The following is a 57,671-nucleotide window of genomic DNA, read 5'->3' on the forward strand; positions in this document are numbered from 1 at the left end:
CACGCGAGGATAGCTTGTAGATACTTGGCTCAGTAGAGCCATTGAGCAAGAAGCCCCCACTTCAAAATCTGAGATTTAAGTGGTGGGAGCATGTCACAAACAGAGGAGATACTTGAGGAGAGTATTTTCTCTGTTTTTTTATCGAATATGAGGAATACTGTGTAGAAAAAACTTTTGTGGTACTGTGAAAAAGAGTATAATGGTGTAGATTGGATGGTTAGAGAATCAAGATACCATATATTCTCACAGAATCTTTATGTACGAGGGGAAAAGTGAATGAGGAAAAAAATCAATATATATGTTATGCTTGGTGCATTCGTCATCCTTATTGCAATATTTTGTGCAGGGAATTATTCGGCATTGAAAGAGGAAAATGAATGGCAGCAGCAGATGGAGGACTACGAAGAAGATTATAAGAAGGCGGTAGAGGCCGTTCATGCGGAAAATTATGCTACGGCAGTTGATTTATTGGAAAAAATACCTGAGGATCTTAGGCAAACTGTATCTGTGGGGCGTTTGGACAGTGTTCCTAGATGTCTTGCAAATGTAAAATATGTTCGGGCATATGCAAAGTATTGTGAGAACATAGCGTCTGGTGAAGATATAGATAGTCAATACTGGGTTATATCCAGGCTTCCCAGTGAGACGGCTGAGTATAATGGAGACTTGGCTGAAGAAATGCAAGAGATAAAAAAGGTTGTTCAGGAACGCTATGAGGCTGAAAAGCGGCGCAAAGAAAAAGAAGAGGAAGAACGGTACAAAGAAGAAATCCGAAAGGATCAGCCATTCCGGGGGATGGAACAGAGGTATATATCTATCACTAAGTGGGGACCTTATGATCGGAGGACGGAGGAAAATTACAGAGAGAATGGAGAAGTGAAGAAGCAGGTTACCTATACCTGGAGGAATATTGGCGGAAGTGTATACTCGGCAGTGTGCAGGGATGGTGAGGTGGTGGACCTGATACGATATGTAAGCAGTTCCTCAAACAGCTATAGTGGAAACTCAAGAGGATATTCATCCTCCGGAAGCTCTTCGTCCGGCAAGAGTGGGAATTCCTCACGAAAAGACGAGTATGACGTATATGATTATGATGATCCTGAGGACTTTTACTACGATCATGAAGATGAATTCGACAGCTTTGAGGATGCGGAAGATTACTGGGATGAAGCTCAATAAATAGAAGAATGGGTATGGTTATTTTGAAATTTGCAGAATAGCCGTATCCATCTTTTTTATTATACAAAATATTCCGGTCTATTTTTTTATATATAAAATATCTCAATCTATTTTTCCTTGACAATATAAAAAAATATGATATACTTTGATAATCAAAATATTTTGAAATAAAAACAAATTAAGCTAAGAGACAAAACAGCAGGTTGATGCTTAGTAAGGCAGAAAAAGCAACACAACCAAGCAGTAAAACAATTCAATTGCAAAATAATGAAACAGTAAAACAGGAATAATCATTATGACAGGAAGAATAACAGGAACAGGCTCCTGGGTTCCGGAACACATATTGGATAATAATGAATTGTCCAATATGGTGGATACAAGCGATCAGTGGATCCGTGAGCGGACAGGAGTGGAAAGACGACATATTGTATGGCAGGAGACAACTGCCAGGATGGCTGCAAAGGCAGCACAAAGAGCACTGGAGCAGGCCCAAGTGGATCCGGAAGAAGTTGATCTGATCCTTGTGGCAACCATTTCAGGTAATGAGATCCTTCCCTGTACAGCTTGCAGTGTGCAGGAGATGCTGGGGGCAGTTCGAGCCACCTGTTTTGACCTGAACAGTGCATGTACAGGATTTCTTTTTGCACTGAACACAGCACAGGCATATCTGAATAGCGGCATCTACCGGAATGCGCTTGTGATCGGGGCAGAAAGCCTTTCCAATCTTACCAATTGGAAGGATCGGGGAACCTGTATTTTATTTGGAGATGGTGCAGGGGCAGTTTTCCTGGAGGCAGATGAGAAGAGCAGATATGCACAGGTCACTCATTCAGAAGGGGAGAAGGGCAGAGCCCTCACTTGCAGCAGCAGAAACCAAAAGCAGTATGTGGAACATCCGGATGCACAGGAAACCTACATGGAGATGGATGGCAGAGAGGTATTTAAGTTTGCTGTGTCTTGTGTGCCACAGGTGATCCGGGAGCTTTTGGAAAAGGAAAAGCTTTCTGGGGAAGAGATAAGATTTTATATTTTGCATCAGGCTAATATAAGAATTATTCAGTCTGTGGCAAAAAGACTTGGAGAAGCTGAAGAAAAATTTCCTGTAAATATTCAGGAATATGGCAATACTTCCGGGGCAAGCGTCCCTATTCTTTTGGATGAACTGAATCGGAAAGGATGTTTCAAGGCAGGAGATAAGCTGGTCTTGGCGGCTTTTGGAGCCGGACTGTCTTATGGAGCAAGCCTGCTGGAGTGGAAATAAAAAATAACGAGGAGAAAAGAACATGTTAGAAAGAATTAAAGAAATCGTAGCAGAATCACTGGGAACAGAGGCAGGAACATTAACAGAGAGCACGTCCTTTAAAGAGGATCTGGGAGCTGATTCACTGGATCTTTTTGAAATGGTTATGGCTCTGGAAGAGGAATTTAATGTGGAGATTCCTACAGAAGACCTGGAAGGAATCCAGACAATCGGAGATGTGGAAGCTTATATCCAGAACCGGGAAAAGTAAGAGGCAATATTGAAAAAAGTAAACAGTATTGTGAAAGCAAAGGACAGTGTTATGAAAACAAAAGTTACAGATTTACTTGATATACAATACCCTATTATACAGGGGGGAATGGCCTGGGTGGCCGAGCATCATCTGGCAGCCGCTGTATCAGAGGCAGGAGGCTTCGGTATTATTGGAGCAGCCAATGCACCGGCACAGTGGGTGCGGGAGCAGATCCGGCTGGCAAAAGAGAAAACAGATAAACCATTCGGGGTAAATGTAATGCTGATGAGCCCTTATGCAGATGAGGTTGCGCAGGTGATCGCAGAAGAGGGTGTAAAAGCAGTTACCACAGGTGCCGGAAATCCGGAAAAATATATGGAGATGTGGAAAAAAGCAGGGATCCGCGTGATCCCGGTAGTTGCCTCTGTGGCACTGGCAAAACGTATGGAGCGGTGTGGGGCAGATGCAGTGGTAGCCGAAGGATGTGAGTCCGGAGGCCATGTGGGAGAGACAACCACCATGGCACTGGTGCCCCAGGTAGCAGATGGGGTACAGATCCCGGTGATCGCAGCAGGCGGTATCGGTGATGGCCGTGGGATCGCAGCAGCATTTATGCTGGGAGCACAGGCTGTACAGATGGGAACCTGTTTTGTAGCAACAACCGAATGCCAGGTGCATCAGAATTATAAAGATATGATCCTGAAAGCAAAAGATATAGATACAAGAGTGACCGGACGTACTACAGGGCATCCGGTGCGGGCACTGAGAAATCAGATGACCAGAGAATATCTGAAAAAAGAGGCTGAGGGCGCACCTTTCGAGGAACTGGAGCAGCTTACACTGGGAGGCTTACGAAGAGCAGTAACAGAGGGAGATGTGAAAAACGGAAGCGTTATGTCCGGACAGATCGCAGGACTTATAAAAGAAGAAATGAGCTGCAAGGATCTGATCCAAAAGCTGATGAAGGAGACGGAAACTCTTTTGAAAGGAACTGCAGTTTATGAGTAGGATCGCATTTATATTTCCTGGCCAGGGAGCTCAGAAAGCAGGAATGGGAAAAGATTTTTATGAAAAATATCCGACTTCTGCCAGGGTATTTGAACAGGTGTCCCATTGGCTGGATCTGGACATGCCACAGCTTTGCTTTGAAGAAAATGATAAACTGGATCTTACCGAATATACACAGGCAGCACTTTTAACAGCCTGTCTTGCCATGGAAAAAGCAGCAGAAGAATATGGCCTGATCCCGGAGGTAACGGCGGGCTTAAGCCTGGGGGAATATTGCGCCATTGAAGCAGCTGGCGGAATCAGCCTGAAGGATGCAGCTGTAACTGTACGTAAGAGGGGAATCCTTATGGAACAGGCAGTTCCTGCAGGAAAGGGAAGCATGGCGGCAGTGCTTGGTCTGACCGGACCGGAGATCGAAAAAGTGATAGAAAAGATAGATGGAGTGGAGATTGCCAATTATAACTGTCCCGGACAAATTGTGATCACTGGGGAAAAGGCAGCAGTGGAAATAGCGGCAGCGCAGTTGAAAACTGCAGGAGCAAGGAGAGTCCTTCCTTTAAAAGTCAGCGGCCCTTTTCACTCATCTATGATGGAAGCGGCAGGCAGGAAACTGGAAAAGGTACTTGAGACTACAGAAATCCAATCTCTAAAGATCCCTTATGTGACAAATGTTACGGCAAAGTATGTAACAGACCCTGCACAGATCCGTCCACTGCTGGCCAGACAGATTTCCTCTTCCGTTCGCTGGCAGCAAAGTGTGGAGCAGATGATCAGTGCCGGGATCGATACCTTTGTGGAGATCGGACCAGGCAGGACGCTTACCGGTTTTATAAAAAAGATAGATAAAAATGTAAGGACCTTTAATATACAGACAGTAGAAGATCTGGAAAAAACAGCAGCAGAGATATGACGATAACAGAAATGTAACAGAGATGAAAATCTGATAGAAGCACAGATATGACAGATACAGGAATCTAATAGAAGCACAGACATGACAGATACAGAAATCTGACAGGAGGACAAAAAATGACCGGAAAAAGAGTTGCCCTTGTAACCGGTGCATCCAGGGGAATCGGGCGTGCCATTGCCTTACGGCTGGCAGCAGAAGGATGCTATGTGGTTATCAATTATAATGGCTCAAAGGAAAAAGCAGAAGAAGTGCAGCAGGAGATCCTGCAGGCAGGAGGCCAGGCCCATATTTATCAGTGTAATGTAGCTGATTTTCAGGCTTGTGGTGAAATGTTTAAAGATACGATCAGTAAAATGGGACATCTTGATATTCTGGTCAATAATGCAGGAATCACAAAGGATGGCCTTTTGATGGGAATGAGTGAAGAAGATTTTTCAAAGGTAGTGGATACCAATCTAAAAGGAACATTCTATTGTATCCGCCATGCTGCCAGAACCATGATCAAACAGAAAAAAGGCAGGATCATCAATTTAAGCTCCATTGTAGGTGTTTCAGGAAATGCAGGACAGGCGAATTATGCTGCATCTAAGGCAGGGGTGATCGGGCTGACAAAATCAGCTGCAAAGGAGCTGGCATCCAGAGGAATTACTGTAAATGCAATCGCTCCCGGATTTATCTGCACAGACATGACCCAGGTTCTGCCGGAGCAGGTGAAGGAAAAAATCTGGGCGCAGATTCCTATGGGCGGATTTGGCGATCCCCAGGATGTGGCAGCAGCAGCGGCTTTTTTTGCATCAGAGGAAGCCGGTTATATTACCGGACAGGTGCTGATGGTTGACGGCGGAATGGCAATGTAGGAAAAGTGAGGACAAACATATATGAAACGTAGAGTAGTGGTCACAGGACTTGGCGCAGTAACACCTCTTGGAAATGATGCGGAATCCTTCTGGGAAGGTATCAAAGCCGGAAAAGTGGGGATCCAGAACATTACAAGATTTGATACAACAGATTATAAAGTGAAGGTGGCTGCAGAGGTAAAGGGGTTTGAACCTGAAAAATATATGGATTTTAAGGCTGCAAAAAGAATGGAATTATTTTCAAAATACGGAGTAGCAGCTGCAAAAGAAGCACTGGCGGATTCCGGGATCTGCATGGAACAGGAGGATCCATACCGGGTAGGTGTGATCGTAGGATCCGGTGTGGGAAGCCTGCAGGCTATGACAGCTTCTCAGCAAAGGCTTTCCCAAAGAGGCCCTTCTAAGGTGGATCCGCTTTTTGTTCCCAAAATGATCAGCAACATGGCTGCCGGAAATATTTCCATTGCCATCGGGGCAAAAGGTAAGTGTACCAATGTGGTCACTGCCTGTGCATCAGGAAGCCACTGCATAGGGGATGCTTTTCGGGCAATCCAGTATGGGGATGCAGAGGTGATCCTGGCAGGTGGCACAGAGGGATGTATCTGTCCTTTGGGAGTTGCCGGATTTACCAGTCTGACTGCATTAAGCACATCTTCAGATCCTTTTCGGGCTTCCATTCCATTTGATAAAGACCGTGCTGGCTTTGTAATGGGAGAAGGAGCAGGGATCGTGGTTTTGGAAGAACTGGAGCATGCCAAAAAAAGAGGTGCCCACATTCTGGCAGAGGTTGTGGGATATGGTGCTACCGCAGATGCTTTCCATATCACTTCTCCAGCGGAAGACGGAGCAGGCGCTGCAAGGGCGATGGAGGATGCTATGCATGAGGCTGGGATCGAACCGGAAGAGGTGGATTATATCAATGCACACGGCACAGGCACCCATTACAATGATCTGTTTGAAACAAGAGCCATTAAAGCTGCGTTTAAAGAGGCTGCATATAAAGTAAAGATCAATTCTACCAAGTCAATGACAGGGCATCTTTTAGGTGCTGCCGGCGGTGTGGAATTTATTGTATGTGTAAAATCAATTCTGGATGGTTTTATCCACCAGACAGTTGGAACAAAAGAAACAGAAGAGGAACTGGATCTGGATTATTGTATTGATGCACCGGTTCAGACTCAGGTTCGGTATGCTATGAGCAACTCTCTTGGATTCGGAGGTCACAATGCTTCTCTTCTGGTAAAACGTTATGAGGAGGAATGATCATGGAATTTGAACAGATACTGCAGCTTATCGACAAAATAGACGCCGCAGGAGTATCATCCTTTGAATATGAAAACAATGGACAGAAAATGTCCGTTAAATGGGATAGAGATAGAAAAGAAACTGTATACAGCGCTGCACCTGCACCGGAAAAGGTATCTGTCTTGGAGAAGGAAGCAGAAGTCGGAAATCTGGTGACATCACCTTTGGTTGGTACATTTTATGCGGCTCCTTCACAGGATAGCCAGCCTTTTGTGAAAAAAGGTGATACAGTGAAAAAAGGTCAGGTACTTGCCATTGTTGAGGCAATGAAGCTGATGAATGAGATTGAAAGTGAATTTGAAGGAATTGTGGCAGAAGTTTTGGTTGAAAACGGACAGGCGGTAGAATATGGTACCCCTCTGTTCAGAATCGAGGAAGCATGAATTATTTAGACACGAAGCAGATCCAGCAGATCATTCCACACAGACATCCCTTTCTTCTGGTTGATTATATTGAAGATTATGAGCCGGGGGAATTTGCAGTAGGATATAAATGCGTAACCTACAGAGAGGATTTTTTTAAAGGCCATTTTCCACAGGAACCTGTAATGCCAGGGGTGCTGATCCTGGAAGCACTGGCACAGACCGGCGCAGTTGCCATCCTGTCAAAGCCGGAAAACCAGGGGAAAATCGCCTATTTCGGAGGCCTTGATAAGTGCCGGTTTAAAACGAAGGTACGTCCTGGAGACAAGCTGCGTCTGGAAACCAGGATCGTGAAGCAGAAAGGCCCGCTTGGAGTGGGAGAAGCAGTTGCAACCGTAGACGGGAAGATTGCTGTAAAAGCACAGCTTACATTTATGGTGGGGTAAAATATGATACGAAAATTGCTGGTGGCAAACCGGGGAGAGATTGCAGTAAGGATCATCCGCGCCTGCAGAGAATTGGGGATTGAGAGCGTAGCGGTTTATTCAGAGGCAGACAAGGATAGCCTTCATGCTCAGCTTGCTGATCAGGCAGTCTGCATAGGGCCTGGTCCTTCAACGGAAAGTTATCTGAATATGGAAAGCATTATCAGTGCTACAATGACAACCGGCGCAGATGCCATACATCCAGGCTTTGGATTTTTATCAGAAAATGCCCGTTTCGCACAAATATGTGAAAAGTGCGGCATTATCTTTGTGGGTCCCCCCTCCTCTGTGATCCGCAGTCTTGGAAACAAGCAGGAAGCCAGAAACACCATGGAAGCAGCCGGTGTTCCGGTGATCCCCGGGACGAAGGGGGCAGTTCTGGATATTGATGCAGGAAAAAAGGAAGCTGACAGGATTGGTTATCCGGTGATCATTAAGGCTGCCCTTGGCGGTGGCGGCAAGGGTATGCGGACAGCTTTTTCGCCGGAAGAGTTTGAAAAAGCTTTCCTGACTGCAAAGAAAGAAGCGCAGATGGCCTTTGGGGACGGAACCATGTACATAGAGCATTTTGTGGAAAATCCAAGACATATAGAATTTCAAATCCTTGCAGACCAGCAGGGAAATGTGATCCATCTTGGAGAAAGGGACTGTTCCATCCAGCGAAATCATCAGAAGATGATCGAGGAATCGCCCTCTGCAGCTGTATCGGACAAGCTTCGCAGGAAGATGGGAAAAGCAGCTGTGAAGGCTGCAAAGGCAGCACATTATGTGAATGCAGGAACCATAGAATTCCTTCTGGAAAAGGATGAAAACTTTTATTTTATGGAAATGAATACCAGGATCCAGGTAGAGCATCCGGTAACAGAGTGGGTCACTGGCATGGATCTGGTAAAGGAACAGATCCGTATCGCTTCCGGTCTGCCGCTTCAGGTCAGTCAGAAGGATGTACATGTACAGGGGCATGCCATTGAATGCAGGATCAATGCGGAAAACCCGGAGAAGAATTTCAGGCCTTCTCCCGGCACCATTTCAGATCTTCATTTTCCCGGCGGCCAGGGAATCCGTGTGGATACAGGTATTTATTCAGGATATACAGTACCGCCCTATTATGATTCCATGCTTGCAAAGCTGATCGTTCATGGAAGCACAAGAGAAGAGGCGATTGCCAAAATGAAAAGTGCACTGGGGGAAGTGGTGATCCAGGGAGTGGATACAAACATTGACTATCAGTTTGAAATCCTCAGTCATCCGGATTTCCAGAGCGGTAATTTTAATGTTGGATTTTTAAGTACCCATGAAATCGGGGGAGTGAAAGTAAATGAAATTTAACTGTACATTTAAACGGACAGTTGGCCATAGCAGCCTGACAGCAGAAACAGTAAAGCCAGAGGTTCCGGAAGGACTTCTGAAAAAATGTAATGTATGTAAGTCAGCGGTGTTTGTGGAAGAGGTAAAGGACAACGATTATATATGTCCTCATTGCGGCAATTATTTTCGTGTTCATGCCTGGAGAAGAGTCCAGCAGATCGCAGATCCAGGGACTTTTGAAGAATGGGATGCAGGTCTGCCCCAGGAGAATCCTCTTCATTACAAGGGATATAAAGAGAAAATCGAAAGTCTTCAGGAAAAAACAGGACTGGATGAAGCCATCCTTACCGGAAAGGCAGAAATTGACGGAAATCCTACAGTGCTTGGAGTCTGTGACAGCAGGTTTATGATGGCAAGCATGGGAAGTGTAGTAGGGGAAAAGATCACCCGGGCAGTGGAGAGGGCTACCAGGGAACGGCTTCCTGTGGTGATTTTTGCCTGCTCCGGCGGAGCCCGTATGCAGGAAGGTATTGTGTCTTTGATGCAGATGGCAAAAACCTCAGCAGCACTGAAACGGCACAGTGATGCCGGTCTTCTTTATATCAGTGTGCTTACCAATCCTACTACTGGTGGTGTTACGGCAAGCTTTGCCATGGAAGGAGATATTATTCTGGCAGAGCCGGGAGCATTGATCGGCTTTGCAGGACCAAGAGTGATCCGGCAGACCATCGGACAGAAATTACCCAAGGGATTTCAAAAGGCTGAATTTCTCCTGGAGCATGGCTTCTTAGATGGGATCGTTGATCGAAAACAGATGAAAGCTACACTTTCCCGTCTGTTGTCCATGCATCAGCATCAGGATACAAAAAGCACATATCAGGAAAAGAAAGTTCTGAAAGAAGAAAAGCTTCAGGATAAAAGTGCCTGGGAGCGTGTGCAGCTTGCAAGGGATAAGGAACGCCCAACAGGGAAAGATTATCTTGCACTGTTATTTGACGAATTTACGGAACTGCATGGAGACAGACGATATGGAGATGATCCTGCCGTGATCGGAGGAATAGGGCGTTTTCATGGAAATCCTGTGACAGTGATCATCCAGGAAAAGGGACAGGGAACAAAAGACAGTATTGCCAGAAACTTTGGGATGGTTTCACCGGAAGGATATCGTAAATCCCTGCGTTTGATGAAGCAGGCAGAGAAGTTCAAAAGACCTGTGATCTGTTTCGTGGATACTCCGGGAGCCTTCTGCGGGATGGAGGCTGAAGAACGGGGGCAAGGGCAGGCGATTGCAGAAAACATTTATGAATTATCTGCTCTTAAGGTACCTGTTCTGTCCATTGTGATCGGAGAAGGGGGAAGCGGCGGAGCCTTGGCTCTTGCTGTGGCTGATCAGGTATGGATGTTGGAAAATTCCATCTATTCTGTCCTTTCCCCAGAAGGCTTTGCTTCAATTTTGTGGAAGGATGCAGGAAAAGCCAGGGAAGCAGCCCAGGTGATGCGGCTTACTGCAGGGGATCTGAAAAAGCTTGGTATTGTGGAGCATGTTTTTTCTGAAAAGGAGCCTCTTACACGAGCCAATATGACAGATATGGGAGAGAAAATGGACCAGGCGATTGGTACATTCCTTACATTGTACGAGAAAATGGATACAGAGGAGCTTTTGGAAAAGCGGTATAACAGATTTCGTAAAATGTAGAAGAAATCCGGAAAGCAGACGGAAATCGGAAAGCAGCAAGAAACTCAAACCACAAATGCTGTGGAAATTCAAATCCAAATTTACGAATCAAATGTCACGGAAACACATGGTGCAAAAATCCCCAATTTATGCTATACTGTGTACACTTGAATAACAACGGAAAGCAGGAGCACAAGCTGTTTCCTGTATACAAATTAATTGGAATAGCCCATAAGGCGGGGGGAAGGACCATATTGAATGATAAGGAAGTAATCAATGATGTGCTGGTAAATCTTTTTAATGAGATCATGGAGCTGGAAGGACAGGCCATTATCACAGATGAGTATAAAGATATTACCAATAATGATATGCATATTATCGCTGCCATTGGTCTTGGAGAAAAAAAGATGTCCGATATAGCGGCAGAACTGAATATTACGGTAGGCTCCCTGACCATTTCCATGAATGCATTGGTTAAGAAAGGGTATGCACAGAGAGAACGCAGTGAGAAGGACAGAAGAGTTGTTTTTATCCATCTTACGGTTAAAGGGCGTAAAGCCTTTCATCATCACGCAGAGTATCACAGGCAGATGACAGATGCAGTGGTGGGTGCTTTATCGGACAATGAAGTAGGTGTTCTGGCGAAGGCGCTGGAGAAGCTGTCTGTTTTCTTCAGGCAGTACCAGAAATAACCGAAGGCAGGACAGACAGATGATATCCATAGAACTGGAGAATTTTAACATAAGGCAGATCATGGGATCCGGACAATGTTTCAGGATGAATGAAGCAGATGCAGACTGTTTTACTGTGATTGCAGGTAAGAAATACGTAGAAGTAAGGCAAAAAGGGCAGGTAGTGGATTTCGACTGTTCTCAGGAGGATTTTCTTTTCTTCTGGATCCCATACTTTGACCTTGATGCAGATTACAACAGATATATACAGGCAGTGAATCCCAGGGACAGTTATTTATGTGCAGCCGCACACCATGGACAGGGAATCCGTATACTTCGTCAGGATCTGTGGGAAATGCTGATCTCATTTCTTATTTCGCAGCAGAATAATATACGCAGGATCCGCAGGTGCATTGAGAATATCTGTACACAGTATGGAGAAAGAATCATTTTGCCGGATGGCAGGGAATATTATGGCTTTCCAAAGCCACTGGCTTTGGCTGCCGCATCTGAAGAAGATCTGCGGGCATGCAATCTGGGATACCGTGCCAAATATGTTCATCAGGCCGCACTTGCTGTGGCAGACGGGCAGATCGATCTATCAGAGATTCGATCAATGTCTTACAAAAAAGCACGGGAAGCTTTGATGGAAATCTATGGCGTAGGTGGGAAAGTGGCAGATTGCATCTGTTTGTTTGCCTTGCACCAGCTGGATGCATTTCCGGTGGATACCCATATACGCCAGGTACTGGATCAGCACTACAAAAGAGGCTTCCCTAACCGCCGCTATAAAGGGATGCGTGGTGTGATGCAGCAGTATATTTTTTATTATGAACTTACAGGGATCCCCTCCGGCGACAAATAAGCTCTCTGAGGCTTTGATTTATCACTGGATCTTCTTTTGTAGTACAAAATCAGGTAACGGAATCAATCACCAGTTCATCTTCTGAGTAAGAGGATGAACTTTTTTTGCCTTCGATCACTACTTTGTTAGGCAGACATACAATGGTTCCGCCGTTTTTGTCAATTGCATGCTGTTTCATACACAAATGGTCCGGGCAGTCAGCCCAGATCATTTTTATTTCCCCGTCTTTTATTTCACACCGATTGGTATCTCCTATGGAGATCACCTGATCTTTGGATAAAGAATAGGTGCCATATTCTTTGCCTGCCACTGTAATGCGTACTGTGGAAAGATCACCCTTGTCCGTAAGGTGGGTAACAGCCCACAAAAGTGCTGCAGCTGCAAGGATTCCCAGGATAAATAGGATTTCTTTTTTTTTCAAAGTTTCACCTGCCTGTATATAAATGATGCCAGCCAAAAGCCGCCAGCCAAAAGCCTCTGGTGCATATGCGTGTAAGCAGCTATTGGCTTTGTTGTTCCATAATTTCGCTTAATCGAAAATATCATAGCATAAGAAAATATGCATGTCAAAAAAGTGGGACGGTGTATGTGAATGCTTATCGAGCTGCTATTCACTTCGCTGATAGTAATAAAAATCCACAATAATCACAGAAAAGCAAAAAAAATAATTGTATAATCCTGCCAGATAATGTACTATATTGGATATAGAATTGTGCAATGGATACAAATACATACTAGCGAACGACGCAAAGTAAGGAGGAAACCAATGTTAGATCAATCTTATTACAACAAGGCGGATGAGATTATCGCACACTATGGTCGGAAAGCAGCATCGCTGATCCCCATCATGCAGGACATCCAGGCAGAATACCGGTACCTGCCAGGGGAACTGCTCACCTATGTGGCGAAAGAGATCGGGGTAAAAGAAGCCAAAGCATACAGCGTGGCTACCTTTTATGAAAACTTTTCATTTGAGCCAAAAGGGAAATACGTGATCAAGGTCTGTGACGGAACAGCCTGTCACGTAAGAAAATCACAGCCTGTGAAAGAGGCACTGATGAAAGAACTGGGTCTGACAAATAAAAAGCATACCACAGACGATATGCTTTTCACAGTAGAGACAGTTTCCTGTCTGGGAGCCTGCGGACTTGCGCCTACCCTGACTGTAAACGATGAAGTACATCCGAAGATGACGGAAGAAAAAGCTATAGAACTTTTGAACCGGCTGAGAGGAGAAAGCGTATGAGTATAAGAAATGGAGAAGAACTGTTAAACAAACAGAAAGAAGTAAATGAAAAGATCCGCTCCTATACCTGTCGTGTACTTGTATGTTCAGGTACAGGCTGTATTGCCTCCGGCGCACAGAAGATCTATGAGGAGATGAAAGTGCTGTGCCGGGATGTGGACGGAGTAAAGGTGGAAATGCAAAAAGATATCCCTCATACAGGCGTGATCAAGACTGGCTGTCAGGGATTATGCGAGCTGGGGCCTTTGATGAGGATAGAGCCTTACGGATATCAGTATGTACATGTGCAGCCGCAGGACTGTAAAGAGATCGTAGAGCGTACAGTTCTGGAAGGAAAGCCAGTAGAGCGTCTGTTTTACAGAGAGAAGGACACTGTCTGTCCCCACCCGGAGGACATTCCTTTCCTAAACCTTCAGACAAGGGTGGTACTGGAAAATTGTGGAAAGATCGATGCAGAATCTATTGACGAATATATTGCAGTTGGCGGATACCAGGCACTGGCAAAGGCACTGGAATCCATGACTCCTGATGATGTGATACAGGAGGTGACAAAGTCAGGCCTCAGGGGCCGTGGCGGCGCCGGATTCCCGGCAGGGAAGAAATGGTCCCAGGTGGCAAGACAGGCCGAAAAGATCCGCTATGTTGTATGTAATGGTGATGAAGGCGATCCTGGTGCATTTATGGACGGGTCTGTTATGGAAGGCGATCCATATAAGATGATCGAAGGTATGACCATTGCTGCTTATGCAGTTGGCGCAGAAGAAGGCTATATCTATGTACGTGCAGAATATCCTCTCTCTGTAAAGAGACTGCGTATGGCTATTGAACAGGCAGAGAATTACGGATTTCTGGGAGATAACATCCTGGGAACAGGAATTAATTTCCATTTACATATTAACAGAGGTGCAGGTGCATTTGTATGTGGTGAGGGATCTGCACTTACAGCATCTATTGAAGGCAACCGGGGCATGCCTCGTGTAAAGCCTCCCCGTACAGTGGAGAAAGGACTGTGGGGCAAGCCTACGGTACTGAACAATGTGGAAACCTATGCCAATGTGCCCAAGATCATTCTTCAGGGGGCTGACTGGTTCCGGACTATCGGTACAGAAGGAAGCCCGGGTACCAAAACCTTCTCCCTTACAGGAGCTATTGAGAATACAGGCTTGATCGAGGTGCCTATGGGCACTACGTTGCGCCATATTATTTATGATATTGGCGGCGGACTGAAAAAGGGAGCAGCCTTTAAAGGCGTACAGATCGGCGGACCTTCCGGTGGATGTCTGATCATGGATCAGCTGGATGTGCCCCTGGATTTTGACTCGGTAAAGAAGCTGGATGCGATCATGGGATCTGGCGGACTGGTTGTTATGGATGAAAACACCTGTATGGTAGAGGTTGCACGTTTCTTCATGAATTTTACCCAGAGGGAAAGCTGTGGTAAATGTGTACCTTGCCGTGAGGGGACCAAGCGTATGCTGGAGATCCTGGAAAGGATCGTAGATGGCAAAGGCGAAATGTCAGATCTGGATCAGCTGGAAGAACTGGCAAATATGGTTCAGAGTATGGCACTTTGCGGCCTTGGCAAAAGCGCACCGCTTCCTATAATCAGTACTCTGCACCGCTTCAGGGATGAATACGAGGAGCATATCAGGGATAAGAAGTGCCGTGCAAAGGTATGTACTGCACTGCGTCAGTTCCATATCAATCAGGAATTCTGTATCGGCTGCGGCAAGTGTGCAAGAAACTGTCCGGCAGGTGCAATTTCAGGACTGATCAAGCATCCTCATCATATAGACAATACTCTTTGCATCAAGTGCGGCGCATGTAAAGATAACTGTAATTTTGATGCGATTTATGTGGAAGCATAGGAAGGGGGTATATTATGGGATATATGATGATTGACGGTAGAAAAATAGAGTTTACCGATGAAAAAAATGTGCTGTCCGTGATCAGGAAAGCAGGAATAAATATTCCAACATTGTGCTACCATTCTGAGGTGTCCACATTTGGAGCCTGCCGTTTGTGTATGGTAGAGGATGAAAGGGGCAAGATGTTTGCATCCTGTTCTGAAGAACCAAGGGATGGGATGACCATTTACACCAATTCAGGACGAATTAAGAAATACAGGAAGCTGATCGTGGAGCTGCTTCTGGCGGCTCATTGCCGCGACTGTACTACCTGTGTGAAAAGCGGAGAGTGTATTCTCCAGGAGCTGGCACACCGTCTTGGGGTGAATACCATCCGTTTTGAAAATACCAGGGAGCCCTATGAGCTGGATACAAGTTCTCCTTCTCTTGTAAGGGATCCTAACAAATGTATCCTTTGTGGAGACTGTGTACGTGCCTGTGAAGAGCTTCAGGGGATTGGTGCGCTGGGCTTTGCATTCCGTGGTACGGACGCTATGGTCATGCCTGCATTTAACAAAAAGATTGCCCAGACCGATTGCGTGAACTGTGGACAGTGCCGTGTTTATTGTCCTACAGGTGCGATTTCCATCAAGACCCATACAGATCTGGTATGGGATGCACTGGCTGATCCAAATGTACGGGTGGTGGCACAGATCGCACCGGCAGTACGTGTTGCAGTAGGGGATCATTACGGGCTGTCAAAGGGCAGAAGTGTTATGGGCAAGATCGTAAATGCCCTGCACAGAATGGGATTTGACGAAGTATACGATACCTCTTTCAGTGCAGATCTTACCATTATGGAGGAGAGTGCAGAATTTCTTGACCGGATCAAAAAAGGAGAAAAACTTCCGCTGCTCACATCCTGCTGCCCGGCATGGGTGAAATTTATTACAGATCAGTACAAGGATTACATCCCTAATCTTTCTACCTGCAGATCTCCACAGGGGATGCTTTCCGCTGTGATCAAGGAATATTTCCGGCAGCCGGAACATCAGGATGGAAAGAAGACGGTTATGGTTTCCATTATGCCATGTACAGCCAAGAAGGCAGAAGCGATCCGGCCCAACAGCTTTACCCACGGAGAACAGGACACAGACATTGTGATCACCACTACAGAGCTGATCCGTATGATCGATAATTTCGGTATCGACTTTGCTCCGCTTGATCCGGAAGCCTGCGATATGCCATTTGGCTTTGGCTCAGGCGGCGGCGTGATCTTTGGCGTAACAGGCGGTGTTACAGAGGCAGTTCTCCGTCGTCTCACAAAAGATCACCGCAAAGAATCTATGCATGAGATCGCAGAATGTGGTGTGCGCGGGGATGAAGGAATCAAAGAGTTTTCCGTTATGTATGAAGGAATGGAAATAAAGATCTGTGTTGCCAATGGACTTGCAAATGCACGGAAAGTGATGGATCAGGTGAAAAATGGAGAGAAAGAATACCATCTGATCGAGGTTATGGCCTGCAGACGGGGATGTATCATGGGCGGTGGCCAGCCTACAAGAGCCGGTGCCAGGACCAAGGCATTAAGGGCAAAAGGGCTTTATAATGCAGACAATACCATGATCATCAAAAAGTCAGATGAGAACCCGCTGGTAGTAGAGCTGTACAACGGACTTCTGAAGGGAAAAGAACACGAATTGCTTCACAACAAATCTTATGAATGATATCAGCTGGGAGTCAATCCCCCAGCTGATATAGCCTCCAGCAGGATTGCAGAGGTGCGCAGGAGAAGTATGTCATGCAATTGCATGACGCGCACCTCGCAGCAAGAATGCCGAGGCATTCTTGTAACTGTGAAGGTACTGAACAGTTACACGACTTTTAAGTATGACCTGAGACTAAGGAGGGGCAAAAGACATGAAGAAAAAAATGATATCCGTATTGCTGACAGCAGGGCTCTTGGCAGGAACGCTGGCAGGAAACTGCGTTACAGTTCCAGCAGAGGAAAAAGCATCTGACAAGATTGCTGTAGGCGCCTTAAAAGGACCAACTGCCATGGGCATGGCACAGCTGCTGGATGATGACAGCTATGATTTTACCATAGCAGCATCCCCAGACGAGATCGTACCGCAGATCGTGCAGGGAAATGTAGATATAGCAGCTGTTCCATCCAATCTGGCGGCAGTGCTGTATCAGAAGACACAGAAGAATGTAAGCGTACTGGCTGTGAATACACTGGGCGTTCTCTACCTGGTGGAAAATGGAGAATCCATACAGTCTGTGGAAGACCTGAAAGGAAAAACCATTTACGCCAGCGGAAAAGGCGCTACACCGGAGTATGCCCTGGAATATGTATTAAGTGCAAATGGGATCGATCCTGAAAAGGATGTGACCATTGAATATAAGTCAGAACATGCGGAAGTAGTTGCAGCTCTGGCAAATGACCAGACAGCAGCAGGGCTTTTGCCCCAGCCCTTTGTTACAACTGCATTGATGAAGAATGACAGCCTTCGGGTGGCTTTGGATCTGAATCAGCTGTGGCAGGATGGAGTTTCTGATGACAGCCAGCTGGTAACAGGAGTGGTTGTTGTAAGAAATGATTATCTTAAGGAGCATGAGGCTGATGTGGATGCTTTTATGGATGCATATCAAGCGTCCGTAGAATTTGTAAACAGCGATCCGGATCAGGCTGCAAAGATCATTGGCGCCCATGACATTATTGCTGAAGAAGTGGCCAAAAAGGCCATCCCTGACTGCAGTATCGTATTTGTAGAGGGAGAAGAGATGCAGAACATGCTGTCCGGATATCTGAGCACACTGGAACAGCAGAACCCAGAGATGGTTGGAGGACAGCTTCCGGATGATGATTTCTACTACGCACGATGAGGCCCAAAATAACAGGCTCAGGTGGAAAAGCTATACAATAAGAATACTGGCAGCTGCCTTCTGGATTCTGGTATGGCAGTTGGCCAGTATGTGGCTGAAACAGGAGATCCTTCTGGCATCTCCTGTTTCTGTTGTAAAAAAATTGTGGCAGCTTTTGCCGCAGGCAGATTTCTGGAAAACTGTAGAATTCAGCTTTGTGCGGATTGTTTCCGGATTTCTTCTGGGGCTTTTTGCAGGAATCATATTGGCTGCCGCAGCCTGTGGATGTAAAGTGCTGGAAATCCTGCTGGCACCTGTTGTAACGGTTATGAAGTCGGTTCCTGTTGCTTCCTTTATTATCCTGTGCCTGATCTGGATCCCATCCAGGAATCTTTCTGTATTTATAACGTTTCTTATGGTGTTTCCGGCAGTTTATACAAATGTATGCCAGGGCATCCGGGAAACCGACCGGGAGCTTTTGGAAATGGCCCAGGTGTTTCAGGTCAGCTTTGGAAGAAAGGTGCGGTATATTTACATTTCACAGGCTACCCCTTATTTTCTGGCTGCCTGCCGTTTGGCACTGGGGCTTTGCTGGAAAGCCGGAGTCGCTGCAGAGGTGATCGGGATCCCAGGCGGATCGATAGGGGAGAAGCTGTATCATGCAAAAATATATTTAAATACACCGGATCTTTTTGCATGGACCATTGTGATCATAGGGATCAGCGTTTTGTTTGAAAAATTGTTTCTGACCGGAATAGGCACACTTGTGGAAAGGATGGGAAAATAAAAATGGATCTGATCATCCAGGATTTATGCAAAGCTTATTATGGACAGGCAGTATTGCAGGATTTTTCCTATTGCTTTCCAGAAGGGAAAACCACCTGTATTATGGGCAGATCAGGATGCGGGAAAACAACACTTCTGAATCTGATCCTGGGATTGGAACTCCCGGATACAGGAACCATACAGGGGAACAAAGAACCTATGGCAGCTGTTTTTCAGGAGGACAGACTTTGCCGGAATCTTACCGTACAGGCGAATATCCGTCTGGTAAATAAAAGGCTTTCGGAGGAAAGGCTCCGGGAACTTCTTGCTGCTGTAGACCTGGAAGAGGCCTGGGACAAAAAAGCGGGTGAATTAAGCGGCGGCATGTGCCGCAGGACTGCCATCGCAAGAGCACTGGCAGCAGGCCGGAACTGTATTCTTATGGATGAGCCTCTTTCCGGACTGGATCCGGATACCAGGATCAAAGTTTTGGACACCATAAAAAAATACACCAAGGGAAAGACCCTGCTTTTGGTAACACATGAAAAACAGGATGCTTTTTCCCTTGGTGCAGATAAAATATTGGAAATGTAGTAATGTTTCAGCAATTAGCATCTTGCAGGATATTCTCACATTTCTTGCATACTGTAGAATCTTTTGGTATCTTTTTACAGATTCCTTTCACAGATATCAAATAGACAGCATCTGTCACAGTGAGGCTGTGTCCTTGCTGTGCAGATTTCTCTTCCGTGCCACACAAGGCGGTGACACAGATCACTGCCCTCTTCTGGCGGAATGATCTTCCATAATTCCATTTCTACTTTTTTCGGGTCTTTGATTCCATTTACAAGTCCGATCCTGTTGGAAAGACGGATACAGTGGGTATCTGTTACAATGGCGGGCTTACCGAATACATCTCCCATGATCAGATTGGCGCTTTTGCGGCCCACACCGGGTAAAGACAGAAGAGCGTTAAAATCTTCGGGAACCTTGTCATTATATTTTTCATGAAGCATTTTCATACAGGCATTGATATCTCTTGCCTTGCTTTTGCCAAGACCGCAAGGCTTTACGATAGCCTCGATCTCTTCCGGAGCTGCCGAAGCCAGGGCCTTTACACTTGGATATCTGGCAAAAAGATCTTGTACTACTACATTTACCCTTGCATCTGTACACTGGGCTGCCAGACGGACGCTTACAAGAAGCTTCCAGGCCTGGTCATAATCCAAGGTACAGTCTGCATCCGGATATGCGGTTTTTAATCGTTTGATGACTTCAAGAGCCAGTTCTTTTTTTGTCATAAGTACCTCTTTATTATTGGTCACTGATAATAGGATGTTGGGGGCAAAAGCATTTCTAGTACAGGCTGCGCCTGCTGATATGTTGAAATGCAAAGTAAAAAATGATCCCTTTCACTATGCTTGTAGCGGTAAGTGCCCACCAGATCCCGTCAAGTCCAAGGGAAGTGGCGGAAAGAACCATGGCAAGCGGGATACGCATACCAGTAAAAATAATACTGATAATACTGCAAAGCTTTGTTTTTCCAAGGCCTGACAATGCACCTATGGTCATCAGCTCCACACTCATAAAGGCTTCCCCAAATCCGATGATGGTCAGGTAACTAACGGAAATTAGCACTACATCCTTTTCATGGAAAAACAGGGAGGAAATAGGGCCGGGGATCAATACAAAGGCTGCAGTGATCAAAAGCCCCCAGGCAACCAGCAGCCGAAAGGAAATGCTGTATCCTTTCCGGATACGGTCCGTCTTTCTTGCACCATAATTCTGCCCCATGAAAGCATTTAGAGCAGCACCGAAGCCGTCGGCAGTATTCCAGGACAGGGATTCGATCTGTCCGCCTACACGCTGGACTGCAATAGCACCTGCACCAAAGCCGGAAACCATACGGGTCAGGATCATGGAGATCAGGCAGTAAATGCTGCCTTGCAGTGCGGTGGGAATCCCAATGCGGAAAACATCTTTATAATAGCTGGAAGCAGATCTGCGTAAAGGGTTGGAATGACGCAGGATATTGGTTTCACTGTGATCCTTAACAAGGCTGACAACAAGTACTGCCAGCACCAGAAACTGGGAAGTGACAGTGGCAGCTGCAGCACCAACAACCTCCAGTCTTGGAAAAGGTCCCACTCCAAGGATCAGCACAGGATCCAGAACCATATTCAGCACAAGCCCCAGGAAGTTAGCCTTCAGGGGAGTTTTGGAATCTCCCTGGGCTGTATAAAGTCCGGTCAGAGTCTGAGTCAGGTAAGGGAGCAGGATCAGTCCACAGGTGATCAGCATGTAGACCCTGGCACTGGCATAAGCTTCCGGATCTGTCAGATTAAAAAAGTGAAGCAGAGGATCTGTAAAAAGCAGGCAGAGTGCAGTAAAAAAAAGACCAAACAGGATGGTCAGCTGCAGAGCTACATCTGCATAGCGGATAGAGGCCTCCCGATCTTTACGGCCAAGGGCCTGTGCCATATTTACCTGTCCACCCATACGCGACAGGGAACAAAGTCCCTGGGAAAGCCATACGTACATGCCGCCTACGCCTACTCCTGCAACTGCCTTGGAACCAAGCATTCCGATCCAGGCCATATCAGTGATATTGTAGGCTGTAGCCAGAAAAGAAGATGCCATAATAGGCAGTGCCAGCTCCGTAAGGGTAGAAAGAATCGGGCCGGAGGTAAGATTTAATTGTTTGTTCTTCATATTTCATTATCCATTCGTTTTAATATCATTATTACATACCATTTTATACGGTATAAAAGGATTTTGCAAGGGAAGAGTTTTGTGGTAGAATCAAAGAAAAAATTTGGAAACAACAGGAGGTGAGAGGATGGCAGAAAACGGAACACTTCATGCCCCAAAGGTGGACGAAACCCTGAAAGAACTGGGCCGACATGGCTCATTTGAACTTCCCGTAGAAACCTACACCGACAACTGTGTGATCTTCCATTCCCTGTACAACCACTGGCACAAAGAAATGGAGATCATCTGCATCGAAAAAGGCTGTGGCCTGGCAAAGCTGAACAGAGAAACCATTCGCCTGAAACAAGGAGATATCCTGATGGTCAATAGCGGAGTCATTCACGGCATAAGATCAGACCTTCGGAATTATCTGTATTACAAAAGTATTGTATTTGACCTGAATTTTCTGTCCAGTCCGGCAGGGGATCTGTGCCAGGAGCGGCTGATCTCCCTTCTTGCTGAGAATCAGGCAGAGTTTACCCATTTGATATCGCCAGGAGACCGTGGCTATGAACACATTTTCCGCCTGTTTTATCAGATTCATGATTGCCACAGAGAGAAAAAGCCCTTCTATTATGTACAGCTGAAAAGCTTATTTTACGAATTTTTTTACCAGATGCTGATAGGAAATTACATTGTTCCTGCAGATACAGAACAGAACAGGAATCTTGCATCCATAAAAATGGTTTTGGATTATATTAATGAACACTATCAGGAACAGCTGACTGTGAAAGAGTTAACAGAGATGTCCAATTACAGTGAGTATTATTTCATGAAGCTTTTTAAGCAATACACAGGCAAGACGGTAGCATCATACCTGAATGATTTCCGCCTGGAAAAGGCGAAAGTCCTGCTTTTGCATTCAGACCGTTCCATTACGGAAATCGCTTTGGATGTCGGATTTAATAATACAAGCTACTTTATTAAAAAGTTCCAGCAGGCCAATCTGGTTTCACCGCATAAATATCGCAAAAATATGTCATAACATAACAGTTTTGTTGTATTTTGTGCCTTTCATCCGTGCTAAGATTGTATCATCAAAAAGAGCAAAGAACGAAGAAGCAAAAAGGCGCGTATGAAAAGGTCTGAATATACAGACCAATGGATGAAAGGAGAAACAATGGAAGCTTTAAAGACAATGATCAATGACATGTTCCACAAAGACTGTTCTTCCTGTACAAATGAAGAGATTTATACAGCTCTTCTTACTTACACAAAGGAAGCACTGGAAGAAAAAGGTTATCACAACGGAAAAAAGAAAATTTATTATATTTCTGCAGAGTTCCTGATCGGAAAGCTGCTTTCTAACAATCTGATTAACCTTGGCATTTATGATCAGGTTGCAGATTACTTAAAAGAGAACGGCAAATCCCTTGCTGAGATCGAAGAGGTTGAGCCGGAACCATCTCTTGGAAATGGCGGACTTGGACGTCTGGCAGCATGTTTCCTGGATTCTATTGCAACACTGGGACTGCCGGGAGAAGGAATCGGTCTGAATTATCACCTGGGTCTGTTTAAACAGGTATTCAAAGACAGACTTCAGAATGAGACACCGAACCCATGGATCACCAACAATACATGGCTTACACCTACAGATGTAACATATACTGTACCGTTCCACGGATTTGAGCTTGAGTCTAAAATGTATGATATTGCAGTTGCAGGCTATCAGAATAAAGCAATCCATCTTCATTTATTTGATATTGATATTGCAGATGAGAGCATGGTTCATGATGGTATTGCATTCAATAAAAAAGACGTACTTCATAACCTGACTCTGTTCCTGTATCCGGATGACAGTGATGATGACGGAAGAAAGCTTCGTATCTATCAGCAGTACTTTATGGTAAGCAATGCTGCACAGCTGATCCTGGACGAGGCAGTGGCCAAAGGCTGCAACCTTCATGACCTGGCTGATTACGCAGTTGTACAGATCAACGATACACATCCAAGTATGATCATTCCTGAGTTCATCCGTCTGCTGACTGCAAAAGGTATTGACTTTGAGGAAGCAAGCGATATCGTTGCAAAGGTTTGTGCTTATACCAATCATACGATCCTTGCAGAGGCACTTGAGAAATGGCCAATGAGCTATCTGGAAGAGGTTGTTCCTCATCTTGTTCCTATTATCAAACAGCTGGATGAGAAGGTTAAGAGAAAATATCCTCAGGAATCCGTTGCGATCATTGACAGCAACAACCTGGTGCATATGGCACATATGGATATCCACTATGGCTATTCCATCAATGGTGTGGCAACACTTCACACAGAGATCCTTAAGAACAGCGAGTTGAAGCAGTTCTATGATATCTATCCTGAGAAATTCAATAATAAGACAAATGGTATCACATTCCGTCGCTGGCTGATGTATTGCAACCATCCTCTGACAGAACTGATCACATCCCTGATCGGAGACGGATTTAAGAAAAATGCATTTGAACTGGAAAAACTTCTTGCATATAAGGATGATCAGGAAGTATTGAATAAGATCCTGTCTATCAAGACCGATGCAAAGAAGGTGTGCAAAGATTTCATCCTTTCCAACACAGGTGTTGAGATCGATGAGAACAGTATCTTTGATATCCAGATCAAACGTCTTCACGAGTACAAACGTCAGCAGCTGAATGCTCTGTACATTATTTATAAATACCTGGAGATCAAAGGCGGCAAGAAGCCGGAGAAGCCTGTAACCTTCATCTTTGGTGCAAAGGCAGCTCCTGCATATGTGATCGCAAAGGACATCATCCATCTTCTTCTTACACTTCAGGATCTGATCAAAAATGATCCGGATGTAGCTCCATACATGAAGGTTGTAATGGTAGAGAACTACAATGTAAGCGCAGCTGAGAAGCTGATCCCTGCATGTGATATTTCAGAGCAGATTTCTCTGGCATCTAAAGAGGCTTCCGGTACAGGTAACATGAAGTTCATGCTGAACGGTGCGGTAACTCTTGGTACTATGGATGGTGCAAACGTAGAGATCAGTGATCTGGTTGGCGAGGATAACCTCTATATCTTCGGACAGTCCAGCGAGCAGGTTATCCAGCACTATGAGAAGGCAGATTACAATTCAAAAGCTATCTATGAAGGCAATGCAGATATTAAGAAATATGTGGATTTCATTGTCAGCGATCAGGTGCTTGCACTTGGACATGAAGAGAACTTAAGAAGACTTCACAATGAGCTTGTGAACAAAGACTGGTTTATGACTCTTCTTGACCTGGAAGACTATATTAAGGTTAAGAACCAGGCTCTGGCAGATTATACAGACAGAGAGAAATGGGCTAAGAAGATGCTTGTGAACATTGCAAAGGCTGGCTTCTTCTCATCTGACAGAACCATTGAGCAGTACAATGAGGATATCTGGCATCTCACAAAATAAATTTCAGGTAAGATAAATTACAGGCAGGATAAGTAATTTACAGGCAATATAGATTAATTGCAGGCAGGACCTGTACAGAAATAAAAAGGACAGAACTGTATCGTGTAGGACGGCAGTTCTGTTTTTTATGTAATAGGAAATTACTCCGTAATGTTCCTATTACATAAAAACGCTCCGCGAGGATGCGACTACGGGATATTGCCTGTGGACAGCAATTGAACAGCAATTGAAACATCAATTGAACAGTTATATTTTGGCCTTATTTTTTCTTGCGTAAAGAACAGGAATAGTCTATACTGTAACACAACAGGCAGTGTGGGACGGATGAGATCCATATTGCTATCGATAATGTAATATGAAGAGAAAGAGGACAGATTATGAACCTTACAACAGTTAAAGAGATTTACAGAAACAGAGATAAATATCTGGATCAGGAGATCGCAGTAGGCGGCTGGGTACGCAGCGTGCGTGATTCCAAAACATTCGGATTTATTGTTCTCCATGATGGTACCTATTTTGAAACACTGCAGGTAGTTTACCATGACAATATGGAGAATTTTGCACAGATCAGCAAGCTGAACGTAGGTGCAGCTATTATTGTAAAAGGTACTCTGGTAGCTACTCCCCAGGCAAAGCAGCCTTTTGAGATCCAGGCTTCTGAGATCACACTGGAAGGAGCATCTGCACCGGATTATCCTCTTCAGAAGAAACGCCATAGCCTTGAGTATTTAAGAACCATGACCCATCTGCGTCCACGTACCAATACCTTCCAGGCTGTATTTCGTGTACGTTCCCTTTGCGCATATGCGATCCATAAGTTTTTCCAGGAGAGAGGTTTTGTGTATGTGCATACACCACTGATCACAGGAAGTGACTGTGAGGGTGCAGGAGAGATGTTCCAGGTCACTACACTTGACCTTGTAAATACACCTGTAGATGATCAGGGGAAGATCGATTACAGCAAGGACTTCTTCGGAAAAGAGACCAACCTTACTGTCAGCGGACAGCTGAACTGTGAGACTTTTGCACAGGCATTCCGCAATGTATATACCTTTGGACCTACCTTCCGTGCAGAGAATTCCAATACCACCCGCCATGCGGCAGAGTTCTGGATGATCGAGCCGGAGTGTGCATTTGCTGATCTTCAGGATGATATGGATCTGGCAGAGGCTATGCTGAAGTATGTGATCAATTTTGTGTTGGAGAATGCACCGGAGGAGATGAACTTCTTCAATTCTTTTGTTGATAAGGGGCTTCTGGACAGACTGAACCATGTGGTTAATTCTGAGTTTGGCCGTGTGACCTATACAGAGGCTGTAGAGCTTCTTGAGAAGAACAATGACAAATTCGATTACAAGGTATCCTGGGGATGTGACCTTCAGACAGAGCATGAGCGCTATCTGACAGAGCAGATTTTTAAGAAACCTATCTTTGTTACGGATTATCCAAAGGAGATCAAAGCCTTCTATATGAAGCAGAACCAGGATGGCAAGACAGTGGCAGCCATGGACTGTCTGGTACCGGGCATTGGCGAGATTATCGGAGGAAGCCAGAGAGAAGAGGATTATGACAAGCTGAAAGCCCGTATGGACGAGCTTGGCATGAAAGAATGTGACTATGACTTCTATCTGGACCTTCGTAAATATGGCACTACCCGTCATGCAGGCTTTGGCCTTGGCTTTGAAAGATGCGTGATGTATCTGACAGGAATGGGCAATATCCGTGACGTAATCCCATTCCCAAGAACTGTAAATAACTGTGACCTGTAAGATAAAGGCCCTGTCATAATTGCAGGGTGCATTTGCTGCATGCTTTGATCTTTGCAGTTATGTTTGATCTTTACAGATGTATTTTACCCTTACAGGTATAGCTTATCTATATAAGGAGCAGATCAGAATGAGATTTATTCATCTTGCAGATGTACATCTGGGAGCAGTACCTGACAGGGGATGCCCCTGGAGTGAAAAGCGGGAAGAAGAGATCTGGGAAACTTTCCGCCGGGTTATTACGGGTATCCGTGAAAATCCGGTGGATTTGTTATTTATAGCCGGAGATCTTTTTCACAGGCAGCCATTGCTGCGTGAACTAAAAGAAGTGAATCATCTGTTTTCTACCATTCCGGAGACACAGGTGTATCTGATGGCAGGAAATCACGATTATCTGAAGAAGGATTCTTTTTACAGAGATTTTCCATGGGCAGATAATGTGGTGTTTTTTAAAGATGAAAAGCTTACCTGCGTAAAAGACAAAAAATTGGATGTATATGTGTATGGTTTAAGCTATGAACACCAGGAGATCAGGACTCCTCTTTATGATGGAATCCGCCCAAAGGAAGGAGAGGGACTTCATATCCTTCTGGCTCATGGTGGGGATGCAGATCATATACCGGTGAATATAAACAGCTTATCTGCCGCTGGATTTGATTATGTGGCAATGGGGCATATTCATAGGCCGCAGATCCTTTTAAGGGACAGAGCAGCTTATGCAGGAGCTTTGGAGCCTATTGACAGAGGTGACCTGGGAGAACACGGATATATAGAGGGCAGGCTGGAGAATGGCAGGCTGCGCGTTTCCTTTGTACCTTTTGCATCCAGATCCTATCAGCAGCTTCTTCTCACTGTATCTCAGGAGTCGACCCAGATTTCTCTGGAAGAAGAGCTGAAGGATGAGATTTACAGAAGAGGCGGTCTGAATATTTATCGGGTGATCATCCAAGGAGAACGTCCGGCAGAGCTGCTGTTTATTCCGGAAAAGCTGAAACAATTCGGCAATGTTACAGAGGTCCTGGATGAATCCCGGCCTATGTATGATCTGGAAGCCTTGCAAAGACAGTACAGTGGTACCCTGATCGGGGATTATATTACGTATTTTCTGGAAAAAGACAGAAGCATTGTGGAAGATAAGGCTTTGTATTACGGTCTTCAGGCACTTCTACAGACAAGTGCAGTGTGATTAACTGGTGTTAGCAGAGAGGACAGGAATTGAATGATCTTCAAACGACTGACGATTAAGAATTTTGGAAAGATCCATGACAAGACTCTGGAGTTTTCCCAGGGGATCAACATACTTTACGGAGAAAATGAAAGTGGAAAAAGCACGGTCCATACCTTTGTAAGAAGTATGCTGTACGGGATCACAAGGCAGCGGGGACGGGCCTCCAGAAATGATATTTATACCAGGTACGAGCCGTGGGAGAATCCGGCACAGTACGGTGGGAGTCTGTGGTTTTCAACCGGAGGCGAAGATTATCGGCTCACTCGTAATTTTTATAAAGAGAACCAGAATGGGGAGCTACTTAATCTTCGTACCGGAGAGCTGACCGGTGTGGAGGATGGCCAAATGGAGCAGCTGCTGGGCGGTGTAAGCCAGGCTGTATATGACAATACAGTGTCTGTGGCGCAGCTGAAAAGCGTTACAGGTAAGGACCTGGCATCTGAGGTACAGAATTATATGGCCAGCTACCAGGGAACCGGGGACAGCTCTGTAGATCTGGGAAGAACGATGCAGATGCTGAAGATGTCCAGAAAAGGCTATCAGGTACAAAAGGACAAAAAAAGAAAAGAAGCAGAAAAAGAGCAGGAAAAGCTGAATGCTAAAATGGAATATCTGAATCGGGAACTGGAAGAATTGAAGGAGAGACAATCCCAGGTATCCAGGAAAGAAGAAAAGCTGCAGATCCGGTCTGGACAGGACAGCGGTCTTGACATGATCGAAGGGAAGATCCAGGTTCTTCGTAAACGGCGCCTGACACTTACTACAGCAGCCTTATTGGCTGTGGTCCTGGGCATTGTAGGACTTTTCAGCAGGTTTTCCGCAGCTGATCAGATCACCAGGCTGGGATGGGATTTCTGTATTCTGCTTGGGATAGGGATGATCCTGTATTATCTTGGGCGGCGGCGTATGCTGGATCGTGATCTGGCCAGCCAGAACAGATTGCGTACCAGGTGGCTCCAGCAGCAGGAGAAGCTGAAGTGGAATAAAGAATCCCTACAGGAATCTTTTGAAGAAAAAAGGGTGGATTTTGAAAATCTGCAGGAAGAATACAAGGATTATGAATCGGAGATCTGGATGCCGGTCAGTGAGGACATAGAGATCCAGGCGCTGAATCTTGCAATGGATACCATTGAGCAGATATCAGGCAATATACACCGGCAGGTAGGATACCGGCTGCGGCAGCGTACTTCCCAGATCTTGTGTGAGATCACAGATGGCAGGTATCAGGAAGTACTGATCGACCCGGATCTTCAGATCAGCGTAAATACCAGCGAGCGGATAATACCTGCCCAGAGATTAAGTAGAGGTACTATAGAACAGCTGTATTTTGCTCTTCGCATGGCAGCTTCTGAATTGCTTTGCGGTGGGGAAACCTTTCCTGTGATCCTGGATGATGTATTCGGGATGTATGATGAAGCCAGGCTGGCAGCAGTGCTTCACTGGCTTGAAAAAGAGCAAAAACAGGTGATCATCAGCACCTGCAATAAAAGAGAGGCTCAGATACTGGAAAGAGAAGGAATCCCGTATCGTTTGCAAAGCCTTTCAGAGGAATAAAATGGAATAAATAATCATTAAAAAAGATCTCCCGCATCCAGGAAGGATGCTGTGGAGATCTTTTGAGGTTAAGATCATTTTTAATAGTGATTTGTGTATTTTGATACTTGAATTATCATATTATTTGTACTGTGCCATGTAGTTGTTCACGCAGCGCTTGATCCTGTCTACTGGGTTCAGAAGGTGGCTTACAGAAAGATCATGGTTCAATGTATCAATGATCAATGCAATATATTTGCTCATGTCACAGGTGATATAATATGGCTTCTCAAGAAGCTTGGCAGGCTGATATACCAGGTTTGTAGTGAGAAGCTTGTCAAATACACCTGCCTGGTGGGCTTCATCAAATTTGTCAAGGCCATCTGTAAATAATCCGAAGGTAGAACAGATGTAGATCTTGCCAGCTCCTCTTTCTTTGAGAAGGGATGCAATCTTAAGCACTGTATCACCTGAGGAGATCATATCATCGATCAGGATCATATCCTTGCCTTCCAGCTTAGGACCAAGGAATTCATAAGCAGCTACCGGATGACGTCCATCTACAAATTTGGAATAATCCAGACGCTTGTAGTACATACCCATATCAACACCCAGGATATTGGCAAGGTAAATGGCGCGGCTCATGCTGCCTTCGTCAGGGCTGATAATGGCAAAGTGATCATTATCAAGGTGAAGTCCTTCTTCGTTGTGAAGAAGAGCCTTAATGAACTGATAAGAAGGCTGCACTGTTTCAAAGCCGTGAAGCGGTGTGGCATTCTGGATACGTGCATCATGAGCATCAAAAGTGATGATATTCTCTACCCCCATACTGATCAGCTCGTGAAGTGCGCTGGCGCAGTCAAGGGACTCTCTGCCTATACGCTTGCTCTGACGGCCTTCATAAAGATAAGGCATGATCACATTCACTCTTCGTGCCTTGCCGCCGATGGCGCCGATCACACGCTTCAGATCCTGGAAATGATCGTCTGGGGACATCAGGTTGGTGTAATTGCCGATAGGGTAGCTCATGCTGTAATTACATACATCTACTAAAATATAAACATCATCACCACGGACAGATTCCGAGATCACGCATTTGCCTTCACCAGAACCAAATCTGGGTGTCTGTACCTGGATCGTATAGGAATCTCTCTGGTATCCTTCAAAAGAAAATGAATCTATCTCCGGGTGTGTACGCTCATTACGCCACTTAACAAGCCATTCGTCTACTTTCTCGCCTAAGGGGCGACAGCTGTCTGTGGGGATCAGTCCAAGCCTTCCAACCGGAACGGTTGATAATTCCTTTGTGGATCTTTGTGCCATGTTCTATTTTCCTCCTAAATAGTTTTTCTTCATCCGGATGTCTTCTCCTGTAAGCTTCAGGATAATATAGTTATTGCAGATACGGGAAAAGGTCCGTTCAGAGTAAACATTCTGTATTTCACCCAACTCCAGATTGGTGGAGATGATGGTGGATCTGTGTCTCATAATACGCTCATTGACGCACAAAAACAACTGGGAAGACACAAAACTGTTGGTAAGCTCTGTTCCCAGGTCATCAATGATCAGCAGATCGCAGTCGTACACCAGATCGTTGTCTTTGCCTGTGCTGTCGCCGGAAAAGGTATTCCGTGCCAGCATATCAAACAGGTCAAATGCAGAAAAATATAAAACGCTGTGGGAGCTTTCAAGAAGATCATGGGCGATACAGTGGGAAAGAAAAGTCTTCCCAACGCCTGTGTTGCCATAGATCAGCAGGCTGCGGGGATCCTGGTCAAAGGATGAAACGAAATCCCTGGCAGTCTGGTATGCACGCTGTGCGGCTTCCAGTGCGGACAATCCAGTGGACGCATCTATTGTAGCAGAATAATAGTCAAAAGAAAAGTGGTCAAAGTTTTCTTTTTTGAGAATTTCATTTAAATTGGACTGAGTATACAAAAGCTGTATCTCCGCCCTGTGGAAACAGGAGCATTTCTTGCTGCCGATATAGCCGGTATCCTGACAATGAGAACAGGTGTAATGCATCTCAAGATAGTCGGAAGGGTAGCCATTCAGGGCAAGCAAAGCTTCACGCTCCTGGGCAAGCAGGGATATGGCAGCCTTCAGATCCTCCAGGCTGCGATCCAGACCGCTGATCATGGAGCGGGCTTTGGCTGCGCTTAAGGAAGCTACTTCGCTGTCAATCTCACGAAGCCTGGGAATCCGGTCATAAGCTTCCTGCCTGTGCTCCTCCAGCAGACGGCGGTTCTCAGCCTGCTTGCGGCTGTATTCTCTCATAATGGTATCATATTGAAAATTCTGTAAAGGCATAAACGATCAATCTCCTCTGTTAGTGAGGCTGTTGGGAGTAGGGATTCTGGCGCTCCAGAAGCTGCTTCTCAAGTTCTTTGAAATCATAATTCCGTTGTTGGAAGTTATTGAAGCGATTAGGGGACTTAGGTGTCTGGGAACGGCCCCGGCTGTTGTCCTGGCTGCGCTTCTGGTGCTGGACATCCAGGGCATGTACTGCCTCTGGGGTAAGGGCACCCTTTTTGAACCATCCGGTAAGGATCTTGTGTGCGTACTGGAAGCTGGGCTGTCCGGTCTGCATAATGGTGCGGCTGCAGGCTTCCTGGATCATGTCCATGGAAAATCCGTAATCCTTCAGCCATGTATCCATCATAACGATCTCTGAATCCACAGGGTTGCGATTGGTGATCCCCATAGCTTTCAGGATGGTGAAATAGTCTCTGCCATAGCGGGAGGTGGAATCCTTGGCCATCTCCACGGTAGTGATCCCTTCCTTAGACCAGGCCATGGCAACTGTCTCAATATAACGCATGCTCTTATGGCCGCGGCCTACACAATACTGGATCAGGAAATCAATAAGATCCACGGACATCTTCAGTTCATCGTAGAAGAAAAGAATCTTACGGGTATCGGTGGGGGTAAGAGTCTTGCCAAGGTATTGCTCACATATGTAGATCAGCTGTGCTACATCCTCGTTCTCCTTAAGCTCCTTGATTCGGGCTGGGGTGAGAGCAGAGGCAGATCTGGACGGTGCAGTATCCGGCTGTGGCGTGGAGACAGTGGCTGCAGATACCATCTGCGAAATAGGAGCAGTGGCTGCCAGTGCAGACTGTGGAACAGAGACAGTGGCTGCAGATACCGTCTGCGAAATAGGAGCAGTGGCTGCCAGTGCAGACTGTGGAACAGAGACTGTAGCTGTCAGCTCCATCTGTGTATCCGGGGAAGGCTCTGTCAGGGTAATACCTGTCAGCTCTCCGGAAGGATCAGTCTCAAGGATCAAAAGTCCTTCATTACTCCAGTACTTCAGGGCACGGCTGATATCCCCCTCTGTACAGTTCAGACGATCTGCCAGAAGAGGCAGACAAACAGAAGCGGAAGGATCGGCAAGAAGCCGCAGCAGGTAAATATAAACTTTTACAAATTCGCCGCCGGCTCCCGGCATATACTGATCAATAAATATATTGGAAAGTATCGTCACCTGTGAGGATGAAAGAGCCCGGAGATGGATGGTGTTCATGGACTGTTACACTCCTTTTCTGAAAGTGGATTTATTATAACACAACTTTTTTTAAAAGAGAATACCGGGGTTAAACACCAGTAATCATCCACATTTAAATGTGGATAATGTGGATAGTGTGGAAAGAAGGTTGCCAATAAGATTATGGGAAACCGGAAAAGGTTAGAAAATGTTGGAATAAGGCATTTTATAGGAGGAACTGTTGTCGAATTATGTCAAACAGATTATACACATAAGAATCCACACCTTTATGGGAGAAAAAATGTGCATAATTCTGTGGATAATGTGGATAAGCACGGAAAAACAGCAAAAATACTGAGGTTTTTAATTGTGGATAACTTTTTCTTTATGTGGAAAACAGGGGACGAAATGTGTATAAATAAAAAAAGAACATTCATATAGTTTTCTGTAAATTCTCTCTGGATTAGAGGAAAAACAAAAAGCAAGAATGCCTCGGCATTCTTGCTGCGAGGTGCGCGTCATGCAATTGCATGACATACTTCTCCTGCGCACCTCTGCAATCCTGCCGGAGACTATATCAGCTGGGAGATAACTCCCAGCTGATATATAAATGTTCTGAAAGACATAATTATTTACCAAGTAGCTGTTCGCCGATACGTACTACATCTCCGGCTCCCATGGTGATCAGCAGATCGCCAGAAGCACAGTGGGAAAGAATGTAATTCTCGATTTCGTCAAAAGATGGGAAGTATTCACATGGAGTTCCAAGTGCCTGGATCCTTTCCTGAAGGTCAGCAGAAGAGATGCCGATGGTGTTGGTCTCTCTTGCTGCGTAAATATCAGCCAGGATCACATGATCAGCCAGGGTCAAAGCCTGTGCAAACTCAGGAAGCAGTGCTTTAGTACGGGTATATGTATGTGGCTGGAATACACACCAGATTTTCTTGTGAGGATAATTAGCTGCTGCTGTAAGGGTGGCACGGATCTCTGTAGGATGATGAGCATAATCATCTACAATGTGGATCCCGCCCACTTCTCCCTTAAATTGGAAACGGCGGTCTGTACCGGTGAAGCTTCCAAGTCCTTTGACAATGGTATCATCAGGGATCTGGAGCAGCTGAGCCAGTACAATAGCTGCCAGTGCATTGGATACATTGTGGATCCCCGGAACCTTCAGGTAAAAGCTGCCTGCCTTTTTACCATTTCTTAAAACGGTAAAGGAGGCATGTCCATATTTGTCATAGGTAATATCAGTGGCCTGGTAATCAGCCATATTCTGAACGCCATAGGTGATCACATTACATGGAAGGTCTTTGATGATGTCTTCATAATGAGGTGTGTCTACATTGATGATCAAGGTGCCATCTGCAGGGAGAAGCTGTGCAAAGCGTCGGAAAGAATGACGGATGTCCTCAATATCTTTGAAAAAGTCCAGATGATCGGCATCCATATTCAGGATCACGCTGATTTTTGGAAAAAAGCTGAGAAAGCTGTTGGTATATTCGCAGGCCTCGGTTACAAAGGTCTCAGACTGTCCCACACGGATATTGCCTCCGATGGAAGGAAGAATACCGCCTACGCTGATGGTAGGGTCGCAGGCTCCTTCCAGAAGGATCTGGGAAATCATGGAAGTGGTTGTGGTCTTGCCATGAGTACCGGAAATAGCGATGGGTGTCTGGTAATTGCGCATGATCTGCCCCAAAAGCTGGGCACGGGTAAGCATAGGGATCCCCTTTGCCTTAGCTGCTGCAAATTCAGGATTATCCGGGTGGATCGCTGCTGTATATACCACAATCTCTACATCATCCTGGATGTTGGAGGCACGCTGTCCGTAAAAGATACGTGCTCCCTTTTGGGCAAGGGCATCGGTAAGAGGGCTTTCTTTGGCATCAGAGCCGGAAACAATGAAATCTTCCTGAAGCAGGATCTGAGCCAATCCACTCATACTGATACCGCCAATCCCGATAAAGTGGATATGAAGCGGTTTGTGGAAGTCTATCTGATACATAATAAAAATCTCCTTAATGAAAAATATAAATTTGCTATAGTATACCTCTTTTAAGAAAAAATGAAAAGTATTTCTTTGAATAACAGGTTTTTAAAAAAAAATCAGGTGTTTTTTTAAGATGCAATCCATGAAAATGTAAAATAAGGTCGAAATATATAAAAAATAGACAAAATACACAAAAAACAGAGGAAAAAAGGAAAAAAATAGTATACAATAGATATAAAAAATAAAATAATTGGACAAAAAAATTGTAAAATATGTTCACGAAATGGATAAAGTATGATATAATAAGAAAACCATAAACTTACAGCAAGAGGTGATTACATGATTAAGAAAGAAATGATTGCCATGCTCCTGGCCGGAGGTCAAGGAAGCAGACTTGGAGTTCTGACGGAGAAAGTTGCCAAACCGGCCGTGTCTTTCGGCGGGAAGTACCGTATCATAGATTTCCCATTGAGCAACTGTATTAATTCAGGGATTGATACAGTTGGCGTGCTGACCCAGTATCAGCCGCTGCGTCTTAATACACATATTGGGATTGGTATTCCCTGGGATCTGGATCGTAATGAAGGCGGTGTGACAGTCCTTCCTCCTTACGAGCGGAGCAGCAGCAGCGAGTGGTACACAGGTACAGCCAATGCAATCTTTCAGAATATGGATTATATGGAGCAGTACAATCCTGACTATGTTCTGATCCTTTCCGGAGATCACATTTACAAGATGGATTATGAGGTGATGCTGGATTTCCATAAGGCTAATAAGGCAGATGTTACCATTGCATGTATGCCGGTACCTATGGAAGAGGCAAGCAGATTTGGGATCATGGTCACTGATGAGACAAGCCGTATTACAGAGTTTGAGGAGAAGCCAGAGCATCCAAGCAGCAATCTGGCCTCTATGGGCATTTACATATTCAGCTGGCCGGCCCTTAAGGAAGCTCTTTATACACTTAAGGATCAGCAGAGCTGTGATTTTGGAAAGCATATCCTTCCTTATTGTAAGGAAAAGGGAGAGCGGCTTTTTGCATATGAATATAATGGCTACTGGAAGGATGTAGGTACACTGGGTTCCTATTGGGAAGCCAATATGGAGCTGATCGACATTATTCCGGAGTTTAATCTTTACGAAGAGTTCTGGAAGATTTATACCAAAGGGGATATTATCCCACCGGCATATATTTCCGGGGACGCTGTTCTTGACCGGTGTCTGATCGGTGAGGGAGCTGAGATCTATGGAGAAGTCCATAATTCAGTGATCGGTCCCAATGTAGTGATTGGCAAGGGTTCTGTGATCCGTAACTCTATTATCATGAGGAATACCGTGATCGGAGAAGGGGTAGTGATGGATAAGTCCATTGTTGCCGAGGATGTTACCATTGGAGACCATGTGACCCTTGGTTGTGGCGAAGAGGCTGAGAATGTATTGAAGCCGGCTGTATATGCATTTGGCATTGCTACCATAGGAGAGCGTAGTGTGATCCCGCCTGATGTAAAGATCGGGAAGAACACAGCTGTTTCCGGTATTACTACAGCAAAGGATTATCCGGGAGGCATCCTGGAAAGTGGACAGGTGATCGCAGCAAAGGATGGTGACAAGGCATGAGAGCAATCGGTATTATTTTAGCTGGCGGCAATAACAACCGCATGAGGGAATTATCTGACAAGAGGGCGATCGCAGCAATGCCCATTGCAGGCAGCTATCGCAGCATAGATTTTGCACTTAGTAATATGGCCAATTCCCATATACAGAAGGTAGCTATACTGACACAGTACAATGCACGCTCCCTGAATGAGCACTTAAGCTCTTCCAAATGGTGGGATTTTGGCAGGAAACAAGGAGGACTTTACGTATTTACACCCACGATCACCAAGGACAACAGCTTCTGGTACCAGGGTACAGCAGATGCTATCTACCAGAATCTTACCTTCCTGAAGAACAGCCATGAGCCATATGTGGTGATCGCATCCGGCGATGGTATTTACAAGCTGGATTACAACAAGGTCCTGGAATACCATATTGCAAAGAGAGCGGATATCACGGTTGTATGTACTACATGTCCGGATCCGTCAGAGGTGGAGCGTTTTGGTGTGCTCCGTATGAATGAAGACTGCAGGATCGAAGAATTTGAAGAGAAGCCAATGGTATCTTCTTATAATACGGTTTCTACCGGTATTTATGTGATCCGCAGAAGGCAGCTGATCGAACTGATCGAGAAGGCTGCACAGGAAGGCAGGAATGATTTTGTACAGGATATCCTGATCCGCTACAAGAATCTGAAAAGGATCTACGGATATAAGATCGATACATACTGGAGCAATATTTCCACTGTGGAGTCTTATTACAAGACCAACATGGATTTCCTAAGGCCTGAGATCCGTAATTATTTCTTTAAGCAGGAGCCGTCTGTTAAGACAAAGATCGATGATCTGCCGCCTGCCAAATATAATCCGGGAGCCAGCGTGAAGAACAGTCTGATAGCCAGCGGATGTATCATCAACGGTGTTGTGGAGAATTCCGTTCTGTTTAAAGATGTATTCGTAGGGAACAATTGTGTGATCAAGAATTCAGTGATCTTGAATGATGTGTATCTGGGGGATAATACGCACATTGAGAACTGCATTGTTGAGAGCAGGGATACCATTCGGGCAAATTCTTACTATTGCGGAGAAGGCGAAGTTAAGATCGTTGTAGAAAAAAATGAGAGATATGTGCTGTAAATCCTGAAAGAATCTTATATCCATGGGATATAAATGTGTAACTGTCTGACAGGCCATATGCTTTATCATAGCTGTGGGAGGCTGGACGGTTATGCAACAGTCAGAGTACAGATCATATATATTGTATGGGAAAACGAAAGGGGCAGCAAAAATGAACATTACAGATGTACGCGTGAGAAAAGTAGCAAAAGAGGGCAAGATGAAAGCAGTTGTATCGATTACCATTGATGATGAATTCGTAGTTCATGATATCAAGGTGATCGAAGGTGAGAAGGGGCTGTTTATCGCAATGCCAAGTCGGAAAGCTACAGACGGAGAATACAGGGACATTGCACATCCTATTAATTCTGCAACCCGCGACCGTATCCAGAGAATCATCCTGGACAAGTATGATGAAGTAATGGCTGCAGAGCCAGAGGAGGCTATGGAAGCCTAAGGAGATCTGATTACTTTATTCTGTAATATGAAATGATTTCATAACAGATAACTGGTGAATTACAGGCCGGATGCCATATATCATAAAGGTATATGGCATCCGTTTTTTTCTTTGCACTGGTAGCAGCATACTGGAAATATTACACAATTGTTACAGAAATAAAATAAAACTATTGATTTTGTGATAAAATATGTTATACTGATGCTACAATTGATTACGAGGTGTTAGTATATGAGAAATAAAAAGCTTATTCCGGTGCTTCTTGCAGGGATCCTTACTTTGACAACAGGCACAGGTGTTTATGCAGCAGATATTGACGAACAGATTGCAGACATGCAGTCCCAGAAGGCACAGGCACAGGCCGGACTTGCCCAGGCACAGGGAAATATCAGCAGCCTTGAGAGCAAGCGTCAGGAACTGGAAAGCTATCTGGCACAGCTGAACAGCCAGTATGAAGAATTAACAGACAGCGTTTCACAGCTAAGCATCCAGGCTGCCCAGAAGGAAGATGAGCTTCAGAATATGAAGCTGGAGCTGGCCAAGGCACAGCAGCAGTCCCAGCAGCAGTACGAAGCTATGAAGAAACGTATCGTATATATGTATGAGAATGGTGGGACTACCATGCTGGAGCTTTTATTATCTTCCAGTGATCTTACCCAGTTTATGAACCGTGCAGAGAATATTTCCCAGTTGTCCAAGTATGACCGAGATATGTTGAAGAAATATGAGGATCTTCAGGCAAGCATCCAGGAGCAGGAAGAGAACCTTGAGAAGGAAGCTGCTTCTGTGAATCAGCTTCTTGCAGAAAGCGCATCTAAGAAGCAGGAGGTTCAGGCTTTAGTATCCAGCACCAATGACAGCATTGCTTCTTATATCAGCCAGATCAGTGCCAGCCAGGCAGAGGCAGCTGCTCTTTCCGCACAGATTTCCAGTGCTGAGAACAGTATTTATAGTCTGACGCAGCAGGCAGCAGCCCAGCAGAGCCAGTCTCAGGAAGAGGATACATATACGGAGAACTCTTCTACAGGATCCGGTGATTCTTACGATGACTACAGTGATGAGAGCGAGAGTGTAGAGTCCTCCGGCGGCGATTCTTATCAGGAATCTTCCTCTTATGAAGGAGAGTCACAGGGCAGTGATTCAGAAAGTTCTTCCAGCCAGGAAAGTTCTTCCTCCCAGGAAAGCTCCGGTTCCGGACAGGGAACCTATCTTGGTAACTTTACATTGACTGCATATTGCAACTGTGCACAGTGTTGCGGCACAGCAGGCAATCTGACTGCCAGCGGTACAGTTCCTTCAGCAGGGCGTACAGTGGCGATGGCAGGTGTGCCTTTTGGAACACAACTCCTGATCAATGGCAATGTGTATACAGTGGAGGATCTGGGAACTCCTTATGGACATGTGGACATTTTCTTTGGAAGCCATTCTGAAGCATTAAGCTTTGGCTTGCAGCATGCAGATGTGTATCAATTAAATTAAGTGATGTTCACTGTAAACCTAAAAGCAATCTGATTGTAAACTGAATACGAACGCAATTGTAAACCTTGTATAAAAAAATGGTTGACATTCCTCTTGGTGTGTGATAGATTTTCAATGTACAAAATTTGTAACTGCTCAGCAGATAGCATCCCGTAAGGGCTTTGAACAGTTACCAAAATCTATTCATTCATCAGGAGGATTTTTTTATGAGCTCAGTTGCAGCTACCAAAACAAAAACTTACGATCTGGCTTATATTGCTATTTTTGCGGTAGTAATGGCAGTATGTTCCTGGATTTCCATACCAATGACTGTACCATTTACCCTGCAGACCTTTGGCGTATTTATGGCAGTTGGGGTTCTGGGAGGCAAAAGAGGAACCCTTGCTGTTCTTGTATACATTTTACTAGGCGTAGTAGGTGTACCGGTATTTGCAGGATTTTCAGGCGGTATCGGGGTCCTGTTAAACACTACCGGAGGTTATATCGTTGGATTCCTTTTTTCAGCACTGGTAATGTGGGGCATTGAAAAAGTATTGGGAAAAAAACCTGTTGTACAGATCATTTCCATGGTGATCGGACTGCTGGTATGCTATGCACTGGGAACCATCTGGTTTATGGTGGTATATGCGCAGACAACCGGTGCCGTAGGACTGGGAACCGTTCTTAGCTGGTGTGTGATTCCGTTTATTGTTCCGGATCTGGTTAAGATCGCATTGGCATTTGTTCTTTCCAGAAAGGTTCGGAAATATGTGCCAATGCAGTAGTAAGGAAAAGCCTGTGGCATTACGTCCTCATCATGGGATGTGTCTTGCCTATTTTGTGGGAAAAGGCTACAGTGATGGCTTTACCATACATATGGAAGAAATGCTTGAAAAATTTCTTGCAGGTGCCAGCGTACAGCTGACTCTGCAGGAGGATGAGATCTGCAGAGCATGTCCCAATAATCTGGAACAGGGCTGCGAAGCAGGCAGGAAAGTGCAAAGATTTGACCGCAGCGTGCTTGCTTACTGCGGATTTGAAGAAGGACAGCAGCTTCCTTTCAGGGAGTTTGTGGAAAAAGTGCAGGATAAAATCCTTGCACCTGGAAAAAGAACAGAGATATGCGGGGACTGTCAATGGGGCAGTATCTGCGATCAGGTGAAAAGCCGGTGGGAATGATTTCCTGCCGGTTTTTTATGTTCTGTAATAGTAGACTTGATTCTTTATTCGTTATAATGTTTTCGTTATTTTGTTGGATTTGATGCTATAAAAATTGATTATAATCACGATATTTGGCATTTACAGTTTCGGAATGGTGAATCTTAATTGACAATAATTTCTCAGAATAGTAAAATTAACATATAAAACTGAGGAAGAAAGGGCAGTATCAGACCTGTTTCATGGGGGAAACAGGCGAGGGATGATATTAAAAAGGAGCATAAGTGTATGAAAAATAACCATTGGAGATCTTTTAAAAAAGGGATGTCCTGGTTTTTGACGTTTGCAATCGCAATAGGAAGCCAGGGCACTGGGTTGTCTGCAGCTACGCTGGATTATGGGCAAGATTACCAGGTGTCTGTAAACAGTGACGTGGAGGATACCACCCAGGTGGAAGACATTTCTGCATCAGGCAGCAATGCAGATACCTTCAATGCCGGGCAGATTCCTGCATCAGACAGCGAGGGAGATACCACCCAGGTGGAAGATATTTCTATACCGGACAGAGAGGAAGATCCGGCCCAGGTGGAAGATATTTCTACATCAGGCAGCGAGGGAGATATTTCTCGGGTGGAAGATAGTTCTGCACAGGACAGTGAAGGGAATACGTCTCAGATCGAAGACGTTTTTACTGATGGAGATGGTGTGCTTGTTGATAATCATGAAGAGACAGCAGATACCACTTTTCTGGATGCTCCTGCAGATGTAAAGGAAGGCACCATTCAGTATCAGATCGAGGAAGCAAGGAAGGCAGGATCTACAACACTTACCATAAGCCTTGACGACAGCTTTCCGGCTACAGTAGAAGAGAATCTTCTGATCCCCCGGGGGATGGAGATTGTACTGGATCTGAATGGCCATACCCTGACTGTGGATAAGTCTTCAGCAGAGGCTGGCAAGGATACCAATAATATTACAGTATATGGGCAGCTTACCCTGAAGAACGGCAGCTTATCCGGCAGTGCATCTTCTGCTGGCAACGAGAATACAAGAGGTGTATTTGTATGCTATGGCGGTCGTCTGATCCTTGGAGAAGGGTCACAGATCACCGGCTATTCTGCATCAGGCCGAGGCGGTGGCGTGTATGTAAGTGATGGCGCCGGATTATCTATGAATGGCGGCAGGATCCATGACAACTGTTCCGGTATCAGCGGTGGCGGTGTATGGATCTATCGCACAAGTAATCTTTCCTATGAAAATGGCACCATTACCGGGAATAAGGCTGCACTGAATGGAGGCGGTGTGTACATCCAGAAGGATGACAGTGAGACTATCACCTGGGGCAGTGGTATTGCCATCACAGAGAATCATGCGGACCACAACGGGGGCGGTCTTTACATCCACAGTGTATCGGATGTGGGAAATGAATTGATCTTTGACGGCCTGACTATTTCCCAAAATACAGCCGGTGTCAGCGGCGGTGGTGTTCAGATTCAGGAGCCGGTTCATTTCACCATGGCATCCGGAGCAGTATCTTATAATCAGGCAGTGACCCATGGCGGTGGTCTGTACCTGAACAGTACGGATAAGAAACCAGCCCAGGTCAGTCTTACCGGAGGTACCATTCAGGGAAATACACTGACAGATGATGTTTTTAATTATTATGAATCGGAAACTCACCTGGGTGGCGGTATGTGGATCAGCAATTATGCAAATGTAGTTCTTTCAGGAGTACAGATCCTGGACAATGAAACCGTCGGCACCGGTGGCGGTATTGCCATGGGGAATTATTGTCAGGTGCAGATCCGGGAGGGAACCCTGGTTCATGGCAATAAATCCTGGTATCATGGTGGCGGTATTTATGGTATCTACACAAATGTTGAGATGACCGGTGGTGAGATTTCTGATAACCGGGCAACAGGTGGATCAACGCCACATGGTGGAGGTTTTTTCTTAAATGCAGGCAAGCTGATCGCCAGTGGCGGCAACATCTGCAGGAATTTTGCCGGAGCATATGGCGGCGGTGGTTTTATCACAACGACGATCCTTTCCGGAGATGTAACGGTTACTGACAATAAGGCAAATTCACATGGCGGCGGTATCTTTGGAAGTGTTACCATGTCAGACCGGGCCAGGATTCAAGGAAATACATCCGGTTACGGTGGAGGTGTTAATGGTACTCTTGTTATGAACGGAGGATTCGTCTGTGGAAATACAGTCAGTGGCTGGAATGGAGGCGGCGGTGCTGCCGGAACAGTAACCTTAAATGAAGGAGAGATCTCCGGTAATCATTCTGCCGGAGTAGGCGGCGGTGTACGAGGCACTCTGTACATGAATGGGGGAGTGATCAAAGACAATACTGCTGATGGCGGTGGAGGTGCTTTATATGGTGCCGGTACTCTCTCCAGTGGAGAGATCACCAACAACCAGTCAGCCAGTACAGGAGGATGTGCATATCTTGCTGAAAATGGCAGAAATCTGACCATCACAGGAGATGTACAGATCCATAATAATCGTGCTGTCCATGGAGGCGCAGTCAGCCTGGTAGGAGGTACTGTCCAGATCAGTGGCGGTGTGATCAGTGAGAATCAGGCAAATCGGCTTGGCGGCGGTGTTTATGTATGGACATCCAATGCTTTAAATCCGAAGATCACAATAGAGAAGGAAGCGGTGATTTCTGATAATCAGGCGCCAGGTACCGGTACTGCTCCTGGCGGGCAGGATCTGTATGTGGCAGCCACCCTGACGGTGAATAATGGCAGCAATCCTGTTTATTATACCCCTGTGGTCAGCCTGCCCTCAGCCGATCAGATGACTTCTGCCACCGGTACCTCTGGAATCGCCTGGTACGATGAGGCTGACGATACAAGGAATACAACAGGCCTTCAGCTGGATACAACTAATCGGACAAAAATATATCAGTATACCTTCCTTTATTCTGATCCGGAAGTAAAGACAGTAGCCCGTCTGGATGATTCCAAGGAGTATGCTACTGTTCAGGCTGCTGTTGATGCTGCTGGAGATGGACAGCTTCACAGGATCACCCTTTTAAAAGAGGATCAGGAGTCTGTACAGATCCCTAAGGGAACCAGCATCTGCTTTGACCTGAATGGAAATACCATTCGGGGAAGCGGGAAGACGAATACTCCTGTGTTTACGGTAAAGGGAGAAATGACCCTGGAAGACAGCAGTGAAGACCAGACAGGATACATTATCGGTGGCACACCAGCTGCGGATGGCAGAGGAGGGTGCTTTTATCTGGAGCACGGCAGTCTGGTTATGAATGGCGGCACCATTGGTCCAAGTGCCAGCGGCAGTGGCATTTATGTAAAGCACAAGGACAGCTCCTTTGTGATGAATGGAGGCAGGATCACGAAGAATAAAGCATCTGCCGTTTCTGTTTGGCAAGGATCATTTCGGATGACTGGAGGAGAGATCACCGGGAACAATGCTGACCATGGAGGCGGTATCTATGCCTGGGGCAGTGCCAACATCAATATTGAGGGAGGAAATATCACCGGGAACACAGCCGCTTGCGGCGGAGGTATCCGTATACGGGATCATGCAGTCTGTCATATCTCCGGCGGCGAAATATCCGGCAATGCAACCTCCAATGCCAGTTCAAGCTGGGGCGGTGGTGGGATTGCTGTATCATGGGCCAACTTATATGTAACAGGAGGAACCATCACAGACAATACCACAAGCGGCCTGGGGGGCGGTATCCGTGCAGACGAAGGAAGCACTGTCTCAGTAACCGGCGGGATCATATACGGCAACCAATGGACATTTGGAAAAAGTGATCTGTATGCAACGAAAGGGGTTAATCTTACCCTGTTGTCTGCTTCAGTTATGAAGCCGGAAGCTTACAATTGTTGGTATGATTGTGAAAATGATCAGGTATATACAGCAGAGATAGGAGCTGCCAGCCTGGAACAGCCTTGCAACCTTTATGCATGGTACAAGGAGGAGTTGACCTCAAGTGATGCAGCTCAGATCCTAGATGAAAGCGGCCAGGAGCACAATTTCTCATCTGTCCAGGAGGCTGTTCAAGCAGCTGCAGATGGACAAAGGATTTATCTTCTTAAGGATTGTGATGAAAGTGTCCAGATCGGAAAGGACAAGAATGTGATCCTGGACCTAAACGGATATACATTATGCTCTTCACAGGAAAATGTGCTTGATGTTAGAGGAAAGCTGGAAGTAGACAGTACCACAGCGAACATCCATACCAATCCGGATCAGGGCGGCAGGATCCAGCCGGCAGAAGGTGTTGCCGGCAACAGAGGCGTTTTTGTAAGAGAAGGAGGAGCCTTTACCTTAAAGGGCGGCGTGATCACAGGCTTTTCCGGTGTAAAATATGGCGGCGGCATTTATGCAGACCAGGATACTTCCGTTACCATCAGCGGGGGAGAGATCACAGGAAACCAGGCTGTTTATGGCGGCGGTATAGCATGTTACAGTATCCGTTCCAATACCCCCTCTTCCTTTACCATGACTGGCGGAAAGATCTGGAATAATCAGTCTGAAAAAGATGGCGGCGGAGTGTATATGGGAAGGCCCTTTAACCTTGCCAACCAGATCCAGATATCAGGCGGTGAGATCTGTGAGAATACAGCAGGTGGTCATGGCGGCGGTGTAAGCGCTGACTTTACACAAGGATCAAATACAGCCTCCCAGATCCTGATTTCCGGAGGAAAGATCCATCATAATACAGCGGCTACGGATGGAGCCGGTGTTTATATACAAAATTGCAAAACAGTTGTGATCGGACCAGATCTGGAAGTTTCCTATAATAAAGGGGCTGGGTCCGGAGGAGGGATCCGTGCTGTTCGAGTAACAGAATTAACCGTAGAGAATATTGACGCCCATCATAATCAGGCAAAAAGCGGCGGAGGTCTGTCCTTAAGTGCAGGAGAGCTTCTGATAAAGGACTGCAAGATCCATCATAACAGTACAAGACAATATGGCGTCTATAGCTACAGTGGAGGTGCAGGTTTTAACAGCACCAAAAAGTTGGAAATCCAAAAAGGAGAATTTTATTCTAATGGAGCCTACAATGGTGGCGGCATGAGTGTTAGCACAAATGCCGGTGGTCAGGCTGTGATCGGGAAGGATGTATGGATCCATGATAATAAGGCAACCGAAGGCGGAGGCTTGCGGATTGACTCAGTAGGAAAGCTTACTGTAAATGGGCTGATTGAAAATAACAGTGCATCCACCGGCGGTGGGATCAGAGTAGCCAGTAACTCTTCTGAAATTCACTTTGCAGATGTGACTGTACAGAACAACAAAGCCACTGGCAGTGGCGGAGGCATTTACCTGAATGATGGGAATCCGTCCAAGGTTTATCTGGAGGATCCTGCAAGGATCCTGGGCAATACAGCCAGCAGTGGCGGTGGTATTGGCACTCGGCTGTCACAGATGATCCTGTCCGGTGGTGTGATCGCAGACAATAAGGCTTCTTATTTAGGTGGTGGTGTCTATCTGGATGGTCACAGAACCTGGGGGACACATCAGGTACAGATCACTGGAGATGTGCAGATCATCAATAACCAGGCATTGAATGGCGGCGGTGTTGGATGTTCTGAAAACACGGTTGTTACCATGGACGGAGGCAGGATCTGTAATAACAAGGCAACCTATGGTGGCGGTGTATGGGTTTCTGCAGTGAAGGGAGGATTTATACTAAAGACGCCAGAAGAAGCCGGAAGCACAGCCAAGCTGTATGGGAACCAGGCCGGTTACGGCAGGGATGTTTGCGGAAATTATGATAAATCCTATAAGAATTCTAAAGTCCAGCTGTTTGCAGCAGCCCATATGTTTGGGGCTGATGAGGATAAAGATGGCAGCTGCTGGTACAATGAAACAAAAAACACATCCATAACAGATCCTATTGATTATGATCCGGTAACAACACCCTGTTATCTCACCCTTCAGTATGCTTCTAAGGTGCCTGTGGCAAAGATAAAGAATGAAGCTGGTACCTATGATGCATACACATCTCTTCAGCAAGCTGTAAATGCTGTAAAAGAAGGAAAGTACAAGGATGTGGCACCTGAGATTTTCCTGATCAAGGATATTAATGAAAGTATTCAGGTTCCAGGCGACGTAAGTGCAGTGCTGAACCTGAACGGACACAAGCTGCAGGGCACAGATACTGCTATCACCTGTTCCGGTGATCTGCGGATTCTGGATGAAAAGACCGAAGGACTGGATCCGGGAGAAGAGACTGGAACCATTTCAGGAAGCACAGATAATCTGGGCGGCGGTATTCTGGTATTATCCGGCGGCTGTGTGACTATGGAGAGCGGACAGATCAGCATGTGCTCAGCACCTACAAGACAAAGCGATCGTGGCGGTGCAGGCGTGGCTGTCAGCGGCGGTACTTTTATCCTGGATCACACAGCTTCTATCAATGAATGTGTTGCTGCCTTTGGAGCTGCGGTTCATGTAGGAAGCGGAAGCAGTCTTTTTGAAATGAGAGGCGGAACCATCTGCAACAATACGGCGAAAATTATATACAATTCCGGAAGCGGTATTATTTACAGTACAGGCGGTACTGTGCGGATCAGCGGAGGAAGGATCGCAGACAATGTTGTAGGCGACTGGGGAACTATTTACCTGGCCAGTGGAAAATGCGTATTGGAAGGCGGAGAGATCACCGGAAATCAGGCAAGATACGGCGGCGGATTTTATATAGGAGGTGCTGCCAGTGTTTGGATGAGTAATACTCAGATTTCCGACAACCAGGCTACAGTCAATGGTGGTGCCATTTATAATGAAGGCCAGCTGCATATTTTAGATGGCACCAAGATCGCCGGAAACCAGGCAGTGTATGGCGGCGCCATTTATCAGACCAGGGGAACCATTAAAATGGCAGGCGGCACTGTCACCGGCAATCAGGCGGAGAAGGGCGGCGGCCTTGCACAGAATCCCCAGGTAGGAAATGCAGGCAGCTTTGTTCTGTCAGGAGGACTGCTGTGTGAAAACCAATCCACAGTTGATGGAACCGGAAATGATATTTTTTCCCTTTATGAGGGAACCGGAAACTACGAAAATGTAAGTGTAAGCCAGAAGCCATCTGTAACTCTGATCCAGGCAGCAGCCATGACAGAGGATAACGGAAAAGCCACAAAGTATAATGCCTGGAGAAATGATGCCTACCAGGGAAATCAGCTGGAAGGTACAGATGTAACCAATGGTTACTATATTACCGGCGGTGTGGATCAGAGCAATAACCTGAAGCTGACGGCTGTTACATATAAGGAAGCAGAAGTAAAAGGCCCGGATAGTACAGTACAGGTTAAGTCTATTGGGGTAAAGACCACCAAGAATGAAGACGGTACTTCTGACGGTGGCGGTGTTTTTGATACAGAATGTGCAGGAGATGAAAAGACAGCCCAGCAGCTTCTGGATGAAGGGGACAGCCAGACCTATGAATCCCAGGAGGAAATCACAGAGGGTGAAACCCAGGAGCAGATGGCTCAGCGTCATCACTATCTGTATAATGGCGATATTCTGAAGATGATCTGCCATGACGGCAAGTGGTATGAGAGGGATCAGGCAGTTATGTGGAGTCCGGGAAATGACAGCTCTTATACCAATGGGATCGTGAGAAGCTTTGATACTGTAAAATATAATCTTCGTTTTACTTTGGAGGATATCGGGAAAGACGAAGAAGATGAAGGGAATCAGGAAGGAACTCCCTCTGTAACAGATGACACCTTACAGCTGTGGGTGGAAATGAAGCTTCCAGTGGACAGCAGCCTTGCTTCATTCTCTGAAATGAATATGAAATACCATCATATTTATGAGCAGAAGCAGGCAGATGGCAGCTATGCCCAGTATTTAAGAGGCTACTGGGAGCTGGAAGAAAATAAAGGGGGAACGGTTTACCGTACCCTGGCCATCAGTGTGAAGGGCATGAACAACGGAGACCTGCTTAAGCCTTCCTTTACCGCATGGGTAGGTGGAAATGAGGAGGATGAACAGAATCCAAAATCCTGCAGCTCCAAAACACTGACCGTATCAGCGGCACCAAGATACAACATACTCCTTAAGCGAAACTCCCAGCTTGCTTATACCAGCTACTTTGATATGGAAAGCGGTGAGGAGACAACAGAGGAAGAAGTAAAGAAGATCCAGGATGCAGGCGGGGATACTTCCCACATCGTCTATGGCACCATGCTTGGATACGGTATTACCCTGCAGATGTACAATAATAAGACCAATAAGGGAATACGAGGGCTTCAGGCACCTACCGGGGACATCCAGTTTGACATAAGCTTTGGCGGAGAACTGGTGATGAACGGCTCCTCACTAGGAGAGAACGCAGCCCCTTATGCATGGGCTTACAAGGCTAATGAAACCGGAGAGACAGGAAACAGCTTTACAGATGCACAAAAGACGGTCAATGTAGACTGGAATGATGAAGATGATTACAATAAGACCACCACTTATGGCTGGGATGCGGCTCCCTATAATACAGGGAACAGCGCTATCGGCTGCTACAGCGGCGGCTTCTGGAAGGGAGCGTTAAAGCAGAGAAATGAAACAGGCGATAAGCACCTCACCCTTCATTTTACAGTCAGCAATTACTCGGTAGCGTCCTCCAGCCCTTCGGCTACAGCCAATGGTTCCTGGGACAACCAGGTAGGACGAAGCGGATATGTGAACTCCTTCTCTGCAGGATATGTGCAGGTACTGTATCCTTTTGACAAGAAAGTGGCTGCAGGACAGAGCGGCTATCTGGAGGTCAATATGGAGTGTGCTGCTTCTGATCTGAATATCAGCAGCGTAACAGGGCTTACTCCTGAGTCAACGGAAAATGGCCTGGATGCAATGGAAAGCTTCTTTGGAAAAGACTATAAGAACCATGCAGTCCATGAGATGAATTATCTGGATAATTATCTGAACCACAGCACAGGCCTTTATATATATGCAGAAGGTGGAAACGGCGACCATCTGTCGAAGACGAATTACTTCAGCAAGGAGACTGGCACGGATCTGATCAGCACTTCGGAAGGCACAGGCTCCACCCCGCTGGGAAGTCAGGTATACATTGATGCAGATGTATCTTTTTCCAGCCGGGAATATTATACAGATGATGTGAAGGATCCCCATTATATCCCACCGGATAAGTTTGACCCACAGGTGGACAATCTGCTGGAATACAATTATCTTACCGGAGTGAATCTTCTTCAGAAGTTTGATTCAGATGCCTATACGCCTGTTTGTGAAGAAAAGATCATTGACAGACAGGTGAACCATGGCACAGGAAATAGCTGGACCTGGGTAGGGAAAAGTGCAGGAACCAACAGCACCAATGCTTTTCTGGTAGGCACTTCGGAGTCGGCAACCACCTGGTCATCCTCAGGAAACCTGAAAACAAAAAGCTTTAAGCTGACCGTACTATACGGTGCGAAGCCGGACGGGACCAACTGGACGAAGACAGAAACAGCAGATGGCGGGGAAGCAGAGATGGATGCTTACACAGAGGAGAAGCTGATCTACTTTACTTCACTGGACGAACTGAAAGCCTACTTTGCAGCCAAAGGAAACCCGGACGGCAGATGCGTGGCACTTTTGTACGAGGTGCGGGACTGCTGTATCCGTACAGGCAGAAGCCTGTACATTAGAAGCAGGATGCAGATAACAAAGGATTTTGCCAAGACAGGCGGAACCTACTGTACCACCAACGATGTAAGAGGATGGACCACATATCGTCCAACCTATAAGCGATACTATAATGATGGGAAACAGGATGCCATCCTGTTTTTGGCAACCTGGCGAAGCAGACAGTATGGCACGGCAGATGGTATCGTTGCATACGGAAATGGAGACACAGGCGGTCCACTTCCGGATGGGTATGTAAATACCCTGATGGAAAGCCAGGATCCGGTAATGAAATATACAAAACAAAGATGTGACTTTCCTTTTAACGGATATAAGAAAACAGAATACCAAAACGGTGTTAAGAAAAACGGAACCCATGTGATGGGGTGGATGGCAGGAAATACGCTGCTTCTGTATACCCTGGTCAGTGAGATCGGCGTTAAGAATACAGACCTGATCAAAGGCTCCAACCGGGAAAAGACCTATTATAATGTGTCCGACGGTGAACGTACAGCAAACTTCATGGTAATGCCAAGGCTGCAGATCTCCAGTGCTACAAAGGACCATGAACTGGTAGCAAACGGCAGTCAGGCAACGGATGTTGTGATCACCATGACCATTCCAAAAGATCTCCATTACAATAAGGGCAGCCTGCAGTTTGACTATTCGGCTCCTGGAAACCAGTGTAAATACAAAGCCGGCGATCTGGCATGGGATGTAAAGCAGACGGATAACCCGGATGGGACTACCACATTGACCCTCTGTTCAACGGTAAGTGATATCAACAAAGGACTTCCTTACATCCGGTATAATTGCACTATCGGAAAGAAGGGAGCAGATGAGAATGAGGATGTAAAGGACAACCAGCAGCTTACTACAAAGGTACAGATCCATACCACCTATGAAGAAATCCACCGTATTACCGGACAGGCCAATAGTGCAGAGCAGACCATCATTGCAACAAGGACAAACGATGATGCGATCTATAAGGAAACTGGCCGGGACCTGATAGAGATCGGGGATGACCTGATCTATTACCTGAATTACAGCAACCATACAGAAAACCTGAATCCCATTCAGCTGTGTGATATCCTTCCTGCCAATGGAGACGGAAGAGACAGCAGCTTCCATGGTGGATACCGGGTAAAAGAAATCTATTTGGACTTTACCAGGGAGGCGGACAGGCAGGCATTCCTGGAGAACGGTGCAGGACAGCTGAAGTACAGGAAGGGCGGGATCAGTGCAAAGGATCTTACCCAGGATGAAAGAACTTTGATATTAAATACCATTGACAACGGTAAGTGGTTTGATCTGGCTTCTTCTTATGAACCATCTGAATATACAGAAAATGGTTTAACAATGTACAGGCTGACCTGCAGGGCAGGCGCAGACGGACGATGGGCCAAAGGGGAAGAACTGATCCATTATGCAGATGGCAATGGTACAATTGATGCGATTTACGGATTTGTTCCTCAAGTAAGTGAAAAAGGAAATTTCCGGATGGGACTGGTCTTTACACCGTTTACGAAGGACAATGCAACACTGCTGAAGATCGGAAGTGTAACCCAGCGGGGCGGCGATGTATATAACAACAGCTTCTTCTACAGAAGCGGCGGCCTTACCAGCCAGGCGCCTACTGTATCCAGTTCAGTGGAAGGAACCCGTACTGCAAAGCGTAAGATCGCAGGCCTTGTATGGCTGGATCAGGATCAGAACGGGAATTACCGTCCTGCCATCAATGGCTACAGCACTACTGACCGGCTGCTTTCCAAGGTGGATGTATATCTTTATCAGGAAAGCGAGCCATCTTCTTCCAAGATCACCAAGAATCCGGATGGAAGCTTCAGTCAGGTGATTGGCGGCAAAACACGGACTATGAGCGCCACCACTGTGGATGGCAAGACCTTATATCCGGCTGTGGATGTGATGGGCAACCTTCTGGACAAGGTGGTTACCGGAAGCGACGGGGCATACGCTTTTGAGAATCTGGCTGAGGGCAGCTACTACATAGTGCTTCAGGACGAGGGTGATGATTATGCAGTTACAGGAGGAACCAGGGTTCTTCCCTTTGAAAGACTGAGTATCACACCAGAAAGAGAGGATGCAAAGAAGACCCTGGCCCAGCCGGGAAGGGATACAGATAAAGCCCTTCCGGAATACCAGGGCGCAGACACCGCAGATCAGGGTGCAGCAGCTATGAAGCGTACCGTGATCGCCAATAATGGCAGCGGCATTACCCTTCCTGGACTTAACAGCATGGTGTCCTGGGAGTATGTGACCAATCATTGGGACTGCGGTCTGTATTATCTGGATCTTTCCATAGAAAAGAAATGGGCGCAGACCACCAGCATCCCGGATCAGGCATCCGTCCTGTTTGAAATAACAGGCTCCACCGGAACCGGGGAAGATGCAGTAAGCTACCTGGCTGCCACTTACACTGCCACGATTGCATCCGGCAAGGTAACCGCACAGGCAGAGGGAATGGCAAGGCCTTACAGCAAGACAGAGGGAGCACCACTGCAGATTCCTACAGCAGTGGCAGCATCCCAGGATAAAGGAAACAAGACCATGCGCTGGCTGATCCAGAACCAGCCGATGCAGGCAGAAGGCGCAAATGGAGTGATCCATTACGACTTTAAAGAGACAGCAAAGGATGGGGAAGGCAATTCTCTTCCCGGCTTTGTAATGACCCGCAGATCGGATAGTACAGCAGAGGATCAGACCAGAAGGTTTGCTGTATGGAACACCCAGATCAATTATGAGATCTGTCTGGGCAAGAAAGGCAGTGAAGGGGAGCCTCTTTCCAATGCAGTATTTACCTTGTATAAAGATAAGAACTGCAGGGTGCCTGCCGGCATCACTATGAAGACGGACCAGCAGGGAAATGGCACCATCACAGGTCTGGAGGCAGGCACAGGGGCTGTGTATTATATAAAAGAAACAAAAGCCCCCAGCGGATATTTCCTGAATAAAGGAATCCTGAAGCTGACCATTGCTTATAAAGACAAGACAAAATATTATGATCCAACCATTTCTCTGGAGAGGATCACAGACGAAACAACAGGAGATCCACTGGATCCGGTTGCTGATCTGGATAAAATGTCCATTTCGTGCACGGTAGATGACAGTGAAAAAGACCCGGATTCACTGGTACCTGAGGTACCTTTGAAATATAGTATTTCCTTTGAACTTACAGATTCCTGCATTTATTCGCTGCCTAAGACAGGCGGACGGGGCATCTGGTGGGAAATGCTTTTTGGAACAGGAATGATGCTTACAGCAGTGTATCTGTATAGCAAAAAAAGGAGGAATTTAATATGAAAAAGATGTGGAAAAAGGTAATGACGATCATCCTGGCCCTGGTAATGACCCTGGGGCTGGGCACAAGTGTGCAGGCAGCTGCCCTGAACAGTGGGGAAAATACCAATAGCACTAATGTGACTATCACAGGTCTGCCGGCAGACAAGACGGTTACATTTGCAACCTATCAGGTGATCAAAACCAATTTTAATGCGGCTGCCAATGAACTGACTTATCAGCTGACAGACTGGGCAAAGGCTGTCCTTGCAACTGGAGGCAAGACAGAAGATGCTGTAATTGAAGACATCAGTAAACTGATTACAACTGGTACAATCGCCACAGAGCAGGATAACATTGTTAATCAGCTGGCAGCAGCAGCTTCCAAAACTGCATACAGCGCACTCTGGACTGTAAGCAGTGACAAGACAACGGCAACAGCAAATCTGCCCATTGGATCTTATCTGGTAATGGCATCCTGTACAGATATGACATTCCTGAACATGTTGGTAAGTGTGAATGCAAAGGCCAATACTACAGATCCAAACGGCTGGATACTGGAAGGAGAGGGCGCTGTGCTGAAAGGCAATCCGTTAAGCGTTGATAAAAAGATCACAGGAAAGAAAGGCACTGCTTTACAGACACCTATTGATGAAACAACTGCGGCCATCGGTGATACTCTCTCTTACACAGTTACTGCTGATGTGCCTCATTATCCGGCAAATGCAATCCATACCAAATTTAAAGTAAAGGATACTCCTACGAATCTGGAGATTAAGCAAAATACAGTGAAGGTGTATGGTGTGAAAGCAAATGGAACAGAAACCGATCTTACAGGTCAGTTTACTCCTGCGCTGGATAACAAAGGTGTACTTACCGTTGATATGTCTGGGAAATATCTGACACTGTTCTGCGCAAATGGAACTTATCCATATGCAACAGTAAAAATAACTTATGATGCAGTTCTTATGGAATCTGCAAGTATAGCAACGGGAAACACCAATAAACCGGCACTGATTTACGGAACGGATCCTTACACAGACAGTGACGCAAGTGATGAAGAAATCCCAGGAGATGGCAAGCAGAAGGTATATACATATGGTCTGAACCTGACCAAAAAGAATAGTGATAACGATGTTCTTTCCAACGCAGTGTTCAGTGTGAAGCGTGGTGATACAAAGCTGAAATTTATTGAAGATGCAAATGAAAAAGGCACTTATACACTGGCAAAGGATCAGGGGGCTGCCGGGGCTACTGATCAGCTGACAACCAATGATCAGGGTACCTTCAACATCAAAGGTCTGGATGCAAATGTTGAGTATGTTCTTGAAGAGACAAAAGCACCTTCCGGATACTTCCGTAATCATGGATCTGTAGCATTTACCATCACTCCTGCGGCAGATACAGAAGGCAAGCTGACTGGCGCTATCAAGTCTGTAACTGCAAAGGATGAAAAGGGTACAGCACTGGACAATGCAGGTGCCTGGACCTGTGGTATCGATCAGAATAAAACCGCTTATGTTGCAGTTACCCTGAAGGATACAAAGATCCCGTTCCTGCCGGCAACCGGTGGCATGGGTACAGTGATCTTCACCATCGTAGGTGATGCGCTGATGATTCTTGCCATTGTGCTGTTCATCCGGTCAAGAAAGGGACGCAAAGAAGATAAATGAAGAAAAAATGGGGCAATATTCTGATCTTTGCCATATTCCTTGTAGGTCTTATTACTGTTTTCTATCCTTCCATCAGTAATTTCTGGAACCAGCATCTGGAAAAAAAGCTGATGAACAATTATGAAACAGTTGTACAGCAGCTGGAACAACAGGACCTTACAAAGGAAATGGAGGCTGCAAGGGCATACAATGAGGCGCATAAGGATAACCGGGTGCCGGATGCCTTTGCAGAAGGAGAAGTAAAAGAGGATGCAGAATATGAAAACCTTTTGAATGTGGACCAGGATGGAGTAATGGCCATCCTGGAGATTCCCTGTATCAATGTAAAGCTGCCTGTGTTTCACGGTACAAGGGATGAGGATCTGCAAAAAGGTGCAGGGCATCTGATCGGTTCCTCTCTTCCGGTAGGCGGGAAAGGCAGCCATTGTGTGATCGCGGCCCACCGGGGGCTTCCGTCAGCGGCTTTGTTTACAGATCTGAATCTGGTGAGAAAGGGCGATCTTTTCTTTATCCAGGTGTTGGGTGAGACACTGGCCTACAAGGTAGACCAGATAAAGGTTGTAGAACCGGAAGAAACAGAAAGCCTTCAGGTAGTAAAGGACAAGGATTATGTTACGCTTGTGACCTGCACCCCTTATGGAGTGAATACCCAAAGGCTTCTGGTACGGGGAGTCCGTACAGAATATACGCCGGATCTGCCATCTGAAAACAGGGAAACAAGAAAGTCCCTGGCCACCAATTATGTACTGGCAGCGGTGATCAGCCTGCTTCTTGTGCTTGTAGCTGCAGTGCTTTTGTGGCGCATAGGGAATAAAAAGAAAAAGCAAGGGAAAAACAAAGAGAAAAGCTGAAAATAAAAAAACATCTTCGGGATACGAATTGTCCCGGGGGTGTTTTTTTTGAAAAAAGCTAAGAAAAGTGTAATATTATTGGAATAGTATCTTGTATTAGCAGGCATACCATGGTAAAATATAAAAAATTACTTTTTGGGTAATAAAAATAAGAGAGGTGCACGAAATAGTAATTCTATATCATGATAAAAAGACCGAAAAAATTTGTAAAGATATAAAAAAAGCTAAGCAAGAATTACCTGCGATTGTAGCAGAAAAACTTCATGCACTCATAAATTTGCTTGAAAGTGCAGAAAATCTTTGTGATATATCAGAAATACAGATATATCATTTACATCCGCTTCATGGAGATAAAGAAGGAATGCATGCGTTAGATGTGGCTGGACGAAGATCTGGTTATCGTCTGGTTATTATACCACTGGATGCGGATGGGAAAGAATGGAAAGAGAAAGATATAAATGTTATTTATAAAGCAACAGAAATAATTATTGCATGGGAGGTGTCAAATCATTATGAATAAAGTGGAATATCAGGCGCTGATCGCATTTCATCCTGGTTATTATGTGAAAGATTATATCGAAGAGCAAGGGATTACGCAGGAAGAAATGGCAAAACGTCTTCAAACCACACCAAAGTATGTGAGCGATTTGGTAAATGGAAGAACTCCATTATCCGACGAAATGGCATTAAGACTATCGATCGTATGTGGAACATCTGTGAAAATGTGGCTAAATCTGAATCAGAATTATATTGAAAAAAAACTGGAAATCGAAAGACAAAGAAAAATAGATGAAGAGTGTAATCTGATCCGACAGATAGAATATAAATTCTGGATGGAATTAGGGGTAGTGAAGTCTACGCGAAGTGCAGAAGAAAAGGTTCAGGAGCTTCAAAGATATTTAAAAGTTTCTTCACTTAAAGTTCTTGGTCAGAGAGACTTTCTTGTACAATATAAGACCAGTGTATCTGAGGTGACAGATGTTAATGTAATAAATGCAAATGCGTGGGTGCAGACTGCGATCAATATGGGAATGCAAATGGAAAGCGCTCCTTTTAACAAGAACAGACTTACAGAAGCGATTCCACAGATCAGAAAGATGACAGTACAGGAGCCAAAGGTTTTTTGTCCACAGTTAAAGGAGCTTCTGGCAGAGTGTGGGGTAGCACTCGTTCTGCTTCCAAATCTTAAAAATTGCGGGATAGATGGAGCTGTCAAGTGGCTGGGAAAAGATAAGGTTATTTTAGCCTTGAACGACAGAAGAAAATATGCGGATGTTTTCTGGTTTGCATTGTTTCACGAGTTAGGTCATGTTTTACAACAGAGGATCAAGGTGCTTCTGGTAAGTGAAAAAAACAGAAACGATCTTGAAGCAGGTGAGTTGATTCAACGACTGGAGAGGGAAGCAAATACCTTTTCGCAAAATATATTAATCCCTGAAATGGATTATAAAGAATTTATAGAACAGA

At 45.7% G+C, this 57,671-nt stretch carries 43 protein-coding genes (1 of these 43 running past the window's edge); 36 read left to right on the plus strand and 7 right to left on the minus strand.

The window, feature by feature from the left end:
• Positions 1–276 precede the first annotated feature (276 nt).
• The 13 genes from OCV61_RS11125 to OCV61_RS11185 all read left to right on the plus strand — a co-directional run bounded on the left by OCV61_RS11125 (position 277) and on the right by OCV61_RS11185 (position 12,118).
• Entirely contained in the window at positions 277–1,179 is a 903-nt protein-coding gene (locus OCV61_RS11125; protein WP_158421885.1) for an outer membrane protein assembly factor BamD, read from the plus strand.
• A gap of 295 nt (positions 1,180–1,474) precedes the next feature.
• Complete coding sequence (locus OCV61_RS11130) at positions 1,475–2,440, plus strand: beta-ketoacyl-ACP synthase III (protein WP_158421886.1); 966 nt, start codon at positions 1,475–1,477, stop codon at positions 2,438–2,440.
• A 22-nt stretch (positions 2,441–2,462) separates the two neighbouring features.
• Positions 2,463–2,690: an acyl carrier protein gene (acpP, locus tag OCV61_RS11135; protein ID WP_158421887.1), complete on the plus strand. Its 228-nt coding sequence runs from the start codon at positions 2,463–2,465 to the stop codon at positions 2,688–2,690.
• A 9-nt stretch (positions 2,691–2,699) separates the two neighbouring features.
• Complete coding sequence (gene fabK, locus OCV61_RS11140; protein ID WP_262582830.1) at positions 2,700–3,680, plus strand: enoyl-[acyl-carrier-protein] reductase FabK; 981 nt, start codon at positions 2,700–2,702, stop codon at positions 3,678–3,680.
• Positions 3,673–4,590, plus strand: coding sequence for an ACP S-malonyltransferase (gene fabD / locus OCV61_RS11145; protein WP_158421888.1), 918 nt, complete (start codon positions 3,673–3,675; stop codon positions 4,588–4,590). The genes fabK and fabD overlap by 8 nt, the downstream gene beginning before the upstream one ends.
• Before the next feature lie 116 nt (positions 4,591–4,706).
• Entirely contained in the window at positions 4,707–5,447 is a 741-nt protein-coding gene (gene fabG, locus OCV61_RS11150; protein WP_158421889.1) for a 3-oxoacyl-[acyl-carrier-protein] reductase, read from the plus strand.
• Between the two features lie 21 nt (positions 5,448–5,468).
• Positions 5,469–6,710, plus strand: coding sequence for a beta-ketoacyl-ACP synthase II (gene fabF / locus OCV61_RS11155; protein ID WP_158421890.1), 1,242 nt, complete (start codon positions 5,469–5,471; stop codon positions 6,708–6,710).
• A 2-nt stretch (positions 6,711–6,712) separates the two neighbouring features.
• Positions 6,713–7,135, plus strand: coding sequence for an acetyl-CoA carboxylase biotin carboxyl carrier protein (gene accB, locus OCV61_RS11160; RefSeq protein WP_158421891.1), 423 nt, complete (start codon positions 6,713–6,715; stop codon positions 7,133–7,135).
• Positions 7,132–7,560 carry a 3-hydroxyacyl-ACP dehydratase FabZ gene (gene fabZ / locus OCV61_RS11165; RefSeq protein ID WP_158421892.1) on the plus strand — a complete coding sequence of 143 codons (429 nt, stop codon included), beginning with the start codon at positions 7,132–7,134 and terminating at the stop codon, positions 7,558–7,560. The genes accB and fabZ overlap by 4 nt, the downstream gene beginning before the upstream one ends.
• A 3-nt stretch (positions 7,561–7,563) precedes the next feature.
• A complete protein-coding gene (locus tag OCV61_RS11170) occupies positions 7,564–8,928 on the plus strand; it encodes an acetyl-CoA carboxylase biotin carboxylase subunit (RefSeq protein WP_158421893.1) in 1,365 nt (454 codons plus the stop codon).
• Positions 8,918–10,603 carry an acetyl-CoA carboxylase carboxyltransferase subunit alpha gene (locus tag OCV61_RS11175; RefSeq protein ID WP_158421894.1) on the plus strand — a complete coding sequence of 562 codons (1,686 nt, stop codon included), beginning with the start codon at positions 8,918–8,920 and terminating at the stop codon, positions 10,601–10,603. Before OCV61_RS11170 ends, OCV61_RS11175 begins: the two co-directional genes overlap by 11 nt.
• Positions 10,604–10,836: 233 nt before the next feature.
• Positions 10,837–11,274, plus strand: coding sequence for a MarR family winged helix-turn-helix transcriptional regulator (locus tag OCV61_RS11180; protein WP_262582833.1), 438 nt, complete (start codon positions 10,837–10,839; stop codon positions 11,272–11,274).
• Between the two features lie 19 nt (positions 11,275–11,293).
• Positions 11,294–12,118, plus strand: a complete 825-nt coding sequence (locus OCV61_RS11185) for a DNA-3-methyladenine glycosylase family protein (protein ID WP_158421896.1) — start codon at positions 11,294–11,296, stop codon at positions 12,116–12,118.
• A gap of 49 nt (positions 12,119–12,167) precedes the next feature.
• On the opposite strand, the gene OCV61_RS11190 is transcribed toward OCV61_RS11185, so the two are convergent.
• Positions 12,168–12,539, minus strand: a complete 372-nt coding sequence (locus OCV61_RS11190) for a NusG domain II-containing protein (protein WP_158421897.1) — start codon at positions 12,537–12,539, stop codon at positions 12,168–12,170.
• A 345-nt stretch (positions 12,540–12,884) separates the two neighbouring features.
• Between OCV61_RS11190 and OCV61_RS11195 the strand changes: the two genes are divergently transcribed.
• The 6 genes from OCV61_RS11195 (at position 12,885) to OCV61_RS11220 (ending at position 19,438) form a co-directional block, all read left to right on the plus strand.
• Positions 12,885–13,364: a complex I 24 kDa subunit family protein gene (locus OCV61_RS11195; RefSeq protein WP_158421898.1), complete on the plus strand. Its 480-nt coding sequence runs from the start codon at positions 12,885–12,887 to the stop codon at positions 13,362–13,364.
• Entirely contained in the window at positions 13,361–15,232 is a 1,872-nt protein-coding gene (locus OCV61_RS11200; RefSeq protein WP_158421899.1) for an NADH-quinone oxidoreductase subunit NuoF, read from the plus strand. The genes OCV61_RS11195 and OCV61_RS11200 overlap by 4 nt, the downstream gene beginning before the upstream one ends.
• Positions 15,233–15,246: 14 nt before the next feature.
• Positions 15,247–16,938: a [FeFe] hydrogenase, group A gene (locus tag OCV61_RS11205; RefSeq protein WP_158421900.1), complete on the plus strand. Its 1,692-nt coding sequence runs from the start codon at positions 15,247–15,249 to the stop codon at positions 16,936–16,938.
• A 193-nt stretch (positions 16,939–17,131) separates the two neighbouring features.
• Entirely contained in the window at positions 17,132–18,100 is a 969-nt protein-coding gene (locus OCV61_RS11210; protein ID WP_158421901.1) for an ABC transporter substrate-binding protein, read from the plus strand.
• The gene (locus OCV61_RS11215; protein WP_158421902.1) at positions 18,075–18,866 is read left to right on the plus strand and encodes an ABC transporter permease; all 792 of its coding nucleotides are present in this window, start codon (positions 18,075–18,077) and stop codon (positions 18,864–18,866) included. The genes OCV61_RS11210 and OCV61_RS11215 overlap by 26 nt, the downstream gene beginning before the upstream one ends.
• A gap of 2 nt (positions 18,867–18,868) precedes the next feature.
• Positions 18,869–19,438, plus strand: a complete 570-nt coding sequence (locus OCV61_RS11220) for an ATP-binding cassette domain-containing protein (protein WP_158421903.1) — start codon at positions 18,869–18,871, stop codon at positions 19,436–19,438.
• Positions 19,439–19,512: 74 nt separating this feature from the next.
• On the opposite strand, the gene OCV61_RS11225 is transcribed toward OCV61_RS11220, so the two are convergent.
• Both OCV61_RS11225 and OCV61_RS11230 read right to left on the minus strand, forming a co-directional pair.
• Complete coding sequence (locus tag OCV61_RS11225; RefSeq protein WP_158421904.1) at positions 19,513–20,145, minus strand: endonuclease III domain-containing protein; 633 nt, start codon at positions 20,143–20,145, stop codon at positions 19,513–19,515.
• 55 nt (positions 20,146–20,200) lie between these two features.
• Complete coding sequence (locus tag OCV61_RS11230; protein WP_158421905.1) at positions 20,201–21,556, minus strand: MATE family efflux transporter; 1,356 nt, start codon at positions 21,554–21,556, stop codon at positions 20,201–20,203.
• A 127-nt stretch (positions 21,557–21,683) separates the two neighbouring features.
• Between OCV61_RS11230 and OCV61_RS11235 the strand changes: the two genes are divergently transcribed.
• From OCV61_RS11235 to OCV61_RS11255, 5 genes are all read left to right on the plus strand, one after another.
• Positions 21,684–22,580 carry an AraC family transcriptional regulator gene (locus tag OCV61_RS11235; RefSeq protein WP_158421906.1) on the plus strand — a complete coding sequence of 299 codons (897 nt, stop codon included), beginning with the start codon at positions 21,684–21,686 and terminating at the stop codon, positions 22,578–22,580.
• Between the two features lie 135 nt (positions 22,581–22,715).
• Complete coding sequence (locus tag OCV61_RS11240; RefSeq protein WP_158421936.1) at positions 22,716–24,977, plus strand: glycogen/starch/alpha-glucan phosphorylase; 2,262 nt, start codon at positions 22,716–22,718, stop codon at positions 24,975–24,977.
• Between the two features lie 377 nt (positions 24,978–25,354).
• Positions 25,355–26,746, plus strand: a complete 1,392-nt coding sequence (gene asnS / locus OCV61_RS11245; protein ID WP_158421907.1) for an asparagine--tRNA ligase — start codon at positions 25,355–25,357, stop codon at positions 26,744–26,746.
• 127 nt (positions 26,747–26,873) lie between these two features.
• Positions 26,874–27,929, plus strand: coding sequence for a metallophosphoesterase family protein (locus OCV61_RS11250; RefSeq protein WP_158421908.1), 1,056 nt, complete (start codon positions 26,874–26,876; stop codon positions 27,927–27,929).
• Between the two features lie 33 nt (positions 27,930–27,962).
• Positions 27,963–29,525: an ATP-binding protein gene (locus OCV61_RS11255; protein WP_158421909.1), complete on the plus strand. Its 1,563-nt coding sequence runs from the start codon at positions 27,963–27,965 to the stop codon at positions 29,523–29,525.
• Positions 29,526–29,645: 120 nt separating this feature from the next.
• Here OCV61_RS11255 and OCV61_RS11260 read toward each other — a convergent pair whose 3' ends face one another.
• From OCV61_RS11260 to OCV61_RS11270, 3 genes are read right to left on the minus strand one after another with little or no spacing between them, the layout of a single operon-like run.
• Positions 29,646–30,827: a ribose-phosphate pyrophosphokinase gene (locus tag OCV61_RS11260; RefSeq protein ID WP_158421910.1), complete on the minus strand. Its 1,182-nt coding sequence runs from the start codon at positions 30,825–30,827 to the stop codon at positions 29,646–29,648.
• 3 nt (positions 30,828–30,830) lie between these two features.
• A complete protein-coding gene (locus OCV61_RS11265) occupies positions 30,831–31,814 on the minus strand; it encodes an ATP-binding protein (RefSeq protein ID WP_158421911.1) in 984 nt (327 codons plus the stop codon).
• A gap of 19 nt (positions 31,815–31,833) precedes the next feature.
• Positions 31,834–33,030, minus strand: coding sequence for a DnaD domain protein (locus tag OCV61_RS11270; protein ID WP_158421912.1), 1,197 nt, complete (start codon positions 33,028–33,030; stop codon positions 31,834–31,836).
• 144 nt (positions 33,031–33,174) lie between these two features.
• On the opposite strand from OCV61_RS11270, the gene OCV61_RS11275 reads away from it, so the two are divergent.
• A complete protein-coding gene (locus tag OCV61_RS11275; RefSeq protein ID WP_158421913.1) occupies positions 33,175–33,432 on the plus strand; it encodes a hypothetical protein in 258 nt (85 codons plus the stop codon).
• 187 nt (positions 33,433–33,619) lie between these two features.
• Here the strand turns inward: OCV61_RS11275 and murC are convergent, their stop codons facing one another.
• The gene (gene murC, locus OCV61_RS11280) at positions 33,620–34,999 is read right to left on the minus strand and encodes a UDP-N-acetylmuramate--L-alanine ligase (RefSeq protein ID WP_158421914.1); all 1,380 of its coding nucleotides are present in this window, start codon (positions 34,997–34,999) and stop codon (positions 33,620–33,622) included.
• A 324-nt stretch (positions 35,000–35,323) separates the two neighbouring features.
• On the opposite strand from murC, the gene OCV61_RS11285 reads away from it, so the two are divergent.
• The 11 genes from OCV61_RS11285 to OCV61_RS11335 all read left to right on the plus strand — a co-directional run.
• Complete coding sequence (locus tag OCV61_RS11285) at positions 35,324–36,601, plus strand: glucose-1-phosphate adenylyltransferase (protein WP_158421915.1); 1,278 nt, start codon at positions 35,324–35,326, stop codon at positions 36,599–36,601.
• The gene (gene glgD, locus OCV61_RS11290; protein ID WP_158421916.1) at positions 36,598–37,716 is read left to right on the plus strand and encodes a glucose-1-phosphate adenylyltransferase subunit GlgD; all 1,119 of its coding nucleotides are present in this window, start codon (positions 36,598–36,600) and stop codon (positions 37,714–37,716) included. The genes OCV61_RS11285 and glgD overlap by 4 nt, the downstream gene beginning before the upstream one ends.
• A 151-nt stretch (positions 37,717–37,867) precedes the next feature.
• Complete coding sequence (gene spoVG / locus OCV61_RS11295) at positions 37,868–38,152, plus strand: septation regulator SpoVG (RefSeq protein ID WP_158421937.1); 285 nt, start codon at positions 37,868–37,870, stop codon at positions 38,150–38,152.
• Between the two features lie 231 nt (positions 38,153–38,383).
• The gene (locus OCV61_RS11300) at positions 38,384–39,631 is read left to right on the plus strand and encodes a PcsB-like coiled-coil domain-containing protein (RefSeq protein WP_158421917.1); all 1,248 of its coding nucleotides are present in this window, start codon (positions 38,384–38,386) and stop codon (positions 39,629–39,631) included.
• Positions 39,632–39,837: 206 nt separating this feature from the next.
• Positions 39,838–40,395: a biotin transporter BioY gene (locus tag OCV61_RS11305; RefSeq protein ID WP_158421918.1), complete on the plus strand. Its 558-nt coding sequence runs from the start codon at positions 39,838–39,840 to the stop codon at positions 40,393–40,395.
• A gap of 13 nt (positions 40,396–40,408) precedes the next feature.
• Positions 40,409–40,789, plus strand: coding sequence for a DUF1284 domain-containing protein (locus OCV61_RS11310; protein WP_262582842.1), 381 nt, complete (start codon positions 40,409–40,411; stop codon positions 40,787–40,789).
• Positions 40,790–41,056: 267 nt separating this feature from the next.
• Positions 41,057–53,704: a SpaA isopeptide-forming pilin-related protein gene (locus OCV61_RS11315; RefSeq protein WP_158421920.1), complete on the plus strand. Its 12,648-nt coding sequence runs from the start codon at positions 41,057–41,059 to the stop codon at positions 53,702–53,704.
• Positions 53,701–55,353, plus strand: coding sequence for a SpaH/EbpB family LPXTG-anchored major pilin (locus tag OCV61_RS11320; RefSeq protein ID WP_158421921.1), 1,653 nt, complete (start codon positions 53,701–53,703; stop codon positions 55,351–55,353). The genes OCV61_RS11315 and OCV61_RS11320 overlap by 4 nt, the downstream gene beginning before the upstream one ends.
• Positions 55,350–56,204: a class C sortase gene (locus tag OCV61_RS11325; protein ID WP_158421922.1), complete on the plus strand. Its 855-nt coding sequence runs from the start codon at positions 55,350–55,352 to the stop codon at positions 56,202–56,204. Before OCV61_RS11320 ends, OCV61_RS11325 begins: the two co-directional genes overlap by 4 nt.
• A 157-nt stretch (positions 56,205–56,361) precedes the next feature.
• Positions 56,362–56,724: a hypothetical protein gene (locus OCV61_RS11330; RefSeq protein WP_158421923.1), complete on the plus strand. Its 363-nt coding sequence runs from the start codon at positions 56,362–56,364 to the stop codon at positions 56,722–56,724.
• Positions 56,717–57,671, plus strand: partial view of a HigA family addiction module antitoxin gene (locus OCV61_RS11335; protein WP_158421924.1) — the 5' portion only. 152 nt of this gene lie beyond the right edge of the window; 955 of the gene's 1,107 nt are visible here — the first part of the coding sequence; the start codon lies at positions 56,717–56,719; its stop codon lies beyond the right edge, outside the window. Before OCV61_RS11330 ends, OCV61_RS11335 begins: the two co-directional genes overlap by 8 nt.

This window comes from Blautia ammoniilytica (genome assembly GCF_025566965.1).
GTDB lineage: Bacteria > Bacillota > Clostridia > Lachnospirales > Lachnospiraceae > Blautia_A > Blautia_A ammoniilytica.

Coding starts and splice junctions, on each gene's coding strand:
- OCV61_RS11215 (WP_158421902.1), top strand. CDS start 18,075: ATGATGATTTCTACTACGCACGATGAGGCCCAAAATAACAGGCTCAGG.
- glgD (WP_158421916.1), top strand. CDS start 36,598: ATGAGAGCAATCGGTATTATTTTAGCTGGCGGCAATAACAACCGCATG.
- OCV61_RS11260 (WP_158421910.1), bottom strand. CDS start 30,827: ATGGCACAAAGATCCACAAAGGAATTATCAACCGTTCCGGTTGGAAGG.
- fabG (WP_158421889.1), top strand. CDS start 4,707: ATGACCGGAAAAAGAGTTGCCCTTGTAACCGGTGCATCCAGGGGAATC.
- OCV61_RS11270 (WP_158421912.1), bottom strand. CDS start 33,030: ATGAACACCATCCATCTCCGGGCTCTTTCATCCTCACAGGTGACGATA.
- OCV61_RS11125 (WP_158421885.1), top strand. CDS start 277: ATGAGGAAAAAAATCAATATATATGTTATGCTTGGTGCATTCGTCATC.
- OCV61_RS11250 (WP_158421908.1), top strand. CDS start 26,874: ATGAGATTTATTCATCTTGCAGATGTACATCTGGGAGCAGTACCTGAC.
- OCV61_RS11205 (WP_158421900.1), top strand. CDS start 15,247: ATGGGATATATGATGATTGACGGTAGAAAAATAGAGTTTACCGATGAA.
- fabZ (WP_158421892.1), top strand. CDS start 7,132: ATGAATTATTTAGACACGAAGCAGATCCAGCAGATCATTCCACACAGA.
- OCV61_RS11200 (WP_158421899.1), top strand. CDS start 13,361: ATGAGTATAAGAAATGGAGAAGAACTGTTAAACAAACAGAAAGAAGTA.
- OCV61_RS11300 (WP_158421917.1), top strand. CDS start 38,384: ATGAGAAATAAAAAGCTTATTCCGGTGCTTCTTGCAGGGATCCTTACT.
- OCV61_RS11210 (WP_158421901.1), top strand. CDS start 17,132: ATGAAGAAAAAAATGATATCCGTATTGCTGACAGCAGGGCTCTTGGCA.
- OCV61_RS11305 (WP_158421918.1), top strand. CDS start 39,838: ATGAGCTCAGTTGCAGCTACCAAAACAAAAACTTACGATCTGGCTTAT.
- OCV61_RS11170 (WP_158421893.1), top strand. CDS start 7,564: ATGATACGAAAATTGCTGGTGGCAAACCGGGGAGAGATTGCAGTAAGG.
- OCV61_RS11130 (WP_158421886.1), top strand. CDS start 1,475: ATGACAGGAAGAATAACAGGAACAGGCTCCTGGGTTCCGGAACACATA.
- acpP (WP_158421887.1), top strand. CDS start 2,463: ATGTTAGAAAGAATTAAAGAAATCGTAGCAGAATCACTGGGAACAGAG.
- OCV61_RS11225 (WP_158421904.1), bottom strand. CDS start 20,145: ATGACAAAAAAAGAACTGGCTCTTGAAGTCATCAAACGATTAAAAACC.
- OCV61_RS11265 (WP_158421911.1), bottom strand. CDS start 31,814: ATGCCTTTACAGAATTTTCAATATGATACCATTATGAGAGAATACAGC.
- OCV61_RS11315 (WP_158421920.1), top strand. CDS start 41,057: ATGAAAAATAACCATTGGAGATCTTTTAAAAAAGGGATGTCCTGGTTT.
- fabD (WP_158421888.1), top strand. CDS start 3,673: ATGAGTAGGATCGCATTTATATTTCCTGGCCAGGGAGCTCAGAAAGCA.
- accB (WP_158421891.1), top strand. CDS start 6,713: ATGGAATTTGAACAGATACTGCAGCTTATCGACAAAATAGACGCCGCA.
- fabF (WP_158421890.1), top strand. CDS start 5,469: ATGAAACGTAGAGTAGTGGTCACAGGACTTGGCGCAGTAACACCTCTT.
- OCV61_RS11220 (WP_158421903.1), top strand. CDS start 18,869: ATGGATCTGATCATCCAGGATTTATGCAAAGCTTATTATGGACAGGCA.
- OCV61_RS11185 (WP_158421896.1), top strand. CDS start 11,294: ATGATATCCATAGAACTGGAGAATTTTAACATAAGGCAGATCATGGGA.
- OCV61_RS11325 (WP_158421922.1), top strand. CDS start 55,350: ATGAAGAAAAAATGGGGCAATATTCTGATCTTTGCCATATTCCTTGTA.
- OCV61_RS11230 (WP_158421905.1), bottom strand. CDS start 21,556: ATGAAGAACAAACAATTAAATCTTACCTCCGGCCCGATTCTTTCTACC.
- OCV61_RS11195 (WP_158421898.1), top strand. CDS start 12,885: ATGTTAGATCAATCTTATTACAACAAGGCGGATGAGATTATCGCACAC.
- OCV61_RS11240 (WP_158421936.1), top strand. CDS start 22,716: ATGGAAGCTTTAAAGACAATGATCAATGACATGTTCCACAAAGACTGT.
- OCV61_RS11320 (WP_158421921.1), top strand. CDS start 53,701: ATGAAAAAGATGTGGAAAAAGGTAATGACGATCATCCTGGCCCTGGTA.
- murC (WP_158421914.1), bottom strand. CDS start 34,999: ATGTATCAGATAGACTTCCACAAACCGCTTCATATCCACTTTATCGGG.
- OCV61_RS11275 (WP_158421913.1), top strand. CDS start 33,175: ATGGGAAACCGGAAAAGGTTAGAAAATGTTGGAATAAGGCATTTTATA.
- OCV61_RS11285 (WP_158421915.1), top strand. CDS start 35,324: ATGATTAAGAAAGAAATGATTGCCATGCTCCTGGCCGGAGGTCAAGGA.
- asnS (WP_158421907.1), top strand. CDS start 25,355: ATGAACCTTACAACAGTTAAAGAGATTTACAGAAACAGAGATAAATAT.
- OCV61_RS11255 (WP_158421909.1), top strand. CDS start 27,963: ATGATCTTCAAACGACTGACGATTAAGAATTTTGGAAAGATCCATGAC.
- OCV61_RS11235 (WP_158421906.1), top strand. CDS start 21,684: ATGGCAGAAAACGGAACACTTCATGCCCCAAAGGTGGACGAAACCCTG.
- OCV61_RS11175 (WP_158421894.1), top strand. CDS start 8,918: ATGAAATTTAACTGTACATTTAAACGGACAGTTGGCCATAGCAGCCTG.
- spoVG (WP_158421937.1), top strand. CDS start 37,868: ATGAACATTACAGATGTACGCGTGAGAAAAGTAGCAAAAGAGGGCAAG.